We start from the raw sequence: 56,699 nt of genomic DNA, 5'->3' as shown, positions 1-56,699 counted from the left end.
TACGGTATATGTTCCAGCTGTAGTTACAGAAAAAGATGTTCCGGTAACACCGTCACCAGAGAATTCACCGGTTAATAATGCATCGTCACTTAGATAATCGGTAAGTTCTATAGTTTCAGTAGTACATGAAGTGATGTCCATATCGTCACCAGCTTCAGGTGTTACTGCAGGGGTAATAGTTACTTCAAAAGGAGTAGCATCTGAAATACAAGAACCATTAGTTGCCGCAGCGTAATATGTTCCGTTGGCTAAAGCAGTTGTAGGATCAAGAGCTGTAGTTAACGAAGCATCATCAAAAACTTCTACGTCATCGGCAGTTCCTAAGTCAGCAACGGTAGCGTTATCAATTTCACAGAATTCCTGATCTGCGATTACTGGAGCATCAGGTTGTTCAGAAATTATTACTTCGAATGAAGTAGCATCTGAAACACAAGAAGCATTAGTTGCTGTAGCATAGTATGTTCCATTGGTTAAGGCAGTTGTAGGATCAAGAGCTGTAGTTAAAGACGCATCATCGTAGATGTCAACATTCGTATCCGCACCTAAATCTGCTACAGTAGCATTGTCAGTTTCACAAAATTCCTGATCTGCGATAGCTGGAGCATCAGGTTGTTCTGTAAGTGTAATTGTGAAAGAAGCTTCATCTGCAGTACAATCATCTTCTACCGCGTAAGTCACGGTATATGTTCCAGCAGCGTAATTTGCAGGATCGAATTGACCGTTAAGGTTTGTCCCTTCTAAAGTAAATGTACCATCAGTATCAGCATCTGTAGAAAGAAGTGTGGATAAATCAAGAACGGCATCATTAGAACATAATGCAACGCTGTTATCATCCCCAGCATTAACAGGGGCTATAACGGTTACAGTAACTTCTAATCGATCTTCACTTTCTGTAGGAGGAAGTGGAGAGTCCACGTTGTTAATAATCTGAGTAGCATAATAGGTTTCTCCATCAACTAATTCTACCGTATCATCTAAGTTTGGATTAGAAGTAGCTGTGCTGTACCAACGGATCGCCTGAGTGTTCTCACTGGTTCCTTGAGCCACTAAATCACCTACAGTCGCTCCGGCACAAAAAGTTTGTGCTGCATCTCCTGTTGGAGCAACGGCTACGATAGGATCATATCGCATTGCCAATCTTGCAGATGGACAGCCTCCATTGTCGATTCCAACAAAATAAGAGTTTTCAGCGATTAGTTCGGTAGTCCCGCTTAAAGGAGTTTCTGCATACTGTTGAGCAAAAACAACAAGGTTATCACCTGGGTTGTCTTCCTGAAGGGTAGCAATTAAATCATCTACGTTATAAGAATCTGCAGGAGATCCTAAAGCAGGTGAAAATGTAGTTCCGTATCCACTTACGGGAGCCGGAGAAGAATCTACATTAACTGTTACTTCAATTCTGGTAGTACAATTCCCATCAGCATTCCCAACATAATACACGGTATTCTCCAATAATTCATTGGTAGGAATAGGCGTAGTAGATGTTTCGGTTCTGTAAATGGTAGTTCCATCAGTGTTTATATCACCTACGGTTTGTAGGTAACAGAAACTCTGATTAGAGGGAGTGTTTGCAGTAGTAGGACATCCAGTTTGTCCATACATTGATAAACCTCCCATAAATAGTACAAAGGACAAAAGGAACAATTTAGTCCCCCTAATCCTCAAAGTAAAATTTTGCATAGGCTAGGTGTTAAATTCGAATAATAAATAATAAAGTTAAAATATTTGTAGCACAAATATTAAAATAATTTTTAATATGTACGTTGTAAAAGTGTTGCTATTTACTAATTATTAGTATTTTTCCCCTAATAATTGGATTTGTGTTAAAATCCTTTTGAAGAAAATCTTAAAATTTGTATTCAATTTCTTAAAAAAATTAACGATTGCAGGTAAAAAGACTATTTTTTGTTCTCTTAATAGGGGCAAGTTTTTCCGCTTTTTCGCAGAAAAAATTAGAAATTGTAGAAACTTTGTTAGCCGAAAATAAAATTCTTCACGCGAAGGATTTTTTAAAAGAGAATTATGCTGATTCGGAATACGGAAAACTCTATTTGGGGGATATTAATAGCCATCTGAAACAATGGGATAGTGCTATAAGTTATTATCAGGAATTGTTGGAGTTAAAACCAGATTGCGCACTTTATAATTTTAAACTAGGCGGTGCTCTTGGGATGAAAGCTATGGAAATAAGTAAATTCCAGGCTGCATTTTTAATTCCAGATATTAAAAAGTATCTGGAAAAAGCGGTAAGTTTAGATCCTAATCATGTAGAAAGTCATCGAGCTTTATCACAATTATATCTTGAATTGCCTTCGATGCTAGGAGGTGATTTTGAAAAAGCCTTATCTCAAGCCAAAAAAATAAAGCAGCTAAGCAGGTTGGACTACTGCATTGCTATGGCTTTTATTTATGCTTATAAAGATAATACTGTGACTGCTGGAGATTTTATAAATAAAGCTATACAGGAGGCAAAGAAAGATCCCTCTTTATTAATTAGGAACTACCTGTATTTTGAATTAGCTCAGGAGGCTGTGCGCTTTCAGGTGGCTTCTTCAGAAGTTGATGAGTTAATGGCAAAGTTTGTAAAAGGTTTTAATTATCTGGATCTTAAAACACCTGCCGAAGCTTATCTTAAATTAGCACAACTTTCAAAAAAACAAGGAAATAAGATAGGAGCTAAAAAATATATTACAAAATCTTTGGAATATGATGCTGAAGCCGAGGTTGCTTTAGAACTTCAGGAAGATATTAAGGATATGTAATGTATAGCTTCTCTTTTAATACAGCAATAATTACATTTGCTGAAAATCGATATAATGAACATTCATTTTATAGCTATTGGCGGGAGTGCGATGCATGCTTTAGCCATAGCACTACATAAAAAAGGTTTTAACGTTGCTGGAAGTGATGATGCTATTTTTGAACCGTCTAAATCTGCCCTTGAAAAATCCGGGATTTTGCCATCAAATCCTGGTTGGTTTCCAGAAAAAATTACTCGCGATCTCGATGCCGTGATCCTTGGTATGCATGCCAAGAAAGATAATCCTGAACTTCTCAAGGCCCAGGAATTAGGTATAAAAATATATTCTTATCCAGAGTTTATCTTCGAGCAATCCAAGACAAAAACCCGAGTGGTAGTTGGTGGTTCTCATGGTAAAACGACAATTACCAGTATGATTTTGCATGTAATGCATTATCACGATCGGCAGGTAGATTATATGGTTGGGGCACAATTAGAAGGATTAGAGAATACTATTCAGCTTAATGATGATAATGATTTTATTGTCATTGAAGGGGATGAATATTTATCCTCAGCTATAGATCTCCGACCAAAATTTCATCTTTATGAACCTAATATAGCATTGTTAAGCGGTATTGCCTGGGATCATATTAACGTATTTCCTACCTATGAAGATTATATAGAGCAGTTTAGGATTTTTGTAAGCAAGATAGTTAATGGTGGTATACTGGTATATAATGAAGAGGAACCCGAATTAAAGAAGATGGTTGAAAATAGCACTAATCCTATTCGAAAACATCCTTACCATACTCCCGAATATTACATAGAGGATGGTGAGACAATTTTGGTAACACCAGAAGGAGATATGCCTTTAGAGATTTTTGGAAAGCATAATCTTAGTAATCTTGCAGGAGCTAAATGGGTTTGCCAGCATATGGGGATAGATGAGGAAGATTTCTATGAGGCTATAGCAAGCTTCAAAGGAGCTTCAAAAAGACTTCAGAAAATTAAGGAATCTAGTGATTTTATCGCTTTTAAGGATTTTGCCCATAGCCCTTCTAAAGTAAACGCCAGTTTGAAAGCAGTAAAGGAACAGTTCCAGGGTAAAAAAATAATTGCTTGCTTAGAGCTTCATACCTTTAGTAGCTTAAACGAAGATTTTATTACTGAATATAAAAATTCACTTAATGCAGCAGATGAAGCTATTGTTTTTTACTCTTTGGAAGCCGTGACTCATAAAAATTTGAAGCCTATTTCTTCTGCGATTATAACATCTGCTTTTGGAAGAGACGATCTAAGAATTATTACTGAAACGGCAGATTTAGAAAATTACCTTAAAACATCGAATTTCGATAATTCAGTCTTACTTTTTATGAGTAGCGGAAATTACGGAGGAATAGATTTAGAGCAACTGGTAAACGAATTATAAAATTAATTGGTAAAAAATCTTTATTGCTCTCGTAATCTATTGTATTTTAATGGTATGGAAGAGCAATCAAAAGGCTTGAGTATTAAAAAGTGGGCTATAGACGATAGGCCTCGGGAAAAATTACTTAAAAAGGGGAAGCTTGCTTTAAGTGACTCTGAATTAATAGCTATTTTAATAGGTTCTGGTAATCGTAAAGAAACCGCAGTAGAGCTTAGTAAACGAATTTTAGCAGCTACCCAAAATAATCTTAGCGAATTAGGGAAACTTTCTGTTGGCCAGCTTTGTAAGTTTAAAGGAATTGGAGAAGCGAAAGCAATTACTATAATCGCTGCTTTAGAGCTTGGCCGAAGAAGACGTTTAGAAAGTGCCTTAGAAAGAATCAAAATCACATCAAGCAGATCTGTTTTTGAATTAATGCAGCCCTTAATTGGTGAATTACCACACGAGGAATTTTGGATTATTTATTTAAATAATTCCAATAAGGTGATTGATAAGCTTCAACTCAGTAAAGGTGGAATTACAGGAACATTAGTAGATGTAAGGCTTACGATGAAAAAGGCTTTAGAGCTTGGAGCCGTTGCTATAATCCTTGCGCACAATCATCCTTCCGGAACTTTAAAACCTAGTATAGCTGATAAGAATTTAACCCAAAAACTAAAGATTGCTTCAGAAAGTCTGGATATAAAAGTGCTGGATCATATAATTGTAACTGAAATGTCCTATTTTAGCTTTGCAGACGAAGCGATCTTATAAAACTACCCTCAATGCTACTGGTCTACACTCAAAAAGTTACTCCGAGAATTATCTATATCTTTAAGCATATCTGTACTAATATGCTTGGGATTCAGATAAAATTTACTTCTAAAATCGAAGAGTTTGTAGCGCATGATGGCTTTAAAATGTCCTACGGAAAACAAGCTTTGGGAAACGAGTTTTTTATTCAGAATACCGATATTTTATTAGAGCATGGTTTTGGGGAATTAGAGATAAAAGTACAGCCATGGGGTAATACCGTTTGTTTCTTTCCCGTTAGCGAAAATAGTGATTTGCCTTTCGATATTTTTGCGGCATCCTTTTATTTACTTACCCGTTACGAAGAATATCTGCCACATGTAAAAGATGAAGCGGGCAGATTTCCGGTTTCAGAAAGTCTTGCCTATAAAGAGAGTTTTTTAAAAACTCCGGTTGTAGATCTCTGGGTACAGAATTTTAAAAAGGTTTTAAAGGATAAATTCCCAGAGATGGAATTTAAAAATGCCCAGTTTCAGGTAGAAAGTATTTTTGCGGTAGCACAAGGATTTGTGTTTAATAATAAAGGGATTATTAGAAGTGTGGTTGGTTGGGGCAATGATCTTATGAAGTTACATTTTCATCGTTTTTTTGATCGTGTAAAATCCTGGATGAAGATAAAGAAAGATCCATTTGATGTTTTTGATGATTTAGTCTCCCTTATAAAAAAGCATTCAATTTCAGCAATATTCATGTTTAAAGTATCCGACTTTACTTTGTATGATAGGAATATAAATTATAACAGGATCCCATATCGATCTAATATAAAATATGTTTCAGATTATGCTAAAATCGGTTTGCTGTTAGGGCACTATTCTTCACAAACTTTAAAAGTACTTAAGACAGAAAAATTCCGTTTAGAAAATATTATCCATTATCCATTAGAAAATGTTTTAAATGCCCGTTATGATTTAGGAATTCCAGAACATTTTAATACCCTGGCAGAATTGGAATTTGACAACGATTACTCTATGGGCTATCCAGACGATCTGGGTTTTAGGGCGGGAACTAGTTTTTCTTATTTGTTTTATGATATTAATTTAGAAATTACCAGTCCGCTTAAAATACACCCTTATATTTTTAATTCTAATGTGGGAAAAAAATATGGTTCTGAAGAATTGAAAAAGGAAATCGCTAAAATTCATGAAAGGGTCAAAGAAGTAGACGGAACTTTTAGGGCGATTTTTAAGAATGAGGATTTTTCTGAATATTACAATAATAAAAGATATTATTCACTATTAAAGCAGATTCATGAAATTGAATAATATAGCACATGTTTTTTTTGATTTGGACCATACCTTATGGGATTTCGATAAAAACTCGGCGCTTACTTTCGAATATATTTTTAAACTGAATCAAATTGATCTGGACCTTCCACGGTTTTTGGAAATTTATATTCCTATCAATTATGAATATTGGGAGAATTATCGAAAAAATCTGGTGTCTAAAGAAAAATTGCGTTACGGTAGATTAAAAGATTCTTTTGTGGCGCTTTCCTATCAGGTTGAAGACGTAATGGTAAATAAATTAGCTAACGATTATATTCTTTATCTTTCTGAATATAATCATCTATTGGAAGGCGGAATAGAAGCATTAGATTATCTTTCTAAAAAATATAAGCTTCATATTATTACTAACGGATTTGAAGAAGTTCAGCATAGAAAACTGAAGAACTCTAATATCCTAAGCTATTTTGATACCATCACTACTTCTGAGGAAGCAGGAGTAAAAAAGCCACACCCTGATATTTTTGATATCTCCTTAAGAAAAGCAAATGCAATACCGCAAACATCAGTAATGATAGGTGATAATTATGAAGCTGATATTATTGGTGCTGCCGATTTTGGTTTGCAGACGATTTATTTTGACTATTACAATAAGTCGACCTATAATGATGTTATAGGTTTGAATAATTTAAAAAATATTAATCTGTATCTCTAATTTAGGTAATACAAGCCATATTTGTTATTTTACACCGATTTTTAAATACTTATAATTATGAAAAAACTTTTAGTTTTATTCGCGATATTCTTTACGGTAATTACTTATGGGCAAAAAAGTGTTAACGATTATAAATATGTAATCGTACCTGAAAAGTTTGAATTTGCCAAAGAGAAAAATCAGTATCAGCTTAATGCATTGACCAAATTTTTATTAGAAAAATATGGCTTTTCAACCGTAATGAAAAGCGCAGAAAAGCCGGCAGAACTGCAATCTAATAATTGTCTGGCACTGGAAGCTGATGTTCAGAATAATTCAGGACTGTTTGTTACTAAGATGGTTTTTCAGCTAAAAGATTGTTATGGGAATGTGGTGTATGCTTCGGAAGAGGGTAGGAGTAGAGAGAAGGACTATAAAAAAGCTTATCATGAAGCTTTAAGAGATGCTTTTACCTCTTTAGAGGATCTAAATTATACATATAGCGAAGACCCAATAGTTGCCGAAACTCCAAAAAAAGAATCAGTAGCAGTTTCTAGTACCACTGAAGCGACCAATGCAGCAGAGAAAGAAGTTGAAGACGTTGAGCAAAATGAAATGGACGTAGAAGATGCTACTATAGGAGCAACTAAAGGTAAGTTTTATACCAATGACAAGGCTCTTTATTTTTTAGAAGAAAACGAATCGGGTTACGGTTTTTATCAAAAAGGAATGGCAGAACCTTTTGCCATGCTCATAGATTCAGATGGATCGGATAATTTTATTTATAACTCCCTAACAAAACAGGGGATGGCTTATTTCGCCGATAACGGGGATCTTGTTGTGGAAATTTTTGATCGTCAGGCCGGTAAGTCTGTTAAAACGACATATAAACTTCAGCATTAGTAATTGTATTTACCAGACCAACGTTTCTTAAGAAATTCGCGCTGTGAGTTTTCTCTGGAATTATTTCCCGGTTCGTAGAGAATGGTATTTCGAATCTCGTCCGGTAAAAATTCAGCTTTAACAAAATTGCCTTCATAGCTATGGGCATATTTGTAATTTTCACCATAGCCTAAATCTTTCATTAGTTTTGTTGGAGCGTTTCTAATTTCCAGGGGTACTGGTAAATTGCCGGTTTTTTTAACCAGGCTCAAAGCTTTACCAATCGCTTCGTACGCCGCATTGCTCTTTGGCGAGGTGGCCAGGTAAGTAGCACATTGGCTTAATATAATCCGGGCTTCAGGGTAACCAATGGTGTTTACAGCCTGGAAGGTATTATTGGCAATAACCAAAGCAGTAGGGTTAGCATTACCAATGTCTTCGCTGGCTAAAATAAGCATTCTTCTTGCGATAAATTTTACATCTTCACCACCTTCAATCATTCGGGCTAACCAATATACCGCTCCATTAGGATCACTACCCCGAATGGATTTTATGAATGCTGAAATGATATCATAATGCTGTTCCCCGGTTTTATCGTAAAGCACAGTGTTTTGTTGTACTTTTTCAAAAACCATATCATTCGTAATTTCAGTGCCTTCATCGCTGGAGTTTACCAGTAACTCAAAGATGTTTAACAATTTTCTGGCATCACCACCACTGAGTCTTAAAATAGCCTCGGTTTCCTTTAATTTGATATTTTTAGAAGCAATTATTTTATCTTCTTTCATTGCCCTGTTTAGCAATGCGATTAGATCTTCTTTAGAAAAGGGTTTTAAAACATATACCTGGCATCTGGAAAGCAAAGCCGAGATGACCTCGAAACTTGGATTTTCAGTAGTAGCACCAATTAAGGTAACCCAGCCTTTTTCTACCGCTCCTAATAGGGAGTCTTGTTGTGATTTACTAAAGCGGTGAATCTCATCGATAAATAGAATCGGACTTTTTGTCGTGAATAATCCATCGCTTCGCTTCGCCTTCTCAATAACTTCACGTACATCTTTTACTCCACTACTAATTGCACTTAAAGTGAAAAAAGGTCGATCTGATTCGTTGGCAATAATATTAGCTAGAGTTGTCTTGCCAACACCTGGAGGTCCCCAAAAAATCATGGAAGGGATAATACCTCGCTTAATTTGTTGGCGTAAAGCACCTTTTTCGCCAATAAGGTGCGTCTGACTCAAATACTGGTCTAATGTTTTTGGTCGAAGTCTCTCTGCTAATGGCTCATTCATTTTGCAAATGTAAAAATTAGAATGACAAAATCTCTGTTAAGTGATATTGGTTATTTTTTTGTAGTATTATTTTAAATCTTTTAAGTGTGAATCGAAAAACTGATTTTAATTTTACCCCGGGTGTAGTGGGCTATCCTGTGCTGTTTATCCTTGCTATCTGGATTGTTTTTTGGATAGAAGTTCGATTTGGGGTAAATTTTAATTATTTGGGGATTTTTCCCAGAAAGCTTAGTGGCTTGTTGGGTATTATTTTTTCACCTTTTATTCATAGTGGAATAAAACATTTATTCAATAATACTATACCGCTTTTTGTGCTTTCAATGGCACTCTTTTATTTCTATAAAAGTATTAGCTGGAAGGTTTTAGGATATGGTTTTTTATTCACTGGCTTTATTACCTGGTTAATAGCAAGACCTGCTTATCATATAGGGGCCAGTGGAATTATTTATTTACTGGCTTCATTTTTATTTTTTAAGGGAATTTTCTCCAAATATTATCGATTAGTTGCGCTTTCGCTAATGGTCGTTTTTCTCTATGGGGGATTGTTATGGTATGTTACGCCGATCGATCCTGAAATTTCATGGGAGGGACATCTTTCTGGGTTAATTGTGGGCTTATTTTTTGCATTTATTTTTAAAAAAAATATAGCAGAACCTCCTAAATATATATGGGAGCATCCTGATTATGATGAAGAAGAGGATGACTTTATGCGGCATTTCGATGAACATGGGAATTTTATAGAAAAACTACCCGATGAAATTACTGAAGATGAGCAGGAGGATAAGATCGAAATCAATTATATCTATAAAGAGCAAAAAAATAAGAAAGATTAAATGCGTTTTGGACTACTTCATAGAAAAAAGGGTTGCAGGCTACAGAAACATTTAAGGATGCATTTTCAGTGTGATGAAGGGTATGTTTAGCTTTTTGATCGCTGATTTATTAGGATAGGATATGGAGGGACTATTTTGGCTTAAGCTCAATAATGATTAGTATAGGCTTTTTAAAGTCGATATTGTTGATTATTCATTAGTTTTTTCTGTAGCGGCAACGTTTTGAATTCCTGTCTACTGAATATAAAAAACGGTATCTTTAATATGATCGCTTTTACAGATAAGGGAGGATAAGTGCGGTTCCCGCTGAAGTTTTTGCGGTCTCTATATTACCCAACATTTTCTGGAATAATAGTCGTATCTGCGCTATATCACTTTGTCGTTCTGAATTTTCAATATTTTCTCTGTTTCTCAATATAGCTATCTATTGTATTTCGAATATTCCAAATCGAAAGTATATTATTTAATAACTTTTATGAAATCAAAAAGAAGAGTAGTTAAACTCTTCTTTTTAATACAGTTGTTTCTGAAAAAGTATTTATAGTGATAGATAATATTCTACAAGGGGAACCATATCTTCAGGTGAATCTATATCGATGTTATTAGTTTTAATGTACTTTGATAATTGATCTTTCTTGTCTTTATATACTTTCAGTAAAGATTTTTCTTTAAGTTTTACTTCTTCATATTTCTTGTTTTTATTTAATATGTAATATTTCGTATCCATGTCATACTCACCAGTTTTTGTATTGTTCTGGCTACTTGTCCATCCATTTGCGTTAGGATCATCGAATTCTTTTTCATACTCAATAATAACTGCTTTGGACGGGGGAGAAACCAATTGATAATACCTTTCTTCATTCTTCTCTTTGTCAAAAGCATTCCCTTCAATTTTAGCAAAGATTACATCACCTTCTTCAGATTTAATTATAAATCCTACAAATTTTGCATCTAACATTTTAAGGGTCTGTCCCGATCCCGCATCCTTATAAACTAGGGAATTGCCATAAGCATCATAGTTTATCTTTTGTGGTGTTGTGGTCTCGCCATTCTCATAAACGCCATAGCCTACTTTGAATTCGTTCATTAAAAATGGAGTAGAATTCCTATTGCTTCTCATAACTTTTACACCGTCGGCAAGATTAGAAGATCCCAGGCTTGTTTGAGCAGTCATTAGAGAAGAAAGTGAAGAAATAAATATAGCGTATACTGCAAAAGTTTTTATTTTTTTCATTATTCGTAGATTAGTGATGAATGTGTTCTAAAATAAAAAAAAACCAGCTAAGTGGCTGGTTTTTAATTGTTAAATAAAATTTATTTAAAAATCCAAAGTTTTGTATTTAACAGATCTGGTCCTTGGGCTTCTATCGCATCATTATAATTTTGTTCGTTTACAGATTGTGCTGTAGCCGGATATCCATCTCTGTCTGGAATGTCTGTTGCATTACTCAATAGATCTTCAGGAGCGGTTAGCTCTTTTTCGTAACCGGCAGCTAACATTCTTCTCCATTCTGCCCAAGAGTCATATCCCTGTAAGTAAAGAGCAACCCATTTTTCATAGCCTATAGATTCCAAACCTGTATATGGATTGGACGCGATATAAGCATTTGCAGCAGAGTCAGAAACTCTCCATTGAGCCATAGAAGCTGCTATTGCATCTTCGTATAAACTTGATGCATCTTCAGAAGTCCATCCTAATGCAGCGGCTTCAGCTCTAGCAAATAAGACCTCTGCATATGTAAACATATATAGTGGAGCTTGCATATTATTAATTATATCTTGAGTAATGAATGAGTAACTATCTGTGTCAGAGTTAGATTTTCCGTAAGGAGCTCCAACAAAAGTACCGCTGTTTAATGCAGGTTCTGCCATTTTAGCTAGTCTGGGATCTTCAGGAGTGGTGGAGTTTCCAGATCCTATCAGAGCATTTACAAAAACATCACTAACTAAATAATCTCTACGGAAACTTGGAGCATAAAACCTATCTTCCCAGGGGTTATCATTATTTTCATCACCTAAGTAAGGGTAAAAAAAGTTTTCTGTATTCGAAGTGATTACGTTACCGAGAGCTTCGTTGAATTTAGTTTTTCCTAATGTAGGATCTGCTTCAGAAAGTCTTAAGCCCATAACCATTTTGAGAGTTTGCCCAAATTGTTCCCATCTTGTCATATCTCCTCCAAATAAGTAATCTCCATTGGGACCACTACCAGCTTCAATCATTCCTAAAGCGGAATCAAGTTCTGCAAAAAGCCCTTTGTAGATTTCTTCCTGAGAATCATAAACAGGAAATTGATTACCCAATCCTCCTAAAGCTTCTGTATAAGGGAGTCTGCCCCAACGGTTCGTCATTCCCTGAAATATATAAACTCTTAATATAGTAGCTACAGCTATTTGGTTTGCATTTGATGCATCACTGGCAGATACTTCTTCTTTAGTTTCCTCATTTGTATTGAGTGCAATTATTCTATTTAAATCGGTTAAAACGCCATACCAGTATTCATATGACCAATTTAGTGTTTGATATCTGGATTCTTCGTCATACTGCCCATTTGATAAGTATTGAACATATAGATTTGGAGTCGTGGCAGCTACGTAATTTGAAACTGCACCTTCGACATTTGATAGTAAAATACTTGGTGAAGCGCTTGTTGGTTCATTTGGGTTTTCGTTTAATGATCCAAATTCGGCTGTTTCGCAGGCAGTAAGAGACATTACTGCTGCTGAAAGCATAACTATCGATTTTTTTATTCTTGTTTTCATGCTTTAAATTTTTAAAATGTTAGACTAATGTTTAGTCCGATAGTTCTTGTGTTAGGAGATTGTCCTCCTTCTGTCCATCCGTACTCTCCTGCTCCTTGGTTATCCTCTAATTCGGATACGTCAATTCCATCAACAGATGTATAAATTAACCAAAGGTTGGTCGCAAATACACCTATGTTTGCCTGTTTGATAAAGGTATTTTCAAGCACATTTTTAGGAATAGTATAGTCTAACCTTGCTTGTCTTAATTTGAAATAAGATGCATCATATAACCATCTTTCATGTAATGCAAATAATCTACCCCAGTATGTTTGGGCTTCTACTAGGTATGAAACAGGCTCCCCTGTGTTGCTGTCTACACCTTCGATCAAGATACCACCTGAGTCTGTATCTGCATCTGCAAGAGCTACCGATGCACCCCCACCTGTTACTGGATCTCTTTGAGGATTTCCTAAGGCATTGTTTCCTATTGTCTCTGCACCTAATCCAGAGTATGCATTAAACATTCTGGTTACAGAGAAAAGTTTTCCTCCTTTTTGGAAGTCGAAATCTAAACCTAAACTAAAGTTTTTAAACGTCATGTAACTTGAAGCACCACCAGTAAAATCTGGAAGAAGGTTACCTAAGTACTGATTTGTGTCGTATTGTGGTGATCCAGTTGAAGATAAAAGAATATTTCCATTATCATCTCGCTGATATGCTCTACCATAAATAGCGCCCCATTCTTCACCCGTTCTTTCTTGTAGCTGAATTCCACGCCAAGTTTCAGCTAACACATTTGTAGTTGTACCATCGGCAATTTTATCTACAGTTCTTTCAAGTGTTGCTAAGTTTGCAGTAAGATCCCAAGTGAAATTATCTGTTTTAATAGGTATTACATTCAAAGCAAATTCCCAACCTTTATACGTCTGCTCACCAGAGTTGGTTAAGAATGAGTTATATCCGGTTGCAGGATCTAGGGTAACTGCAACTGGTAGTTCAGAATCTTTCTTAGTGAAGTAAGTTACATCTAAACCAAACCTACTATTTAGGAATCTAAGTTCAGTACCAAATTCATATTCTTGTCTAACACCTCCAATTAAATTTGGATTGAATAACTGTGATTTTACAGAAAGTTTACCATAACTAGCATAAGGTGTACCAACACTAAAGGTTTCTGAAAGCTGATAAGGATTTGGGAAAAGAGGAGCTTCAGCTATACTAGCTCTTAATTTACCAAAACTAAGGAAATCATTGTTTTCTAATAACTTACTGAATATGAAACTTAAAGATCCACCATAAGTTTCAACTCGATTCGCTTCTGAGTCTGCGGTAGATTGCCAGTCAAAACGAGCAGTTCCATCTATATATAACATATTTCTAAAACCTATAGAAGCTTTTGCAAAAGTGGATTTTCTAGCAAAATCTTCTACATAACTGGAAACATCTGGTCTGCCTGTTGAGGTGTTCAGGCTATAAAAACCTTCAGCGTTTAATCCTCCTGTAGTACTTGCATAAATGCTTTTGTAGTTTTGGTCGTAAATTTCAAATCCTAAACTAGCGCTAATGTCGAAATCTTCAGATAAGTCGGTTTCATAATTTAAAATACCAAATACTTCATCAGTACCTTTAGTATTTTCGCTTTCGGAATAAAAAGGAGTCCCTAAACCTCCAAAAGCAAATCTGTCTGAGCTCTCGTAAGTATTTAGCGTTTTTCTGATCTCTACACTGGCATTTAAGTCATCAGTTATATCGTATGTTAAGCCAAATCTTCCGTAGAATGAATTTTTATCCTGGGGATTTAAATTCTCTTCGGTATCGAAAAAAGGCATGTCCCAATATAGCGGAGAAGTGTTTGTTGGACCGTTAATGTTCCAAGAAACAATTTCTCCATTTCGCCTATAATCTCTTAGACGATCGATATCTAATTGTCTTTGCCACCATTGGTTAAAGTTAGAGGCAATATTTCCGTATCCGTTGTTTGGGAAATTATTAGTTCTTCTATCTTGATAGTTTACGTTTGCAAAAGCAACAAGCTTTTCTGTAATGTCTAAAGTAGCTGAAATAGATCCTTGAACGGTATTTCGTTCTGAGTTTGGAATAATTCCAGTTCTGTCGATTTTAGCTAAGGATGCTCTTACAGAGTAACCTTCTCCCCCTTTAGAAAAGGTAAGATTAGTGTTTGTTGTGATTCCTGTATCAAAGAAATCTCTAACATTATCAGGCTGAGGTGTAAAAGCTCTTAATTTACCGAATTCTGGTGTATTTGGAATCCAAGAATCCCAATGTCTTACCATTTGACCTTCCATCTTAGGCCCCCAACTCTCATCAGCATAATACTCCACCATTTGTTGACCGTCAAAAGAAGCCCAATCTGATGGGTGAATGGAAGGATCGTAATTAAAAGTGTTAAAGTCCTGAGAGTATCCGCCACCGTATTCATTTTGGTAATCAGGTAAGATATATAAACTTTCTATAGCAGTACTGTGATTGATAGTAATATTACTTTGCCCATTTTTCGCACTTTTTGTTGTAATAATGATTACCCCATTTTGCCCTTGAGGCCCATATAAAGCAGTAGCGGCGGCACCTTTAAGTACAGACATGTCTGCAATATCATCTGTAATAATATCTGAAGGATTCTGTACCTTTATGTTGTCTACTATGTAAAGGACACCCGTGTTACCACGTAACCGGATATTGGAGTTACCAAAACCAGAACTGGGTGCTCCTTTAAACTGAACACCTGCTACTTTACCCGCTAAAGCATTGTTAACATTGGTCTCTCTGGATTTCACCAGACTACCTCCATCAACGGTTTGTTGAGCGTAACCTAAACTTTGCTTATCTCTTTTAATACCAAGAGCGGTAACTACAACTTCACTTAGTTGTGATGCATCTTCTTCAAGTGTTACATCTATTGTAGAAACATTTGAAACGGGATACTCAGCCGTTTTTAAACCAATAAAAGAGAACACCAAAATGTCGCCCTCTGTTGCGTCGATAGAATAAACTCCATCAAAATCTGTTTGAACTCCGTTGTCAGTACCTTTTACGATAACATTAACACCTGGGATGGGCAAGCCATCAGAATCGGTAACCGTACCGGTTATGGTGTTTTGTTGGTAGGCAAGAGCTACCTGTGATACCAGTGTTAAAAGAAACACCAGTAGAATCATAGTTTTTTTCTTCATTTTTAAAAATTGTTTGAATTAGCCGTTTCAAAAATGATAATAAAAAGTTAAGAAAGCAATAATAAAGTCTCTACATATGTTAAAATTTATGTTAATTCTGTTTTATTTTAGATATAACTGTTTTTTTATTAAATATTATGTTGATCATATGTGAAAAAACGGAGATAAATACAACCTAAAAATAATGTGTTTTTAAATTTTAATAATTTTATCTAAAAATATCATAAAAGTTTAATGATAATTCGTTTTAGCTTTTTTGATAGGGAGTTTTTTTCTAAAGTTTTTCAATTTTAATATTAACCGTAGTCTTTTGAAGTTCACCCTTTCGTGGTTTTTCGAACGATTTTTTTAGCTATCTATTTTTATAGATTAAGAAATCCGAATCAGTTATTATCTAACAAGAGTGCTCCATGACCATTCAACTTATTTCGTCTTTATAAATGGGATAGATGTGTATAAAAAAATTGTGAATCAATTCTTTTTATAAATTGTTATGACGTTTTCTATTTAGAAATGGGATGATGAAAAATACCAAAACGTATATAGACATATCTAATTCTAATAGATTTGTATGTCATTTTGATGAGCATAGAAGTTTATAGAAAGAATTACCCGATGAAGCTTATGAAAACGGGCTGGAAGATAAGGTCGAAATCAATTTTATGATTATAGGGAGAAGATTTAGATTCGTTGTCGAACTACTTCATATAAAAAAGCACCACAGGCAACAGAAACATTTAAGGAGGCAATTTCGCCATGCATAGGTAATTTAGCTTTATGGTCTATCGTTTTTAGGATAGATGGGGAGATTCCTTTGGCTTCATTTCCCATAATGATTGCCGTAGGCTTTTTGAAGTCTATATTGTAAATTAAATTATCGGTTTTTTCGGTAGCCGCTACGGTTTGAATCCCACTGGACTGCAGGTAAAAAACGGCATCTTTTATATGATTGACTTTACAGATAGGGATATTAAATACTGCACCGGCTGAAGTTTTTACAGTATCAGCGTTTATAGGAGCCGCGCCTTTCTCTGGAATAATGATGGCATCTACTCCGCAGCATTCTGCCGTTCTGATAATCGCTCCAAAATTACGTACATCATTTATTTGATCTAAGAGTAAAAAAAAGGGAACTTCTTTTTTAGCTAATATAGGTTCTACAGTTTCTTCAAGTCCTTTAAAAGCGATTGGACTTATTTTAGCGACAACGCCCTGATGATTGCCTTTGCTAAGTTTGTAGAGTTTTTCTTGCGGAACATAAGAAATGTTGTAATTTCCTTTAGATAAAGTTCTTTTTAATTCTGAAAAAAGCTCACCAGAAAGCCCTTTTTGAATAAATATTTTATCAATACTCTCTCCGCTTTCAATAGCTTCAATAACTGCTCTTATTCCAAAAATTGTTGTAGCTTCTTTCATAATGCAAAAATACTTTAATTTCTGTAGGCATAGAAATTATCTAATAAAAAAACCACCCTGGAGTGGGTGGTTTTTGTTACTGATAGTTTTATAATATATCAATTAGTCTACGTCCCAGAAAATTCTAGTTTGTTGCTCATCACCTCCAATTGCTTCTGAAGCCTCATTGTAATTGCCTTCATTAAGGTTTTGTTCATCGATTGGATATGTGTATCTTAAAGGTACTTCATTTCCAGTATCATCAGGTAAATTAAATTCTGGTGCATCATAAGTTCTCCATGCATTCCATCCTTGGAATGGATTATCATACATTGCGATCCAAAATTGGGTACCTAACTGTTGTTCGGAACCATTGTATGATACATCATCTTGAGAGAGATACGAATCCGCTTCAGATTGTGTTCCTCCCCAATAAAGTATAGATGCTGTAATCCCTTGTTCATAATGTTCTTGTGCAGAACTTCCAACAGAATATCCGTTTAGTGCAGCATCAGAAAGTAAGAATGCAACTTCCGCATAATCCATTAGAATCCCTGGATGGGTTGGTTCTCTAAAAGCTTCGCCTACGTGAGTGAAATTTTGGAAAGAATTACTTGCTCCATAAGTACCCCCTATATAATCACCACTATTCAGGTTGTCATCAAAATAAGCTGTTCTTCTAGGATCTTCCAGGTTATTCATTATGTCAACTATCGTATTTGCTGTCACATAATCTGATCGTCCACTCTGAACTAAATCTTCCCAAAGAGGATTTGTGTTAGGTGGGTTGGCTTCGTATGCTAATATAGCATTATCTGAGTTGCTGCTGAAAACTCCATTACTATAGGCTTCTTCAGTAACTTCTTGAGAAAGGGAAGGGTTAAAATCAGCAATTCTCATACCTAAACGTAATTGAATAGAATTTGCAAATAATTCCCATTTGCTCATATCTCCACCATAAATAACATCAGCTGATGAGTATCCTTGAGAATCTCCGAAATCAATTGCTCTAACTCTAGAAATTAGATCGTTATAGATTTCCTGAGCGTCATCATATTTAGGTAAAGTATTCTCTCTTGCTTGAAGCGCATCTGAATAAGGGATATTTCCAAAAGTATCAACCAATATTTGCCAGGTATATATTTCAATTAATTCTAATTGAGCCGTTCTTGCATTTATTTCTCCTTCGCTGATATATTCATTATTCTGAACTCTTTCTTTAGCATCTTGAATGTTGAATATTACAGTACGATATAATTGAGACCAGTGATTGTCTGGAATACCTCGGTTATTTAAATTATAGTTTGGTTCATCCAGATAAGTGGTGGCCGTCCAATATTGCGAAATGAATCTAAAAATGTTAAAATTTACGTTAGGACTAGCCAATTGATCCTGTAGGTTTTTTACGGATGAAGTGAAAAGAAAATCATCCCCTACATCTGTAGGATTTTTAGGATCTTGATTGTGATTTTGATATTGTTCATCTGTTTGGCAAGACCATAACGTTGCTAAAGCAATGAATGTTAATATATATTTTTTCATCATGGTTCTAATTAAAAGTTAAGTTTAAGGCTAGCACCTATTTCTCTTATCGCGGGATAGGCTCCAGATTGATACCCTTGAATATTACCTGCACTAAGTCCTGCTTCTGGATCAGAATAAGGGATGTTTTTATGTATAATCCATAAATTTCTTCCTATTAATGAGATTGAAGCGTTGGTAAGAGGTAATTTTTCGATTATTTTTTCCCCGAAGTCATAAGTGATATTTGCCTCTCTAAGTTTTACAAATGATGCGTCATATACATGTCCTTTGTTGGCATCCCTAGCATATCCGTATGGGTTCGCGTAGGTTGTAAAGCTTGCGCGAGTTTGGTTAGGCTCACCACTTTCTGTGACTCCTTCTAAAATAGCCCCGCCGCTATCTGCTCCATCTGTAACAGGATCTCTTAATGGGTTACCAAGATCATTAAGGCCAGCTGTTCTGTCATATAATCCTGTTGCGAAACCATACCAGGTATCTAAAGAGAATATGTCTCCACCTTTTTGAACGTCGATAAGAAAACTCAACGTTATATTTTTATATTGAAATGTGTTTTGAACACCTCCAGTCCAATCTGGTTGTATGTTTCCGATGATTTCGTTAGAGCTTGAAGTAGTTAGATAATAACCATTGCTACCAACTATTCTTTGTCCTGTGTTTTCATCATAAACATAATCAGTACCTCTAATAGCACCATAGGCTTGTCCTGGAGTAGCATTAATAGAGACACCTCCTTGAAGAGAAGCTAGTTCTAAGTTTCTAATTCCTTGCGCTAAACTTACAACTTCACTTCGGTTTCTAGCCCAGTTAACATTCATGTTCCAGTTGAAATCTTCGGATCTAATTGGATTTAGACGAAGCGAGGCTTCAAAACCTTTGTTTTCAATGGTTCCTGCATTAAATAATATTCTGCTAAAACCAGTAGCTCTAGATACTGGTACTGGAGTGATCTGATCTTCTGTTTTCATATTATAATATGAAACATCGAAACCAATTCTACGATTAAAGAAATTCGCTTCTAAGCCAATTTCATAAGATTTTGTACGTTCAGGTTTAAGATCAGGATTGTTAAGTGTTCCATTATTGTTTGCAACTCCTGTACCTTGAAAAGGCATTTCAATCTGATAAGTTTGAATAACTCTGTAAGGATCTGTGTCATTACCAACTTCGGCATAATTTGCGCGTAACTTTGCAAAACTTAGCCAGTCTGCTTCAATTAGGTTGGACAAAATTATATTTCCAGATATTGAAGGATAGTAAAATACGTTATTATCAATTGGAAGTGTAGATGAGCGATCTCGACGTAAAGTACCTTCTATGAAATAGGTATCAAGATAGCTTAAGCTAGCTCTTGCATATACACCATCCAGCATTCTAGTTGCATCATATTCATCGGGGGCCTGAAGTGGAGCCGCAGTATTTGATAAAGCGTATATCCCGCGCTGACTAAGACCGCCATTGGTAGATGCTCTTATAAAACTATTGTCATTTCTTCTTAGATTCCATCCTAGGTTTCCATCAAGATTTAAGTCTTCAGCAATATCTGTATTGAAGTTTAAGATAAGATCATAGTTATACTCTGCAAATCTTCCATTGTAACGCGTATATCCAGAAACTCCTGAACTCCCTACATTTCTTCTTTCTTCTTGTAACTCGTCATAAGTGTCAAATGTGAAACGCCCTAAAACGCTGAATATATCATTAATTTCATAATTAAGATTTAGATTTCCAAAATATCTATTACGTGTATCGGTTTGAAAGTTTTCGTAACGTGTCCAGTAAGGGTTGTCAGAATATATTGGATTTCTGTTTAATGGGCTATTTGGATTCCATGTAATGTTGTCTCCTGTCTTGAAGTAAGCATTTTTTTGCTCTTTTACATCTACATTCATTTGCCACCACTGGCGAAATTGTTGCATTGGATTTTCAGAGTCGTAGCCCGTTCCATATCTACCTTTTCCATCTGTTTTAGTATAAGTGATATTTGCTCCGACACTAAAGTTATCAGTTAAGTCCTGTTGCCCACTAAATTTAATGTTATTTCTTTTAATGCTGCTATTAGGTAGATTTCCCTCTTGATCTAAATTGGTAACACTTAATCTAAATTTTCCAGTTTCGCTACCTCCTGATAAAGCTACAGAATTGATCGCAGTATGACCGCTTTCCCAAATCGCATTTGGTGTATTTCTAGCCGCTCTCCATGGAGTTGCTTGTTGATAAGTGTCCTCTAGCTGAGGATAAATAGAATTCCACTGGTACACTGGCTGACCTTCAAAGCGAGCTCCAAAAGAAGCATCTTCTGTAAATGGTGTAAATGGTATAGAGGGGTCAAAACCACCAGGAAGATCTAGATTGTCATAATTGTTGAAATAAGGTGTGTCGTAGTAAGGTCCGTAACCTGCACCGTATTCGGTTTGATAAACTGGTAAAGTATTATCATTTACATGACTAATGGTTAGGGATGAATTTATAGAGATCCCAATACCTTTTCTTTTTGATCCTTTCTTTGTTTCAATAATAATAACACCATTAGCAGCTCGAGCTCCATAAAGTGCTGTTGCGGCGGCACCTTTTAAAACATTGATCGATTCAATATCATTTGGGTTAATATCTGATGCTGCATTTCCGTAATCGTACCCTCCTTGTCCAGATCTTTGTCCAGAAGTATTGGGAGTATCATTACTAATAGGTGTTCCATCAATAACAAATAATGCTTGGTTATTACCTGTTAAAGAAGAGTTACCTCTTATCACAACATTAGAAGATCCTCCTACAGTACCAGAATTGTTAATGCGCAATCCAGCTACTTTACCAGAAAGAGAATTCATGAAGTTTTGTGTAGGGACATCGGATACTTCTGCACCATCTACTGATTGCGTGGCATATCCTAATGATTTTTTTTCTCGAGAAATTCCCAGTGCTGTAACTACTACTTCATCAAGTTGGGCAGAATCAGTCGTCATTGTGACGTCTATGGTGTCAATGTTCTTAACTGTATATTCTGCAGTTTCCATTCCTATGAACGAAAATACCAGAATATCTCCTTGGTCTGCTGATACAGAATAATTTCCGTCAAAATCTGTTTGAGTACCTGTATTGGTTCCCTTAATCAGCACAGTTACACCTGGAAGAGGTAAGCCTTCTTCGTCTGTTACCGTACCACTGATGGTCTTTTCCTGCGCAAAGCTAACATGCGCAATCAATGCCAGCAGTAGTGTTAAAATACTACTTAGTTTTGTTTTCATTTTGAATTTGTTTGAATTAGCCATGTCAAATGTGCTAATAAATGGTTAAGAAATCAAACATAGCAAACCTATTAAAAGGCACGTTATTTCCCTTTTTTGTTAAAATTAAGGTCTATCTGTTTGATTTATAGGGGTAAGCGTTGTAGTGTTAAAGTTTGTGTTTTTTTTATAATTAACAAATTGAATAGGAATTTTAGGATTTTCATAACACTTATTTTAACCTTTCCTGGAAATTACTGAGAAAAATACAAGCATTGAACTTGTGTTTTTTATTTTTCTTCCTAACTGTTTGAATACTTGAAATTTATTTCTACCTTTGCGCACCTTTTTTATAGAAGGTGGTTTAAATTAATAATTAGTGTAAAAGAAATTATGCCAACAATTTCACAATTAGTACGAAAAGGAAGAGCCAAGATAACTAAGAAGAGTAAATCGGCTGCTTTAGATTCGTGCCCTCAAAGAAGGGGTGTTTGTACACGTGTGTATACTACTACTCCTAAAAAACCAAACTCTGCTATGAGAAAAGTAGCTAGGGTAAGGTTGACTAATGGTAAAGAGGTGAATGCCTATATACCTGGTGAAGGACACAATCTGCAAGAGCACTCGATAGTATTAGTTAGAGGCGGAAGGGTAAAAGATTTACCAGGTGTAAGGTATCACATTGTTCGTGGTGCTTTAGATACCGCAGGTGTTGAGGGTAGAACTCAACGTCGATCTAAGTATGGAGCAAAACGCCCTAAGAAGTAATTTATTAAACTTTTAATGTAAAGAAATGAGAAAAAGACAGGCTAAGAAAAGACCACTTTTGCCAGATCCTAAGTTTAATGATCAACTTGTTACGCGTTTTGTAAACATGATGATGTGGGATGGTAAAAAATCTGTTGCCTTTAAGATTTTCTATGATGCTATTGCTATCGTAGAAGAAAAAAAGCAAGATGAAGAGAAATCAGCTCTAGAAATCTGGAAAGATGCGCTTTCTAATGTGATGCCTCATGTAGAGGTTAGGAGTAGAAGGGTTGGAGGTGCTACTTTTCAAATTCCAATGCAAATTAGACCAGATAGAAAGGTTTCTACTGCGATGAAATGGCTTATTAGTTTTGCTCGTAAGAGAAACGAGAAAACAATGGCTGCGAAACTTGCTGCAGAAGTTTTAGCTGCGGCTAAGGAAGAAGGGGCTGCTGTTAAGAAAAGAGTAGATACTCATAAAATGGCAGAAGCGAATAAAGCATTCTCTCACTTTAGATTCTAAGATAAAATGGCACAAAGAGATTTAAAATTTACAAGAAATATAGGTATTGCTGCTCATATTGATGCTGGTAAAACAACAACAACAGAGCGTATACTTTATTATACAGGTATTAGTCACAAGATTGGAGAGGTTCATGATGGTGCTGCTACTATGGACTGGATGGAGCAAGAGCAGGAAAGAGGTATTACTATTACTTCTGCTGCTACACATTGTACATGGCCATATAACGGTCACGAGTATACTGTGAATATTATCGATACTCCGGGTCACGTTGATTTTACCGTAGAGGTAGAGCGTTCATTACGTGTACTTGATGGTGTTGTTGCATTGTTCTCAGCAGTTGACGGTGTAGAGCCACAGTCTGAAACTGTATGGAGACAGGCGGATAAATATCGTGTACCTAGATTAGGTTTTGTTAATAAGATGGATCGTCAAGGTTCAGACTTTTTTAATGTATGCCGTCAGGTAAGAGAAATGTTAGGAGGAAACCCTGTTCCATTACAAGTGCCAATTGGTGAGGAAATGGACTTTAAAGGCGTTGTGGATCTAATTTCTAAAAAAGCGATTATCTGGAACGAAGAGGATATGGGTATGACTTATGAGACTATCGATATTCCTGAAGAATTACAGGCTGATGTAAATAAATACAGAGCTGAGCTTGTTGAAGCTGTTGCAGAATATGATGAGGCATTGATGGAAAAATTCTTCGAAGATGAAGACTCTATCACTGAAGATGAAATTATTGCTGCGTTGAAAGCTGCAACTTGCGATATGTCTATTATACCAATGATGTGTGGTTCTGCTTTTAAAAATAAAGGAGTTCAGGCGATGCTTGATGCGGTAATGCGTTACCTGCCATCGCCAGTGGATGTAGATGCTATTGTAGGGGAAAATCCTGATACAGGTGAAGAAGAAAGCCGTAAGCCTAACGTGGATTCTCCATTTTCAGCTTTAGCGTTTAAAATTGCTACAGATCCATTTGTTGGTCGTTTAGCGTTCTTTAGAGTGTACTCAGGTACTTTGGATGCTGGTTCATATGTTCTTAATGTTCGTTCTGGTAAGAAAGAGCGTATTTCTAGAATCTATCAAATGCACTCTAATAAGCAAGAGCCTATAGATAAAATTGAAGCGGGTGATATTGGAGCGGCAGTTGGTTTTAAGGATATTAAGACCGGTGATACGTTAACTGATGTGAATAAGCCAATTATTTTGGAGTCTATGACGTTTCCGGAGCCCGTAATTGGTATCGCTGTTGAGCCTAAGACAAAGGCAGATGTTGATAAGATGGGTATGGCTTTAGCTAAATTGGCTGAAGAAGATCCTACCTTCCAGGTGAAAACTGATGAAATTTCAGGTCAAACTGTAATTTCAGGTATGGGAGAGCTTCATATCGAAATCTTGGTAGATCGTTTAAAACGAGAATTTAAGGTAGAGGTAAATGAAGGCCAGCCGCAGGTAGAGTATAAGGAAACTGTTACCAGAGCTGCAGATCATAGAGAGGTTTATAAAAAGCAGTCTGGTGGTCGTGGTAAGTTTGCGGATATTGTATTCACAATGGGACCTGTTGATGATGATTTTGAAGGAAAAGGACTTCAGTTTGTTGATGAAATAAAAGGTGGACGTATTCCTAAAGAGTTTATCCCTTCAGTGGAGAAAGGATTTAGAGAAGCTATGAAGAATGGTCCTTTAGCAGGATTTCAGGTAGATACTTTAAAAGTAGTTCTTAAAGATGGATCTTTTCACCCGGTTGATTCCGATCAGCTATCTTTCGAGTTGGCTGCAAAAATGGGATTCAAAGCTGCTGCTAAAAAAGCCGGAGCAGTGATCCTGGAGCCGATCATGAAAATGGAAGTAGTGACTCCGGAAGAAAACATGGGGGATATTGTAGGGGATCTTAACCGTAGAAGAGGTCAGGTAAACAATATGTCAGACAGATCAGGAGCAAAAATCGTAAAAGCAGATGTGCCATTATCAGAGATGTTTGGTTATGTAACCACATTAAGAACACTTTCTTCTGGTAGAGCAACTTCTACTATGGAATTCTCACACTATGCTGAAACTCCTTCTAACATTTCAGAAGAAGTAATTAAAGCAGCTAAAGGATCTAACGAATAATTTTAGGGTAATGAGTCAAAAAATCAGAATAAAATTAAAATCCTACGATCATAATTTAGTAGATAAATCTGCTGAGAAGATTGTAAAGACAGTTAAAACTACAGGTGCTGTTGTAACTGGACCAATTCCGCTTCCAACGCATAAAAAGATATTTACTGTATTAAGGTCTCCTCACGTTAACAAGAAATCTAGAGAACAGTTTGAGCTTAGTTCTTATAAAAGATTGCTTGATATCTACAGTTCTTCTTCCAAAACCATTGATGCTTTAATGAAACTGGAGCTTCCTAGTGGTGTTGAAGTAGAGATCAAAGTGTGATCTTAAAGAAACCTGTTTAAAATTTTAGCGGGTAAAATGTCCTGAGCGTTTCGCAAGGGAAAAACGGGAAAGATACATTCAGGACAGAAGTATTTTTCTGTCCTGTTTTTTTATAAATAAGTAATAATAATCAATAATTATGTCTGGGTTAATAGGAAAAAAAATAGGCATGACTAGTATTTTCGACGAAAATGGGAAGAATATTCCTTGTACCGTTATTGAAGCTGGTCCATGCGTAATTACCCAAGTCAGAACCAATGAGGTTGACGGGTACGAAGCACTTCAACTTGGTTTCGATGACAAAAAGACTGCAAACAAGGCTGCTACAGGGCATGCTAAGAAGGCGGGAGTTGCTGCGCAACGAAAAGTCGTTGAATTCCAAGGATTTGAAGGAGATTACAAATTAGGAGATACCATTAATGTTGAACACTTTAAAGAAGGTGAATTCGTTGATATTTCTGGTACTTCTAAAGGAAAAGGTTTCCAGGGGGTTGTTAAAAGACATGGTTTTGGCGGAGTAGGGCAATCTACTCACGGTCAGCATAACCGTCTAAGAGCTCCTGGTTCTATTGGTGCTGCCTCTTATCCTGCACGCGTGTTTAAAGGTATGCGTATGGCCGGAAGAATGGGTGGTGAAAAAGTAAAAGTTGAAAACCTTAGAGTTTTAAAAGTAGTGGCTGAGAAAAATCTTTTAGTTGTTAAAGGATGTGTTCCAGGGCATAAAAACTCTTACGTAATCATTAGAAAGTAATGGAAGTAGCAGTTTTAGATATTAAAGGAAAAGAAACAGGTAGGAAGGTGAGCCTTGCTGATGCTGTTTTCGGAATAGAGCCAAATGAGCATGCTGTATATCTTGATGTTAAGCAATATCTTGCTAATCAAAGACAGGGTACTCATAAGGCTAAGGAACGTGCTGAAATAACAGGTTCTACTCGTAAACTTAAGAAGCAAAAAGGTACTGGTACAGCTCGTGCGGGTAGTATTAAGTCGCCTGTTTTTAGAGGTGGAGGTAGAATATTTGGTCCTCGTCCAAGAAACTATGGTTTTAAATTAAATAAAGCCTTAAAACGTTTGGCAAGAAAATCTGCTTTATCTATTAAAGCAAATGATAATGCTATTACCGTTGTAGAAGATTTTTCTTTCGATACTCCAAAGACTAAAAACTTCATTGAAGTTTTGAAAGCCATTGGTATTCAGGAGAAAAAATCTCTTATAGTGTTGGGTGAGTCAAATAAAAACGTATATTTGTCGTCACGTAATTTAAAAGGCTCTGAAGTTGTAAGTGTTTCAGAATTAAGTACTTACAAGATATTAAACGCGAAAAGTGTTGTGTTTATGGAAGGGTCTCTAGAAGGATTAGAGTCGAATTTAAGTTAAATAAGCGTTATGAGTATCTTAATAAAACCAATTATTACGGAAAAAGCTACCGCAGAGAGCGAACTTAAAAATTGTTTCTCTTTTGAGGTGAGTAATAAGGCGAATAAGATTGAAATCAAAGATGCAGTAGAATCTGCTTATGGCGTTTCAGTAACTTCTGTTCGTACAATTAACGTCCGTCCAGATCGTAAAACCAGATATACTAAGTCTGGTATGATCACTGGTAAAACTAAAGCTTATAAAAAAGCTATGGTACAGGTGGCGGAAGGTGAAACTATTGATTTATACAGTAATCTTTAAGATTAAAAAATGTCAGTAAGAAAATTAAAACCAATTACTCCTGGTCAGCGTTTTAGAGTAGTTAATGGGTTTGACGCCATTACTACTGATAAGCCGGAGAAGAGTTTACTTGCTCCGTTAAAAAAGTCAGGTGGTAGAAACAGTCAAGGGAAAATGACCATGCGCTATAAAGGCGGTGGTCATAAAAGACGTTACAGAATTGTAGATTTTAAGCGTGATAAACACGGTGTTCCTGCAACTGTAGCTTCTATTGAATATGATCCAAACAGAACGGCCTTTATTGCTTTATTGAACTATCAGGATGGTGAGAAAAGGTATGTTATTGCTCAAAATGGACTTCAGGTAGGTCAAAATATTGTTGCTTCTAACGAAGCGGTTGCTCCTGAAATTGGTAACGCTATGCCGTTGGCAAATATTCCATTGGGTACTGTAGTTTCTTGTATAGAATTAAGAGCTGGTCAGGGAGCTGTTATGGCGAGAAGTGCCGGTGCTTTTGCACAATTGTTAGCAAGAGAAGGGAAATACGCAACTGTAAAGTTGCCTTCTGGTGAGATTAGAAGGATCCTTTCTGTATGTTTGGCAACCATAGGCGCTGTGTCTAATAGTGATCATCAGTTACAAATTTCTGGTAAGGCTGGTAGAAAACGCTGGTTAGGTATCAGACCAAGAACTAGACCAGTAGCGATGAACCCAATCGATCACCCAATGGGTGGTGGTGAAGGTAGAGCTTCAGGAGGTCATCCACGTTCTAGAAAAGGTTTACCTGCAAAAGGCTTTAAAACCCGTACAAGAACAAAGGCGAGTAATAAATATATTGTAGAACGTAGAAAGAAATAATAGAGTATGGCACGTTCATTAAAAAAAGGACCTTTCGTTCACTATAAACTAGAGAAGAAAGTAGCAGATAACGTAGATTCTGGTAAAAAAGCGGTGATCAAAACTTGGTCTAGAGCTTCAATGATTACTCCAGATTTTGTAGGGCAAACTATTGCTGTTCATAACGGTAAACAATTTGTTCCTGTTTATGTTACTGAGAATATGGTAGGTCATAAGTTAGGAGAATTTTCACCAACACGTTCTTTTAGAGGACATGCAGGTGCTAAAAATAAAGGAAGAAAATAATTGAAGCTATGGGAGTTCGTAAAAAAGAAAGAGCAGAGCAAATAAAAGAAGCTAAGAAGCAGACAGCTTTTGCTAAGTTAAATAACTGCCCTACTTCACCAAGAAAAATGCGTTTAGTAGCGGATTTGGTAAGAGGTGAAAAAGTAGAAAAAGCGCTTCAAATTTTAAAATTCAGTCAAAAAGAGGCTTCCTCTCGCTTAGAGAAGTTATTGTTATCTGCTATCGCAAACTGGCAGGCTAAGAATGAGGATGCAAGTATTGAAGATGCTGAATTATTTGTGAAGGAGATTCGTGTAGATGGAGGAAGTATGCTAAAAAGACTTCGTCCTGCTCCGCAGGGTCGCGCACATAGAATTAGAAAGAGATCCAATCACGTTACATTAGTGCTTGGCGAAAACAATAATACACAAAGCTAAGAAGAGTATGGGACAGAAGACAAATCCAATCGGTAATCGCCTTGGTATCATTAGAGGATGGGAGTCCAACTGGTACGGAGGAAATGACTACGGTGATAAATTAGCCGAAGACGATAAGATTAGAAAGTACATCCATGCTCGCCTCTCTAAAGCGAGTGTATCCAGGGTAATAATAGAGCGTACCCTTAAGCTTGTGACCGTTACTATCACTACTGCCAGACCTGGTATTATTATCGGTAAAGGTGGTCAAGAGGTAGACAAGCTTAAAGAAGAGCTTAAGAAGATCACAGACAAAGAGGTTCAAATTAACATCTTTGAAATCAAAAGGCCAGAGTTGGATGCCCATTTAGTTGGGGCCAGTGTTGCAAGACAAATTGAGAACAGGATTTCTTATCGTCGTGCAATTAAAATGGCTATTGCGGCTGCAATGAGAATGAATGCTGAAGGAATTAAAATTGAAATTTCAGGTCGTTTAAACGGTGCTGAGATGGCACGTTCCGAAGCATATAAAGATGGTAGGATTCCTTTGTCTACTTTTAGGGCCGATATTGATTATGCTTTAGTTGAAGCACACACTACTTATGGTAGATTGGGTGTTAAAGTATGGATCATGAAAGGTGAAGTTTACGGAAAAAGAGATTTATCTCCGCTAGTAGGTCTAGCTAAGAAACAAGGAGGTAAAAGTTCCGGACGAGGTGGTAATAATAAATCACGTCGTAGAAAGTAATTTTAAAGTAAAGAAAAATGTTACAACCTAAAAGAACGAAATATCGTAAGCAACAGAAGGGGCGTATGAAAGGTGTGGCTCAAAGAGGTCACCGTCTTTCGAATGGAACATTTGGGATCAAGTCTCTTGATTCTAGTTTCATTACAGCTCGTCAAATCGAAGCTGCGCGTATTGCTGCTACCCGTTATATGAAGAGAGAAGGTTCTATCTGGATTAAAATATTTCCAGATAAGCCTATCACTAAAAAACCTCTTGAGGTTCGTATGGGTAAAGGTAAAGGTGCCGTGGAGTATTGGGCTGCTGTTGTAAAACCTGGAAGAATTATGTTTGAAATTGGTGGTGTGCCATTGGCAACTGCTAAAGAGGCGCTACGTCTTGCAGCACAAAAACTTCCGGTAAGAACTAAATTTATCGTAGCTAGAGATTATCAAGAATAATTTTTTTGAATTATGAAACAATCAGAAGTAAAAGAATTGTCTGTTGCAGAATTGCAGGAAGAGCTTGGTAAATCTCGTAAGGCATATGCAGATTTAAAAATGGCTCATGCTGTTTCGCCATTAGAGAACCCAATACAGTTAAGAGCTGTAAGGAGAAGTATAGCGAGATTAGCTACCGAGTTAACTAAAAGAGAACAACAATAAGTGTTATTCTGCTGAAAGATGGAAAAAAGAAATTTAAGAAAAGAGCGAATAGGTGTAGTTACCAGTAATAAAATGCAGAAATCTATAGTGGTTTCTGAAGTTAAGAAAGTAAAACACCCTATGTACGGAAAGTTCGTATTGAAAACTAAGAAGTACGTAGCTCACGACGAAAAAAACGACTGCAACGAAGGAGATACTGTAAGGATCATGGAAACTAGACCTATGAGTAAATCTAAATGTTGGAGATTAGTAGAAATAATTGAAAGAGCGAAGTAATTATGGTACAACAAGAGTCTAGACTAAAAGTAGCAGATAATACTGGGGCTAAAGAAGTTTTAGCTATTAGAGTATTAGGAGGTACAAAGAAAAGATACGCTTCTGTTGGAGACAAAATTGTTGTCAGCGTTAAAGAGGCTACACCTAATGGAAACATTAAAAAAGGTGCGGTTTCTACAGCAGTTGTTGTTCGTACCAAGAAAGAAGTGCGTAGACCTGATGGATCTTATATAAGGTTCGATGATAATGCGTGTGTGCTTCTAAACCCGGCTGGAGAGATGCGTGGAACACGTGTTTTTGGTCCTGTAGCAAGAGAACTTCGTGATAAGCAATTCATGAAAATTGTATCATTGGCACCTGAAGTGCTTTAATACATTAAAAAAATGGCAAAGCTTAAAATAAAATCAGGAGATACAGTTCTAGTTATTGCTGGTGATCATAAAGGTCAGCAGGGTAAGGTTCAAAAAGTATTTCCAGACAAGAATAAAGCGATTGTGGAAGGGGTTAATACGATCTCTAAACATGAGAAGCCCAGTGCTTCTAATCCACAGGGCGGAATTACTAAGAAGGAAGCTCCAATAAATATTTCTAATCTTTCTTTAATGACCAAAGATGGTAAAGCAACCAGAGTAGGTTATAGAGAAGAAGATGGAAAAAAGGTGAGATTTTCTAAAAAATCAAATGAAGTATTATAGTTATGGCATACGTACCAAGACTTAGAAAAGAGTATGATGATAAAATTAAATCATCTCTTGTAGAAGAATATAGTTACAGCAATGTAATGGAAGTGCCTAAGCTTAAGAAAATCGTTATAAGCCGAGGAGTTGGAGGTGCTGTTGCTGATAAAAAGTTAATTGATCATGCAGTAGATGAGTTAACAGCTATTACTGGTCAAAAAGCAGTTGCAACTATTTCCAAGAAAGACGTTGCTACATTTAAACTTCGTAAGGGAATGCCAATTGGTGCAAAAGTTACTTTACGTGGTTATAGAATGTACGAATTTTTAGATAGATTAATTACCTCTGCACTTCCACGTGTACGTGATTTTGATGGGATTAAAGCTAACGGTTTTGATGGTAGAGGAAATTATAACTTAGGTATTACTGAGCAAATTATTTTTCCTGAAATTGATATCGATGCGGTGAATAGAATCGCAGGTATGGATATTACTTTCGTTACTACTGCTGATACTGATAAAGAAGCGAAATCTTTATTAACTGAACTAGGTTTACCTTTTAAAAAGAATTAAGACATGGCTAAAGAATCAATGAAAGCCCGTGAGGTGAAGAGACAAAAATTGGTAGATAAATATGCTGAAAAAAGGAAAGCTTTAAAAGAAGCTGGCGATTATGAGGCATTACAAAAATTACCAAAAAACTCTTCTCCAGTACGTTTGCATAATCGTTGTAAGCTGACTGGTAGACCAAAGGGATATATGAGACAATTTGGTGTTTCTCGTGTAATGTTTAGAGAAATGGCCAATAATGGTCTTATCCCAGGAGTTAAAAAGGCTAGTTGGTAAATTATAAATTGATTATAGGTTCCATAGTGTAGGAAAACCATAATCGCAAATTAATATAAATGAATACAGATCCAATTGCAGATTTTTTAACGCGTATTAGAAATGCGGTAGCAGCAAACCACAGGGTTGTTGAAATTCCTGCTTCTAACGTTAAAAAAGAAATTACTAAGATTTTATTCGATCAAGGATATATCTTAAGTTACAAGTTTGAAGATAATACCGCGCAAGGTACTATCAAAATAGCTCTTAAATACGATAGAGATACCAAAGACTCTGTAATAAAAGATATCCAGAGGATAAGTAAACCTGGTTTACGTAAATATGCCGGTGCTGGAGAATTACCACGTATTTTAAATGGTTTAGGTATTGCAATCATTAGTACTTCTCACGGAGTAATGACAGATAAGCAGGCCAGAACAGAGAATGTTGGTGGTGAAGTATTGTGTTACGTTTACTAATTCTTAAAATAACAAGAAATGTCAAGAATAGGTAAAAGCCCAATTACAATTCCAGAAGGTGTTAATGTAGACTTTAAAGATGGTTTTGTAACGGTAAAAGGAAAATTAGGAGAGCTTAAGCAAGAAATTAACGATATTGAGGTTAATGTAGAAGATAATGTAATATCTTTTGAGCGTTCTTCTGAGAAAAGTGATCAAAAAGCTAAGCATGGTTTATATCGTGCGTTAGTAAATAATATGATTGAAGGAGTAACTAATGGATTTACTAAAGAGTTAGAATTAGTAGGTGTTGGTTATAGAGCTTCCAATCAGGGACAAAAATTAGATTTAGCTGTTGGGTACTCCCATAATATTGTTATAGATTTAGCTCCAGAGGTTAAAGTTGAAACAATATCAGAAAAAGGGAAAAATCCGGTTGTTAAACTTACTTCTCATGACAAACAGCTTTTAGGACAAGTTGCTGCAAAGATTCGTTCTTTCAGAGTACCAGAACCTTATAAAGGAAAAGGTATTAAATTTAAAGGAGAAATAATTAGAAGAAAAGCAGGTAAATCAGCTTAATAAAGTTTAGTTATGGCATTTTCAAAAGAAAAAAGAAGATTAAAGATAAGAAAGCGTATTCGAAAGAATATTAGCGGAACTGAAAGCCGTCCAAGATTGTCTGTATATAGAAGTAATAAAGAAATTTATGCTCAGATTATAGACGATGTAGCTGGTAAAACTTTAGCTGCAGCTTCTTCTAGAGATAAGGAAGTAAAAGATGCTTCAGGTACTAAAAGTGATATTGCTGAGTTAGTAGGTAAAAATTTAGCAGATAGAGCGAAAAAAGCCGGAGTTGAAACTATTTCTTTCGATAGAGGGGGGTACTTGTATCACGGTAGAGTTAAATCATTAGCAGAAGGTGCTCGTGAAGGAGGACTAAAATTCTAAGAAGATATGTATCAAGATTATAAAAACGTAGAACATGTAAAACCAGGAGGTCTTGAACTTAAAGATCGTTTGGTAGGAGTGCAACGTGTTACTAAGGTTACTAAAGGTGGTAGAGCATTTGGTTTCTCTGCAATTGTAGTAGTTGGTGACGAAAATGGTGTTGTTGGACAAGGTTTAGGTAAATCAAAAGAGGTTGCCGATGCTATTTCAAAAGCCGTTGAAGATGCAAAAAAGAATTTGGTACGTATTCCTTTACATAAAGGAACTTTACCACACGAGCAAAAAGGTAAATATGGTGGAGCAAGAGTTTTACTATTACCTGCTGCAACTGGTACAGGGATTATTGCCGGTGGTGCGATTCGTGCCGTACTGGAGTCTGTAGGAGTACATGATGTACTTTCTAAGAATCAAGGTTCTTCTAACCCTCATAATGTTGTGAAGGCTACTTTTGATGCACTATTACAATTAAGAAGTGCAGATACCGTAGCTAAGCAAAGAGGTATCACGTTGGAAAAACTTTTCAAAGGATAAAATCAGGGATAAGATGGCAAAAATAAAGGTAACTAAAGTAAAAAGTGCAATTAATAGAACTCAGAATCAAAAAAGAGTTTTAGAAGCACTAGGTCTTAGAAAAATAGGACATACTGTAGAGCACCAGGATACACCAAACATCCTTGGTATGATAAATAAAGTTAAACACTTAGTTTCTGTAGAAGAAACAAAATAATAGGTTTACATGGATTTAAGTAACTTAAAACCTGCAAAAGGTTCAGTTAAAAGTAACAATAAACGTGTTGGCCGTGGAGAAGGATCCGGTAAAGGTGGTACCGCTACTCGTGGTCACAAAGGGGCTAAATCACGTTCTGGTTACTCTATGAAGATAGGTTTTGAAGGAGGGCAAATGCCACTTCAACGCCGTGTGCCAAAATTTGGTTTTAACAACAGAAACCGTAAAGAATACCAGGGTATTAACTTAGATACTTTACAAGCATTAGTAGATAATGGTAAAGTTAAAGATACGGTAGACTTAAGTGTACTTGTGGAGAACGGTTTAGCTGGAAAGAATGAGCTAGTTAAAATCTTAGGTAGAGGTGAATTAAAGGCTAAATTAAAAGTATCTGTTCATAAATTTACGACCTCAGCCAAGGAAGCTATTGAAGCTGCAGGAGGTGAAGTTGTTACTTTATAATAGATAGCCAAATGAAATTCATCAATACTATAAAAAATATATGGAAAATCGAGGAACTAAAAAACCGTATTTTAGTTTCCCTCGGTTTACTTTTAGTTTATCGTTTTGGAACTCAGGTTGTACTTCCTGGGATAGATGCCAGTCAGTTAGCGAACTTAGCTAATCAGACAGATAGCGGTTTATTAGGTTTACTTAACGCTTTCACAGGAGGTGCTTTTTCTAATGCCTCTATTTTTGCGCTAGGTATTATGCCATACATCTCAGCTTCTATTGTTGTTCAGCTTATGGGGATTGCAATTCCTTATTTGCAAAAGCTTCAAAAAGAAGGGGAGAGTGGTCGTAAAAAAATAAACCAAATTACCAGATGGTTAACCATAGCAATTACCTTAGTTCAGGGACCAGGTTATATTTATAATCTGTTTAATACCTTGCCACAAAATGCTTTTTTATTAGGAGATAGTTTATCCTTTATTGTTTCTTCTGTGATTATCCTTACTACAGGAACGATTTTCGCTATGTGGCTTGGAGAGAAGATTACGGATAAAGGAATTGGTAATGGTATTTCTCTATTAATTATGGTAGGTATTATTGCCAATCTACCTAAAGCATTCCTTCAGGAATTTGTCTCTAGGTTTGATGGTAGTGGCGGACTTATTATGGTATTGATCGAGTTGGCTATTTGGTTTGCGATTATTCTAGCTGCTGTAATGTTGGTAATGGCTGTTCGCCAAATACCTGTACAGTATGCCAGAAGGTCAGCTACTGGTGGCTATGAGAAAAATGTATTTGGTTCAAGACAATATATACCTCTTAAGCTTAATGCTTCAGGTGTAATGCCAATTATATTTGCTCAGGCTATTATGTTTATCCCAGTAGCTTTGGCCGGTCTTTCAGATTCTGATGCAGCGCAAGGTGTGACTGCTGCATTTAGTGATATATTTGGTTTTTGGTATAATTTAGTTTTCGCACTATTGATTATTGTATTTACTTATTTCTATACTGCGATTACAGTACCAACAAATAAAATGGCAGATGATCTTAAACGTAGTGGAGGATTTATACCGGGTATTCGCCCAGGTTCTGAGACTGCAGAGTACTTAGATCGAATCATGTCACAAATTACACTTCCTGGATCTGTATTTTTAGCAATTATTGCCATTTTTCCTGCGATAATTGTGAAGTTGTTAGGTGTTCAACAAGGATGGGCACTGTTTTTTGGAGGTACCTCTCTATTAATTTTAGTTGGAGTTGCAATCGATACTATGCAGCAGGTAAATTCTTATTTGTTGAATAAACACTATGACGGATTAATGAAAACAGGTAAAAATAGAAAAGCAGTAGCTTAATTATGGCAAAGCAACCAGCAATTGAACAAGATGGAACGATTATCGAAGCATTGTCTAATGCAATGTTTCGTGTAGAGTTAGAAAACGGTCACGTTGTGACTGCTCATATCTCGGGTAAAATGCGTATGCATTATATTAAATTACTACCCGGCGATAAGGTGAAATTGGAAATGAGCCCTTATGATTTAAGTAAGGCGCGCATAACTTACAGATACTAAGAAGTAAATTAAGCTATTAATAATTTTTTCCTTACTTTTGCACACTGAAAAAATTATTAGGCAAATAAGCCTTATGTAAATTTTATTTTTGCATCCGGCGTTATAAAAATTTAGAAAGATGAAAGTTAGAGCATCAATAAAGAAAAGAAGTGCCGACTGCAAGATAGTTCGCAGAAAAGGGCGCCTTTACGTGATTAACAAAAAGAATCCTAGATTTAAACAAAGACAAGGCTAATTATGGCAAGAATTGCAGGGGTAGATATACCTAAACAAAAGCGAGGAGTTATAGCATTGACCTATATCTTCGGAATTGGCAAAAGCAGGGCTCAGGAAATACTTGCTGAAGCTAAAGTTGATGAAAGTAAGAAAGTTTCAGATTGGAACGATGATGAAATTGGTCGTATCCGTGAAGCGGTAGGTAACTACACAATCGAAGGAGAATTACGTACTGAAGTTCAAATGAGTATTAAACGTCTAATGGATATTGGATGTTACAGAGGTATTCGTCATAGATCTGGATTACCTTTAAGAGGTCAGAGAACTAAAAACAACTCTAGAACTAGAAAAGGAAGAAGAAAAACTGTTGCTAATAAGAAAAAAGCAACTAAATAATAAGTAATATGGCAAAGTCAACAAAAACTGCTCAAAAGAAACGTAAAGTAAACGTTGAGTCTATTGGAGAAGCTCATGTTACTGCTTCTTTTAATAATATTATCATTTCTTTGACAAATAAAAAAGGAGATGTTATTTCTTGGTCATCAGCCGGTAAAATGGGATTTAGAGGATCTAAGAAAAATACTCCTTATGCTGCTCAATTGGCGTCTGAAGATGCTTCTAAAGTAGCTCATGAAGCTGGTCTTCGTAAAGTTAAAGTTTATGTTAAGGGGCCTGGTAATGGTAGAGAATCAGCTATCAGATCTATCCATAATAGTGGTATCGAAGTAACTGAAATCGTTGATGTTACTCCACTTCCACATAATGGATGTCGTCCTCCTAAAAGACGTAGAGTATAATTAATTATATAATTAAGAGAGGAAATTACGATTATCGAAGGACGTATGCCTTAATTCATAATCCCTCTCTATAAATCATTTTTAAATGGCAAGATATACTGGTCCTAAGACTAAAATAGCTCGTAAATTTGGCGAGGCTATATTCGGAGATGACAAATCTTTCGAAAAAAGAAATTATCCTCCAGGACAACATGGTAATAACCGTCGTAGAGGTAAGAAATCTGAGTATGCTATCCAGTTAATGGAAAAGCAAAAAGCAAAATATACGTATGGTATATTAGAGCGTCAGTTTAGAAACATGTTTGAAAAAGCTACAAGATCTCAAGGGATTACCGGTGAGGTTTTACTTCAGCTTTGTGAATCAAGGTTAGATAACGTTGTTTTTAGATTAGGTGTTGCTCCATCAAGAAGAGCGGCTAGACAGCTTGTTTCTCACAGACATATAACCGTAAATGGAGAGTTAGTAAATATTCCTTCTTACCAATTGAAAGCTGGTGATGTGGTTGGAGTAAGAGAGAAATCTAAATCTCTACAGGTAGTTCAGGATTCGTTAGCTAATAATAGCAATGTTTATGAATGGATTACTTGGAATAATGAAACAAAACAAGGAACTTTTGTTTCTGTACCTGGAAGAGTTCAGATTCCAGAAAACATAAATGAACAATTCATCGTCGAATTATATTCGAAATAATAATTCACAGAAGTCGTAATATGGCAATACTAAATTTTCAGAAGCCCGATAAAGTTATAATGATTGACTCTACAGATTTCGAAGGGAAATTTGAATTTCGTCCTTTGGAGCCTGGATATGGGTTAACCGTTGGTAACGCTTTAAGAAGAGTGCTGTTATCATCTTTAGAGGGATTCGCGATCACTTCGGTTCGTATCGAAGGCGTTGATCACGAATTCTCAACAATTCCTGGAGTTGTGGAAGATGTTACAGAAATAATATTGAATCTAAAGCAAGTTAGATTCAAAAGGCAAATTGATGAAATAGATAACGAAGCCGTTACAATTTCTGTTTCTGGTGAAGAAGAATTAACCGCTGGTCATTTCCAGAAATTTATTTCTGGTTTTCAGGTACTTAATCCTGAATTAGTAATATGCCATCTTGATAGCAAAGTTAATATCAATATGGAGATTACTATTGAAAAGGGTAGAGGTTATGTTCCGGCAGAAGAAAATAAAAAGGCCAATGCTCCTTTAGGCACTATTTTTACCGATTCTATTTACACTCCAATTAAGAATGTGAAATATAGTATCGAAAATTATCGTGTAGAACAAAAAACTGATTACGAAAAACTTGTTTTCGAAATTATTAGTGATGGTTCTATTCATCCTAAAGATGCGTTAACTGAAGCTGCCAAGACGTTAATTCACCATTTCATGTTGTTCTCTGATGAGCGTATTACGTTAGAGGCTGATGAAATAGCTCAAACCGAAACTTATGATGAAGAATCTCTTCACATGAGACAGCTGCTAAAAACTAAATTAGTGGATATGGATCTTTCGGTAAGAGCATTAAATTGTTTAAAAGCGGCTGAAGTTGATACCTTAGGTGATCTTGTTTCTTACAATAAAAATGATCTTATGAAGTTCCGTAACTTCGGTAAGAAATCATTAACAGAGCTTGAAGAGCTGGTAAGTAACAAAGGATTAAACTTTGGTATGGATCTTTCAAAATATAAATTGGATAAGGACTAATTCACTTTTGTGAATTACTCTAAAAAGAATAGTAATGAGACACGGAAAGAAAATAAATCATTTAGGTAGAAAGACCGCTCATCGTAAGTCGATGTTGGCAAATATGGGGTCTTCACTAATTGAGCATAAACGCATTAACACTACTGTGGCTAAAGCAAAAGCTTTAAAAGTTTTTATCGAGCCATTGGTAACTAAGTCTAAAGAAGATACTACACATAATAGAAGAATCGTTTTCAGTAAACTTCGTGATAAGTATGCTGTAAGTGAATTATTTCGTGAAGTAGCTCCTAAAGTAGGAGATCGTCCAGGGGGTTATACCCGTATTATCAAATTGGGTAATCGTTTAGGGGATAACGCTGATATGGCGATGATCGAGCTAGTAGACTTTAACGAAACATATAACGTTAATAAGCCTGCTAAAAAGAAATCAACTCGTAGAGCTGGTAAAAAGACTAATGCTGAAACTGCTGAGGCTCCTAAAGCTGAAGAAAAGAAGCAGGAAGAAAAAGACGATAAAAAAGAAGAGTAAATGATTCTTTACTATCAATAATTTTTAAAAGGATAAACTCACCGGGTTTGTCCTTTTTTTATATCTAATAAGTATACATTTTTAATATTCCTTAAATTTAGGTCGTATTATTTTTTTAGTATGAAATATCAAACAAGAAAAAAAGCTATCATTTTATTAGCAGACGGAACCATTTTTCATGGCAAATTGGTGGGAACCAAAGAAGGTAGTGCTGTTGGTGAAGTGTGTTTTAATACTGGAATGACTGGTTATCAGGAGATTTTTACAGATCCATCGTATTTTGGCCAGTTAATGGTAACAACTAACGCGCACATTGGTAATTATGGAACAAGTGAAGAAGAAAATGAATCTGATGGAGCCAAAATTGCCGGTTTAATTTGCAAAAATTTTAGTTATGACCAATCAAGACCAGCAGCAGATCAAACCTTGGAAGCATTCCTAGAGGACAATAATTTGTTTGCTATTTCTGATGTGGATACACGCGCTTTAGTGACATATATTCGTGAAAATGGAGCAATGAACGCAATTATTTCTACAGATGTGGATAATATTGCAGGATTAAAAGCTCAATTAGCTGAAGTACCTGATATGAATGGCCTTGAGCTGGCATCTAAAGTTTCTACTAAAGAAGCCTATTATTTTGGTAATGAAAATGCTACCTATAAAGTCGCTGCTTTAGATGTAGGTATTAAAAGAAATATTCTAAGAAATCTGGCCCAACGCGATGTTTACGTAAAAGTATTTCCTTATGATGCCAGTTATGAAGAAATGAGTGAATGGAATCCAGATGGCTTTTTCTTATCAAACGGACCGGGAGATCCGCAACCGCTAAAAGGAGCTATTCAATTGGCTAAAGATATTATAGAGAAAGATCATCCATTATTTGGAATTTGTCTTGGCCATCAAATTATTGCTTTGGCAAATGGAATCCCTACCTATAAAATGCATCATGGGCATAGAGGGATTAATCATCCTGTTAAGAATTTAAAAACAGGTAAAGGGGAGATTACTTCACAAAATCACGGTTTTGCTGTAGATAAGGCTGCTACAGAAGCTCATCCGGATGTAGAGATCACCCATATTTGTTTAAATGATGATACTGTAGGCGGACTGCAAATGACGAATAAAAACTGTTTTTCTGTGCAGTACCATCCAGAAGCCAGTCCTGGCCCACACGATGCCAGTTATTTGTTCGATGAATTTATCGATCGTATTAAGCAGGTAAAAGTTTAATTTGGCTAATAATTTAGATTTAATGCTGCTTTCCGATAGCTTTAGAGATGCTTCTAAATAAAAAGAATCGAACAAATGTAAATGTCTTATGGATATGCCACGAGCTATTTTACTTACAAGCCGGAATAATTCCGGCTTTTTTCTTTCAGTACATATTTATATCTTATAACGTTGATATAATAATTATTCTTTAGTATATATCTTAAAGGCATGCTTCGAAGGGGTGAATGATTTTCCATTTTATTAAATCTCGCAACCTCTTTTTGATTTTTTAAATATTTGTTTCTAATAACTCTTAGGAGTATCCGAGAAATAAGTAAGCAGAATCTACTCTTTTTTTCTAAAGTTAAGAGATTGCTACTAGAAGATAAAGAATCTTGTTTTATCGAAAACGTTTTAGGTAAAATACTTGTTATATTATAAATTATTCCTCGTTTTTTTATCGCTGTATTTGTATCTTGCAGACTAATCAATTAATTAAATTATAATACAGACTATGAGTGCTATAGTAAATATTCATGCACGTCAAATTTTTGACTCCAGAGGTAACCCAACAGTTGAAGTAGATGTAATCACAGAAAACGGAATATTAGGAAGGGCAGCTGTTCCTTCTGGAGCTTCTACAGGCGAGCATGAGGCTGTAGAACTTCGCGATGGTGGAAAAGACTTTATGGGTAAAGGTGTTCTTACCGCTGTTGAAAATGTAAATTCTAAAATTGCAGAACAACTTTTAGGATATTCAGTTTTTGAACAAAATTTAATCGACCAGGCAATGATCGATTTAGATGGTACTTCGAATAAATCCAAACTGGGAGCTAATGCAATTTTAGGTGTTTCTCTTGCGGTTGCAAAGGCGGCTGCTAACGAACTTGGTCTTCCATTGTATCGTTATGTTGGCGGTGTGAGTGCTAATACACTTCCTGTGCCAATGATGAACATTATTAACGGGGGGTCTCACAGTGATGCTCCTATCGCTTTTCAGGAATTTATGATTATGCCGGTTAAAGCGGCAAGTTTTTCTGAAGCAATAAAAATGGGAACCGAAATTTTCCATAATCTTAAGAAAGTATTACATGACAGAGGCTTAAGTACTGCTGTAGGTGACGAAGGAGGATTTGCTCCAACTTTAGACGGAACTGAAGATGCCTTGGAGACAATTTTGAAGGCTATTGAAAAAGCTGGTTACAAAGGTGGAGATGAAGTGATGATCGCTTTAGATTGTGCAGCTGCTGAATTCTATGAGGATGGTAAATATAACTACGCTAAATTCGAAGGAGATAAAGGTGTGGTTCGTACTAGTGAAGAACAAGCTCAATATCTTGCTGAATTAGCTTCTAAATATCCAATCATTTCTATAGAAGACGGTATGGATGAAAATGACTGGGATGGATGGAAAGCACTTACTGATAAGATTGGAGATAAAGTGCAGTTAGTAGGGGATGATCTTTATGTAACTAACGTAGAGCGTTTATCAAGAGGTATCAAAGAAGGGATTGCAAATTCAATCCTAATTAAAGTAAATCAGATTGGTACATTAACCGAAACAATTGCTGCTGTAAATATGGCCCACAACGCTGGTTATACCTCAGTAATGTCCCACCGTTCTGGTGAAACAGAAGATAATACTATCGCAGATTTGGCAGTAGCCTTAAATACAGGGCAAATAAAAACCGGTTCTGCTTCAAGAAGTGATCGTATGGCAAAATACAATCAGTTAATTAGAATTGAAGAAGAATTAGGAAGTGTTGCTTATTTTCCAAAAGATAAAGCTTTTAAAGTGAAATAAGAATTTATTTACATAATTATATATTATAGAGCCTTTCATTAATTTGAAAGGCTTTTTTATTTTAATTTAATATTCCTTTAATTAAATGTTTGAAGATTAATAATTAACTTTTGCCTATTAAATGTTCTAACCTAATCCTAACCAGATTTTCATGCATAATTTCCTATTTGTAGCTTCAGAGAATGATGCTATTCCCCATTGCAAAGCAGGAGGCATGGGTGACGTAATACGTGATGTACCCAGGCAGATTTCTCAAAAAGGAGATACTGTTCATGTAGTAGTTCCTTCTTATTCCAGACTACATCAAAATGCAAAATTTATTTCTGATTTATCTTTTAGCCTTCGAGGCCTAGAGTATGTTGCAGAAATTTATGAAGTTAAGCCCAAAAAAGATTTTTCTGGGATTACTCATTACGTAATACACCATCCCGAGATCCAGGCTGGTGATATAGCCCATATTTATCATAATGACCTAAATGAGCCTTTTTATACAGATGCGATAAAATATTTTATTTTTTGTACTGCTGTAGCTCAGGCGGTTAAAACTAATATTTTTGGTGATCTGGATGTTATTCATCTGCATGATTGGCATGCCAGTATGGTTTTATTTTTAAGACGATATCATAAAGAATATGCCTGCCTTAAAAATATTCGTGTGATCTATAGCATACATAATCTGGCCATTCAGGGAATTCGCCCATTTGAAAATAATTATTCTTCTGTGCGTAATTTTTTCCCCGATGTGGATTTTAATTACGATGAGCTTAAAGATCGTCGTTATCAGGATTGTATAAACATGATGGCATTAGGGATTCGTTTTTCCGATGCAGTTCATACGGTTTCTCCTAGTTATAAGAATGATGTGCTTTATCCCAGTAATCCACCAGAATTTATTGGAGGGGAAGGTTTGGAGGAAGATTTAAATCAGGCAGATCGTGAGGGAAGATTTATTGGGATCCTCAACGGTTGTAATTATAGAAATATTCGAAGAGCTCGAAAAAATAATCTTTATTTCAATATAGCTTCAGCAATATTTGAATGGTTACAACAGGAATCTAAAAAATATAAGTCTGATTTTTTAGCACATACAGGAGAGAAAGTAATGCCCTATTTGAAAAGAAAACCGGATTTTGTGTGCTCTAGTGTAGCCAGACTTACCGAACAAAAGTTTTATTTCTTTAAACGTTCACCAGAAGCTTTTTTAGAAATTCTGGATTTATTGGCAGAGGTGAATGGGATTTTTATTCTGCTAGGTACAGGAGCACCAGAGTACGAAGAGCTATTAAGAAAAATAAGCCACGAAAAGAAAAACTTTTTATTCATAAATGGACAGAGCGAGGATGTAATCGATAGTATTTATCTGGAAACAAACCTTTATTTTATGCCCAGTTTGTTTGAGCCTTGCGGTATTAGCCAAATGCTTGCTATGCGTAATGGTCATCCCTGTTTAGTGCACCATACAGGAGGTTTAATAGATACCGTAAGGCACTTGGAAACCGGTTTTGTGTTTGATGGTAATAGTTACGATAAAAAAGTAAGGAATATGGTAGATTCATTTAAGCATGTTTTAAATATGTTTTTTGAAGATAAAACCAAATGGCGACTAATCGAAAAAAATGCAAAAAAGGAACGCTTTACATGGGAGAAATCAGTTGATGATTATTACAAATCATTATACAAATTACCAGCATAAAAGATTCTTATATATAAATAGCCAAAATCTCTTGAAACCCCTGTTAATAATAGTATAATTGCTTGGTTTTAATTGAATAGAAGCTTAGATTTTATTAAATTCGCAAACGATTAATTTAAATTTTGTAATTCAACACAATGTCAGATAAAGCTATATTAGAATATCAGGGAAAAAAATATGAGTTTCCAGTAACAGAGGGAACCGAAGGTGAACTGGGTATTAATATTAAAACCCTTCGATCTGAAGCTGGAATGATAACTTTAGACCGTGGTTACAAAAACACAGGTAGTTGTGAAAGTGCCATCACTTTTTTAGACGGTGAAAAAGGAATATTAAGATATAGAGGTTACGCAATCGAAGAACTTGCTGAAAAAGCAGATTTTCTTGAAGTAGCTTATCTTTTAATTTTCGGTGAATTACCTAATAAAGCACAGTTAGATAAATTCTATGGGGATATTAAGGATCAGTCTGAGGTAGATGAAGAAATGAAGAAGATTTTGGACGGTTTTCCAAAATCAGCTCATCCAATGGGCGTACTTTCCTCTTTAACCAGTGCCTTAATTGCTTTTAATCCCTCTTCAGTAAACGTAGATTCTGAAGAAGATATGTATAAAGCTATAGTGAAGATTCTTGGTAAATTTCCAGTGCTTGTGTCCTGGACATTACGAAAGAAAAATAGTCTTCCACTTAACTATGGAGATGATTCATTAGGTTATGTAGAAAACCTACATAAAATGATGTTTGAAAAACCTGGTAAAAAATATAGCGTAGACAAGTCTGTTATAGAGGCTTTAGATAAACTACTAATTCTTCATGCAGATCATGAACAAAACTGTTCAGCGTCTACAGTAAGAATGGTAGGTTCTTCTCATGCAGGTCTGTTTGCTTCAATTTCAGCTGGGATTTCTGCACTATGGGGGCCTCTTCATGGTGGCGCTAATCAGGCGGTGATTGAAATGCTTGAAGGAATTAAAGAAGATGGTGGCGATACGCATAAGTTTATGCAGAAAGCAAAGGATAAAGAGGATCCTTTCCGCTTAATGGGCTTTGGTCACCGTGTATACAAAAACTTCGATCCACGTGCTAAGATTATTAAAAAGTCTGCTGATGAAGTTCTTGGTGGATTAGGAATTGAAGATCCGGTTTTAGATATCGCCAAAGGTCTTGAGAAAGAAGCTTTAGAGGATGATTATTTTGTGAAAAGAAAGTTATACCCTAATGTAGACTTTTATTCAGGAATTATTTATAGAGCTTTAGGTATACCAGTAGAAATGTTTACGGTAATGTTTGCTTTAGGTCGTCTTCCCGGATGGATTGCACAGTGGAGAGAAATGAGACTTAAAAAGGAACCTATTGGAAGACCACGCCAGATTTATGTGGGTGAAAACCTTAGGGAGTTTAAACCAGTAAGTGAAAGATAAACTTTTCTTAATTATAAATCATTTAAAAAGCTCCATTATTAAATGGGGCTTTTTTTATATTTGAAAAAATTTTTAGTGATGCACTTAAAGATTAATAACGAAACTTCCAGGCTAAGAGCAGTTGTTTTAGGTACCGCTAAAAGTAATGGTGGGCCGCCAAAACTGAATGAAGCTTACGATCCAAAATCTATAGAACATATTAAAGCAGGTACATACCCGCAAGAAGAAGATATGGTGAGAGAAATGGAAGCCGTAGCTGCTGTTTTAAAGAAGTATGAAGTAGAAGTTTTTAGACCTCAGGTTATAGAAAATTATAACCAGATTTTTACTAGGGATATTGCATTTGTTATCGAGGATAAATTTGTTAAAGCCAATATATTGCCAGATCGGGAAAAAGAAATAAAGGCCATACAGCATGTTGTTGATCAGATTGATCCTGATAAAATCATAAAACTTCCTGAAGACGCTCATATAGAAGGAGGGGATGTTATGCCATTTGGAGATTATATTCTGGTGGGAACGTATACGGGTGAAGATTATTCAAATTATATTACAGCAAGAACGAATGTTCATGCAGTAAATGCGCTTCAACAGTTATTTCCTAATAAAAAAGTAGTGCCTTTCAACCTTAAGAAAAGTAATCAAGATCCTAAAGAAAATGCACTGCACCTGGATTGTTGTTTTCAACCGGTAGGAAAAGACAAGGCAATTATATATAAAGGTGGATTTTTAGATTCCAAGGAATATCAGTGGTTAGTACATCTTTTTGGAGAAAAAAATGTTTTTGAAATCACCAAAGACGAAATGTACAATATGAACTCAAACATATTTTCTATTTCTGAAGATGTAGTGATTTCCGAAGAAAAATTTACTCGTTTAAATAATTGGCTGCGCTCTCACGGGATTACCGTCGAGGAAGTTCCGTATTCACAAATAGCAAAACAAGAAGGTTTATTGCGTTGTTCAACCTTACCATTAATTAGAGATTAATATGAATCAGATAACAGATACCGTTTTAATGGTACGCCCGGTAGCATTTAGAATGAATGAAGAAACGGCGGTAAACAATTATTTTCAGAAAAATCTAAAAGGCAAAGACGTAAACAAAGAAGCTCAGGCCGAATTTGATGCGTTTGTAAAAAAACTTAAAAGCGTAGGTGTAAAGGTGGTGGTTGTAGATGATGTAGCTGATGATAATACGCCAGATTCAATTTTCCCTAATAATTGGGTGTCCTTTCATGAAAATGGAGAAATTGCATTGTATCCAATGTTTGCTGAAAACCGAAGAAAAGAGCGTCGTTTAGATTATTTTGCGAATCTTGAGGAAGAAGGCTTTAAAATCACCAATATTGTAGATTATACCTCTGCAGAAGATGATGATATTTTTCTGGAAGGAACCGGAAGCTTAATCTTAGATCGTGAAAACGAAAAAGCATATTGCGCCTTATCTCCAAGAGCCGATGAAGATCTTTTAATAGAATTTTGTGAGGACTTTGAGTTTACTCCGGTAATTTTTAATGCTTACCAAACTGTAGAAGGGAAACGAAAGCAAATTTACCATACCAATGTCATGATGTGTGTGGCTGAGGAGTTTGCGGTAATCTGTTTGGATAGCATTGACGATGCGAAAGAGCGTAAAAATCTATTAAAGCATTTAAAGCAGGATAAAAAAGAACTAATTGTGATTTCTGAAGAGCAAATGCACGAGTTTGCAGGTAATATGTTACAAGTTCGGGGTGCTTTTGATAAGAAATATTTGGTGATGAGCGAGCGAGCGCACCAAAGTTTAACACCAGATCAGGTAGCGAAGATCGAGAAGCATTCAGAAATTTTGAGCAGTGATCTTAATGTGATCGAGACCTGTGGTGGCGGTAGCGCCCGATGTATGCTTGCAGAGGTTTTTTTGCCTAAAGCTTAATGTTTCTTTCTAATTTCGATAACAAATAGGAGCATCATTAGTGCTGTAAAAATAGCGAAGGGAAGAGAACCGATGATTAGGAATTTTTGCATGGCGTCTAGCACATCGCTTTCTGGTTTTACGTTTCCTAAAAGAATAATCGCTTCAGAAAAAATAAGAATTAATGCCGCCCAAACAAGGCGGTATTTCTTTTTAGGGTTTTCATTGCCCTTATCGCTAAACATGCTTAACACATAAATCGCAGAATCTACTGAAGTGACCAAAAAGCTGATCAGTAATAAAACGGTCACAATATTTGTAAAGTTAGAAAGCGGAAAAGACTCGAAGAATTTAAAAACCGAAGTGAATACATCGCTAAATTCCCCATTGTAAGCAGCCATGTTTTCTATAATCTCAAATGACGATGTGCCAAAAACACTAAACCATAGAAAGCTCCCTAAAGAAGGCAAGATTAAAACACCCAATATCATTTCACGTATACTTCGGCCTTGAGAAATTCTGGCAATAAAAATACCAGTAAATGGTGCCCAGGCTAGCCAAAATGCCCAATAATAATAGGTCCAGTCGGTTAAAAATTGTTTTCCCGGATTAAAATCACCTATGGCTAAACTCAGCTGAAAAAAGTCTTTGAGGTAATACCAGGTGGCGGTTAAAAATTGTGTAAATATTTCTATGATATCATTTTGAACAAAAACGAAAATCAATAGTGCTACGGTGATATAAATATTCCAGTTAGAGATTCGTTTAATCCCCTTTTCTACTCCAGAGTATGCCGAAATAAAGGCCAGTAAACAAATAAGAAAAACGAGACTGATCACTATCCAAAGTGTGCCCGGCTCTCGATCTGAAAGATGACTAATACCGCCTTCAATTTGCGTGGTTCCCAGTCCAATTGCGGCAACCAGACCAAAAACTGTGGTCAAAATCGTTAAAAGATCGATACTTTGCGGGATTCCCTTTATTTTTTTTAGTTGAGGTAAACTGGTACCAAGTAGAATATTATTTTTTCTGATAAATAAAGAATAGCCAATAAAAAGTGCGAATATTCCGTAGAATGCCCAGGCCGTAAATCCCCATTGATAAAAAGTAAACTCTAAGGCGATAATATCGTTGGGGTAACCGGTTTTTAAAGGCGGATTTTGAAACATAAAAACGGGTTCTTGTACTGCCCTAAGTAAGATTCCCGCGCCCATGCCGGCACTATAAAGCATCGCAATCCAGGAAAGCCTATCAAACTGCGGGGGTGAACTTCCTAAGTGTATGCTCCCGTATTTTGAAAAAGCAATAAAGAGCAGAAAAACCACACAGGCCAATCCAAGCCATAAATAAAATTCGCCAAAAATTTCTCTTACCCATATGGATGCCGTGTCGATGAAAGCATAAAATTCAGTAGTAAAAGAAAATATAATAATAGAAAAAATAAATAAAACCAGTGCCGCGCTATAGAAAAGCGCATTGTTTTTAATATCGGTATTGAACTTTTTTAAGTTAATTAGTGCGCTGTTTTTTAGGTTTGGAATTGGCAATTTTTGTAATCATACCCTCAAATATAAAATAATGAAATGGATACATAGAATACCAGTACATTCTCCCTAGTAAGCCTTTAGGTCTAAAAGTTGCGGTTTGATGTACGATGTTATCTTTATCGATACAAAACTCTAGCCAGGCTTCACCCGGTACTTTCATTTCAGCAAAAAGGAGTAAACGCTTTTCTTCTTTATCTGCTAAAAGAACACGCCAAAAATCCAGGGAATCACCAGGAGCAAGTTCTGTGGGATGGGTGCGTCCTCGGCGTAAACCAACACCACCGGCAATTTTATCCAGAAGGCCTCTTATTTTCCAGAGCCAGTTTCCATAATACCAGCCGTTAAGTCCGCCAATAGACCAGATTCGTTTTAAGGCTTCTTCAGGGTTACTGGTTTTCTTTTGTTGTTTGTCCATCAGGCAACCATAGGTAGGGACTTTGATATACTTATTGAGTTCTTTTTTAAATCGTCCACTACTTAATGAATCTTTCCAACTCGATATGACCTGGTTTTGTTCAATTTTATAAAACGCCATTTCTATGGCTTCCTTATAAGAAATGGTCTCGATATTTAAAATTCTAGCTAATTTATCATCTCTGGCGATGACTTCAACCTCCATGCTATCCACAAGATTTTGTGCTAGCTTGTAAGAAGTTGAGGTGACAAAATACAACCAGTAGGAAGAAAGCTTAGGAGACATCACCGGAACATTAAAGATCCAGATCTTTAGGCCGCGAATTTCAGCGTATTTCTCCATCATTTCTTTATAACTCAGAATATCCGGACCTCCAATATCAAAAGATTGGTCATAGCATTCTTCGTGACCAATAACACCGGTCAAAAACTTAATTACATCTCTAATTGCAGTAGGTTGGCATTTAGTGCTAACCCATTGCGGTGTGATCATAACGGGTAATTTTTCACACAGGTCTCTTATAATTTCAAAAGAAGAACTACCAGAACCTACAATAATTGCAGCGCGTAAAACGGTTAGGTGGAAATCACCTTTATATAAAGCGTCCTCAACTGCTTTACGTGATTTTAAATGTTTAGAAAGTTTATCCTGATTCACCATTCCGCTTAGGTAAATAACCTGTTTTACGCTGGTATGACTCATCAATTTATTAAAGTTATTAGCCGCTTCAGCTTCCTGGCTATCAAAATCTTTGGTGTTTCCACTCATCGAATGAATCAGGTAGTAGGCAATATCAATATTCTTGATTTTTTCGGGAGTTTCGGACAGCTCTAAAAAATCGATTTCAACAATCTCTACCTGATCGATTAATTCTTTACTCGAAAACCGGTTTTTATTGCGAACGGCGCAAACTACTTCGTGACCCTGCTCTAAAAGTTCTGGGAGTAATCGCATGCCTATATAGCCATTGGCGCCGGTAAGTAAGATTCGCATAAAGCAGTTTTCTTTTAAAATTTATATTCTCAAATTAGTATATTAATTGCTACCTTACCTTATGATTAATAAAATTTTATAAAATGAATAACGTGCTGAAAATCTCACTTTTAGTAATAGGCATAGCACTTGTAGGATATGGTTTGTATACCTTAATTTCCCCAGAAGTTTCTTTAGAAGCCGGTCCCATTACTGTTGAAGCACAAGGCGATAATACCCAATCCTATGCCATGATGGGTTTTGGATTGTTGGCGCTTATTGCCGGTCTGGCTTTTGGTAAACGTTAAACAATATTACTGGTGACTGAAGGTAATCCCTAAAACCGTCATTACAGAGGAGCTGATATATTCTATCCCGATCGCGATCACAATAAATCCAATAATTCTTGAAATGGCGTTTATCCCTGAAGCGCCTAAGAATTTAGCGATATAATGAGCGCTTTTAAGCATTAAAAAAGTAGACAGGCATACAGCAAAAATGGCTAATATCGTGATCAATTTTTCTGAAGTTAAGCTATAATCTTCGTACAGGCCTATTAAAAGTGAAATCGATCCCGGTCCTGCCAGCATTGGGATCGCAAGCGGAGTTAAAGATATTCCTTCTCGTTGTTGCGCATCATCCTTTACTCGTTCGTTCATTCCTTTATGTTTTGAGAAAGAACCGGTAAGCAAAGCAAAACCGGAAGTTACAATAATTAATCCCCCGGCAATGCGTAATGATTCGATACTGATCCCAAAGAATTGTAGAATATACCGACCACTAAAAAAGCAGATGGTAAGAATGACAAAAATATTAATAGCAGTTAAAAGCGAAGTTTTAGAGCGTTCTTTTGCAGTATCCTCTTTTGTTAAACCAACAAAAATTGGGATTGTGCCAAGCGGGTTGATCACCGAAAATAAAGCTGCAAAAACATAGATAAACAAATCCATAATTTTTTCGGCAAATATGCGCTAAGTGCAGTCACTGGAAATTAAATAAAAATTAGGCTTAGATTACCAAAAAGCAATGTCAAGCTATACAATGTTAAGCCAGTTTCAATAATCAATAAGTAAAAAATTAATTAACGATTAGTTTAAAATCGCAAAATGAGAACCATCTAGTTTTCAAAGATCATCAATACGGGTGGGGGCATTATCTTCTTTATAAGCGATAAGCTTTTTAAAAAATTTGTGCACATTGTCGTCTTTAGCTTCTACTTTAATAAAATAATGGTCCCGGTAAATCGAGTATTCTTCAGCTTTACCTTTATAGATTTTTAATTTCCAAAATGGAATTATCAATGCAAAAGTTTCTAAAATAGATCGAAACCTGACGATGATTCCGCCAGGTCGAATTTCGATGTTGCAGGTATTTCGGTTATTATCTAAAATAAGCAGGTTATGAATATCGATGCTTACAGAGGTGATAATGAGCCTTGGCGAGCCACTGCCTTTAAGTTTAAAACGATCTGCCAGCGTAAGTGTTTTGCCAACTTCACGATCTATTTTTTCTTTGATATCGGGATTGTTATAAGAAACATTCAGGAGCATTTTTTTCTTTTAAGATAAGAAACTTCTTTGAGTTAATGAATAAACATTGGGCTTTGATTGAAATATAAGGATTTACTATGCAAGCTTTAGCTTAAAGTTCAATTTCTGTTATCTTTGCAGCGTTTTTAATAAACTACTTTGGTAGTCCTGTGAATGCTTACTGATTATTGATAAATTTCAATTTTATCGATGTAAACAAGTATTAAACTTTTCAGGATTTAAAAATTTTAATCTCACGAAGTGAGTGAAAAACTAGAAATGATGAATATTCAGGAAATGCTGACTGGCTACGTAAAAGAAGCAGTGCAAAATATTTACGATGTAACTTTAGAAACGGTAGAATTTCAGCCAACAAGAAAAGACTTTGAAGGTGATGTTACCATAGTTTGCTTCCCTATGTTAAGGCAGGTAAAAACAAATCCCGTGAAACTAGGGGAAGATATTGGAAAATATCTTCAGGAAAATGTAACCATCGTTAGCCGTTTTAATGTTGTAAAGGGATTTTTGAATATCCTGCTAAACGATGCCTATTACCTGGATTTCTTCAACGAGATTAAAAACGATCCCGATTATGGTTTTGTAAAAGAGCTTGAAGATCCCAGAAAAATCATGGTAGAATATTCTTCGCCAAACACCAATAAACCACTCCATCTTGGTCATATTCGAAATAATTTATTAGGCTTTTCTGTAGCCGAAATTTTAGAAGCTGCCGGTAATGAAGTCTACAAAACCCAGATTATAAATGATCGTGGCATCCATATCTGTAAATCGATGCTCGCATGGCAACGCTTCGGAAATGGAGAAACACCAGAATCTACGGGTTTAAAAGGGGATAAGCTGGTTGGTAATTATTATGTGAAGTTCGATCAGGAGTATAAAGCTGAAATCGAAAAGTTAATAGCCGAAGGTAAATCTGAAAAAGAAGCAAAAGCTGAAGCTCCAATTTTAGTAGAAGCTAAAGAAATGCTTCGTAAATGGGAAGCTGGTGATGCAGAAGTAGTAAAACTTTGGAAAACCATGAATCAGTGGGTTTACGATGGTTTTGAAGAAACTTATAGCTCCCTTGGCGTAGATTTCGATAAAAATTATTACGAAAGTGATACCTATCTTTTAGGTAAAGATGTGGTGAACCAAGGTTTGGAAGACGGTGTTTTTTACCGAAAAGAAGACGGTAGCGTTTGGATCGATCTTACCGATGAAGGTTTGGATGAAAAGATCGTATTACGTAGTGATGGTACCGCAGTTTATATGACCCAGGATATAGGTACCGCTATACAACGAGTAGAAGATTTTGCCATAAACGGAATGGTGTACACCGTTGGGAATGAGCAGGACTACCACTTTAAAGTGTTATTCTTAATTCTTAAAAAACTAGGTTTTGCCTGGGCAGATTATTTATATCATTTAAGCTACGGGATGGTAGATCTACCTAGCGGAAAAATGAAAAGTAGGGAAGGAACCGTGGTGGATGCTGATGATCTTATTCAGGAAATGACGGAAACCGCCAGAACAATCTCAGAAGAATTAGGGAAATTAGATGGTTTAAGCGAAGAAGAAAAAGAAGAGCTCTATAAAATGATTGGTTTAGGAGCGCTTAAATACTATATTTTAAAAGTAGATCCTAAAAAACGAATCTTATTTAACCCAGAGGAATCGGTAGATTTTCAGGGGAATACTGGTCCGTTTATTCAGTATACCCACGCCAGGATTCAGTCGATATTAAGAAAAGCTGATTTTGAATACGAATCTCAACTGGTAAGCGAGTACGAACTTCAGGATAAAGAAAAAGAACTTATAAAACAAATTCAGCTGTATCCGGAAACAATCCTGTTAGCAGCCGAAAATCATAGTCCGGCATTAATAGCAAATTATACCTACGATTTAGTAAAAGAATTTAATTCCTTTTACCAAAATGTATCTATTCTTGGAGCCGAAAAGGATATGGAAAGACAATTAAGAACACAGCTTTCTAAAATGGTAGCCAATATCATTAAAAGTTCGTTTGGATTACTAGGCATCCAGGTACCCGATAGAATGTAGGCTGAAATTTTAAAATAGAACTAAAAAACAAGGGCTGAAATTGTACAATTTCAGCCCTTGTTTTTGATAGTTATTTGAAACTTTGGCATAAAATTAATTGAAAAGTAATTAGTCAGGATAAAAAACTTTTCACTTCACTACCAAATCATTAAATTTGCAAACCCGTTATCACAATGACGGAAATCTTAAACTACAGGAAAGCATATGTTTGATAATTTAAGTGATAAGTTAGATAGTGCCTTACATGTCTTAAAAGGGCATGGACAAATAACCGAAGTTAACGTTGCAGAAACCCTTAAAGAGGTGCGTCGCGCCCTTGTTGATGCCGATGTTAACTATAAAATCGCCAAGGAATTTACCAATACTGTAAAGGAAAAAGCTTTAGGACGGGACGTTTTAACAGCTTTAAAGCCAGGACAGTTAATGGTGAAACTGGTAAAAGATGAACTTACCGATCTTATGGGGGGTGAGGCAGCCGGTGTGAATCTTAGCGGTGATCCTTCGGTAATTTTAATGTCGGGTTTACAGGGTAGTGGTAAAACAACTTTTTCTGGTAAACTAGCTAACTATCTTAAAAATAAAAAAACGAAAAAACCGCTTTTAGTAGCCTGTGATGTGTACCGTCCTGCAGCGATCAATCAGTTGCATGTGGTAGGAGAGCAGATTGGCGTAGAAGTTTTTAGTGATGAAGGTAATCAGGATCCTGTGGCGATCTCTAAAGCTGCAATAGCGCATGCTAAAGAAAACGGACACAATGTGGTGATTATCGATACCGCGGGTCGTCTTGCTGTAGATGAAGCGATGATGACCGAAATTTCAAACATTCACACTGCTATCGAACCTCACGAAACTTTATTCGTGGTCGATTCGATGACTGGTCAGGATGCGGTAAATACGGCAAAAGCTTTCAACGATCGTTTGGATTTTGATGGAGTAATACTTACCAAATTAGATGGTGATACTCGTGGTGGTGCTGCGATTTCAATTAAATCTGTAGTAAATAAGCCTATAAAATTTATTGGTACCGGTGAGAAGATGGACGCAATCGATGTGTTCTATCCTTCTCGTATGGCCGATAGAATTTTAGGGATGGGAGATGTGGTGTCTCTTGTGGAGCGTGCGCAAGAACAATATGATGAAGAAGAAGCGAGAAAACTTCAAAAGAAAATCGCTAAAAATGCTTTTGGTTTTGATGATTTCTTAAAACAACTTCAGCAGATCAAGAAAATGGGATCTATGAAAGATCTTCTTGGAATGATTCCTGGCGCAGGTAAGATGCTTAAGGATGTTGATATCGATGATGATGCCTTTAAGGGAATTGAAGCGATTATTCACTCCATGACGCCAGATGAAAGAAGTACGCCAAAAATCATCAACTCCAGTAGAAAGAAAAGAATTGCAAAAGGTTCAGGGACTTCAGTTCAGGAAGTGAATCAGTTATTGAAGCAATTCAACCAGATGGGTAAAATGATGAAGATGATGCAGGGTGGCGGTGGTCGCCAGATGATGAACATGATGAAAGGAATGCGTTAGTTGTTCCCCCAACCCCAAAGGGGAGTTTTAATATGTAACTTAAACCTCCTACCCCTCGGGGAGGTCGGGAGGGGCTTATAATATAATAATGACAATTTTAGACGGTAAAAAAGTAAGTAACGATATCAAAAATGAGATTGCTACTGAAGTCGAAAAAATGAAGCAACGTGGTGAAAAAGTGCCACATCTTGCGGCTATCATCGTTGGTAATGATGGAGCAAGTAAAACTTACGTAAACAGTAAAGTGAAAGCCTGTGAAAGAGTAGGTTTTGAATCTTCTCTTTTTAGAATGTCTTCGACGATTAGTGAAATCGAACTTTTAGATAAGATTGAGGAGCTTAACCAAAATGATGATATTGATGGCTTTATCGTTCAATTGCCATTACCCCCTCAAATCGATACGCAAAAAGTTTTAAATGCAGTAGATCCAGATAAAGATGTGGATGGGTTTCATCCAACCAACTTTGGTAAAATGGCGTTGGATATGACGACTTTTATTCCGGCAACACCTTTTGGGATCTTAGAACTATTGGAACGTTACGATATTCCAACTAAAGGAAAACATACCGTGGTGATTGGTAGAAGTTATATCGTAGGCCGCCCAATGAGTATCTTGATGGGAAGAAGTGGTTTCCCTGGGAATTCGACAGTAACCCTAACCCATGAGTTTACCAAGAATATTACTCAAATTACTTCTCAGGCTGATATTATTATCATCGCTGTAGGTATTCCGGATTTCTTAAAAGGAGAAATGATTAAAGACGATGCTGTGATTATCGATGTAGGGATTACACGGGTGCCAGATGATAGTACTGAAAAAGGATACATTATTAAGGGGGATGTAGATTTTGAAAATGTAAGTAAACGAGCGTCCTATATCACTCCTGTTCCTGGCGGAGTAGGGCCAATGACGGTTTCTATGTTGCTAAAAAATACCTTACTGGCAAGGGAACGTCACCGTTTAAGAAAAAAAGAGAAATAAGATTACTTCTAAATTATATAAAAAAAGCCTCGCAAATTGCGCACTAGTGGTCGGAAGAAATTCCGGCCACTTTAAGTTTTAAATAATTTGTTGGGATCTCCTCCGGAAAAGGTCACTATCATTGCAATAATTAAATTCCTTACTTCCACTTTAAATCTTCTCTTGGCTGTTTTATAACCGAT

62 protein-coding genes (1 of these 62 running past the window's edge) are annotated in these 56,699 nt (G+C 36.1%); 49 read left to right on the top strand and 13 right to left on the bottom strand.

Annotated elements, in window-relative coordinates; genetic code table 11:
* Positions 1 to 1,635, bottom strand: the 5' portion of a protein-coding gene (locus AC13DP_RS06515; RefSeq protein ID WP_483067451.1) for a hypothetical protein. Its footprint begins 1,449 nt before the window's first position; only the first 1,635 of its 3,084 coding nucleotides appear in the window; the start codon lies at positions 1,633 to 1,635; its stop codon lies beyond the left edge, outside the window.
* Positions 1,636 to 1,883: 248 nt separating this feature from the next.
* Here AC13DP_RS06515 and AC13DP_RS06510 point away from each other — a divergent pair, with 248 nt between their 5' ends.
* Genes AC13DP_RS06510 through AC13DP_RS06485 form a run of 6 tightly spaced genes read left to right on the top strand, consistent with a single transcriptional unit; the run spans position 1,884 to position 7,781 of the window.
* A complete protein-coding gene (locus tag AC13DP_RS06510) occupies positions 1,884 to 2,762 on the top strand; it encodes a tetratricopeptide repeat protein (RefSeq protein WP_339810575.1) in 879 nt (292 codons plus the stop codon).
* A gap of 54 nt (positions 2,763 to 2,816) precedes the next feature.
* The gene (locus tag AC13DP_RS06505; RefSeq protein ID WP_339810573.1) at positions 2,817 to 4,169 is read left to right on the top strand and encodes a UDP-N-acetylmuramate--L-alanine ligase; all 1,353 of its coding nucleotides are present in this window, start codon (positions 2,817 to 2,819) and stop codon (positions 4,167 to 4,169) included.
* 54 nt (positions 4,170 to 4,223) lie between these two features.
* Positions 4,224 to 4,922 carry a RadC family protein gene (radC, locus tag AC13DP_RS06500; RefSeq protein WP_013073282.1) on the top strand — a complete coding sequence of 233 codons (699 nt, stop codon included), beginning with the start codon at positions 4,224 to 4,226 and terminating at the stop codon, positions 4,920 to 4,922.
* Between the two features lie 11 nt (positions 4,923 to 4,933).
* Positions 4,934 to 6,223, top strand: coding sequence for a polysaccharide deacetylase family protein (locus AC13DP_RS06495; RefSeq protein ID WP_339810571.1), 1,290 nt, complete (start codon positions 4,934 to 4,936; stop codon positions 6,221 to 6,223).
* Positions 6,210 to 6,899 (top strand): YjjG family noncanonical pyrimidine nucleotidase, encoded by a 690-nt coding sequence (locus AC13DP_RS06490; RefSeq protein WP_013073280.1) that lies wholly within the window; start codon positions 6,210 to 6,212, stop codon positions 6,897 to 6,899. The genes AC13DP_RS06495 and AC13DP_RS06490 overlap by 14 nt, the downstream gene beginning before the upstream one ends.
* A 57-nt stretch (positions 6,900 to 6,956) precedes the next feature.
* Positions 6,957 to 7,781: a hypothetical protein gene (locus AC13DP_RS06485; RefSeq protein WP_013073279.1), complete on the top strand. Its 825-nt coding sequence runs from the start codon at positions 6,957 to 6,959 to the stop codon at positions 7,779 to 7,781.
* On the opposite strand, the gene AC13DP_RS06480 is transcribed toward AC13DP_RS06485, so the two are convergent.
* Positions 7,778 to 9,052 carry a replication-associated recombination protein A gene (locus AC13DP_RS06480; protein WP_013073278.1) on the bottom strand — a complete coding sequence of 425 codons (1,275 nt, stop codon included), beginning with the start codon at positions 9,050 to 9,052 and terminating at the stop codon, positions 7,778 to 7,780. The two genes, AC13DP_RS06485 and AC13DP_RS06480, sit on opposite strands and share 4 nt — an antisense overlap.
* 86 nt (positions 9,053 to 9,138) lie before the next feature.
* Here AC13DP_RS06480 and AC13DP_RS06475 point away from each other — a divergent pair, with 86 nt between their 5' ends.
* The gene (locus AC13DP_RS06475) at positions 9,139 to 9,885 is read left to right on the top strand and encodes a rhomboid family intramembrane serine protease (protein ID WP_013073277.1); all 747 of its coding nucleotides are present in this window, start codon (positions 9,139 to 9,141) and stop codon (positions 9,883 to 9,885) included.
* 274 nt (positions 9,886 to 10,159) lie between these two features.
* On the opposite strand, the gene AC13DP_RS06470 is transcribed toward AC13DP_RS06475, so the two are convergent.
* From AC13DP_RS06470 to AC13DP_RS06440, 7 genes are all read right to left on the bottom strand, one after another.
* Positions 10,160 to 10,300 (bottom strand): hypothetical protein, encoded by a 141-nt coding sequence (locus tag AC13DP_RS06470; protein ID WP_013073276.1) that lies wholly within the window; start codon positions 10,298 to 10,300, stop codon positions 10,160 to 10,162.
* 123 nt (positions 10,301 to 10,423) lie between these two features.
* Positions 10,424 to 11,119: a hypothetical protein gene (locus tag AC13DP_RS06465; protein ID WP_013073275.1), complete on the bottom strand. Its 696-nt coding sequence runs from the start codon at positions 11,117 to 11,119 to the stop codon at positions 10,424 to 10,426.
* Positions 11,120 to 11,199: 80 nt separating this feature from the next.
* Positions 11,200 to 12,645, bottom strand: coding sequence for a SusD/RagB family nutrient-binding outer membrane lipoprotein (locus AC13DP_RS06460; RefSeq protein WP_013073274.1), 1,446 nt, complete (start codon positions 12,643 to 12,645; stop codon positions 11,200 to 11,202).
* Between the two features lie 11 nt (positions 12,646 to 12,656).
* Complete coding sequence (locus AC13DP_RS06455) at positions 12,657 to 15,818, bottom strand: SusC/RagA family TonB-linked outer membrane protein (protein WP_013073273.1); 3,162 nt, start codon at positions 15,816 to 15,818, stop codon at positions 12,657 to 12,659.
* Positions 15,819 to 16,499: 681 nt separating this feature from the next.
* Positions 16,500 to 17,234, bottom strand: coding sequence for a 23S rRNA (guanosine(2251)-2'-O)-methyltransferase RlmB (gene rlmB, locus AC13DP_RS06450; RefSeq protein ID WP_013073272.1), 735 nt, complete (start codon positions 17,232 to 17,234; stop codon positions 16,500 to 16,502).
* A gap of 102 nt (positions 17,235 to 17,336) precedes the next feature.
* On the bottom strand, positions 17,337 to 18,755 hold the full coding sequence (locus tag AC13DP_RS06445; RefSeq protein ID WP_041579082.1) for a SusD/RagB family nutrient-binding outer membrane lipoprotein: 1,419 nt from the start codon (positions 18,753 to 18,755) through the stop codon (positions 17,337 to 17,339).
* 11 nt (positions 18,756 to 18,766) lie between these two features.
* A complete protein-coding gene (locus AC13DP_RS06440) occupies positions 18,767 to 22,000 on the bottom strand; it encodes a SusC/RagA family TonB-linked outer membrane protein (protein ID WP_041580108.1) in 3,234 nt (1,077 codons plus the stop codon).
* A gap of 372 nt (positions 22,001 to 22,372) precedes the next feature.
* On the opposite strand from AC13DP_RS06440, the gene rpsL reads away from it, so the two are divergent.
* The 38 genes from rpsL (at position 22,373) to ctlX (ending at position 47,499) form a co-directional block, all read left to right on the top strand.
* The gene (gene rpsL / locus AC13DP_RS06435) at positions 22,373 to 22,747 is read left to right on the top strand and encodes a 30S ribosomal protein S12 (protein ID WP_010230128.1); all 375 of its coding nucleotides are present in this window, start codon (positions 22,373 to 22,375) and stop codon (positions 22,745 to 22,747) included.
* Between the two features lie 25 nt (positions 22,748 to 22,772).
* Positions 22,773 to 23,249 (top strand): 30S ribosomal protein S7, encoded by a 477-nt coding sequence (rpsG, locus tag AC13DP_RS06430; RefSeq protein ID WP_013073268.1) that lies wholly within the window; start codon positions 22,773 to 22,775, stop codon positions 23,247 to 23,249.
* Between the two features lie 6 nt (positions 23,250 to 23,255).
* Positions 23,256 to 25,364 (top strand): elongation factor G, encoded by a 2,109-nt coding sequence (fusA, locus tag AC13DP_RS06425; RefSeq protein WP_228250306.1) that lies wholly within the window; start codon positions 23,256 to 23,258, stop codon positions 25,362 to 25,364.
* A 10-nt stretch (positions 25,365 to 25,374) separates the two neighbouring features.
* A complete protein-coding gene (gene rpsJ / locus AC13DP_RS06420; RefSeq protein ID WP_013073266.1) occupies positions 25,375 to 25,680 on the top strand; it encodes a 30S ribosomal protein S10 in 306 nt (101 codons plus the stop codon).
* A 139-nt stretch (positions 25,681 to 25,819) separates the two neighbouring features.
* Entirely contained in the window at positions 25,820 to 26,431 is a 612-nt protein-coding gene (rplC, locus tag AC13DP_RS06415; protein WP_013073265.1) for a 50S ribosomal protein L3, read from the top strand.
* Positions 26,431 to 27,057, top strand: coding sequence for a 50S ribosomal protein L4 (rplD, locus tag AC13DP_RS06410; protein ID WP_483067450.1), 627 nt, complete (start codon positions 26,431 to 26,433; stop codon positions 27,055 to 27,057). The genes rplC and rplD overlap by 1 nt, the downstream gene beginning before the upstream one ends.
* A 9-nt stretch (positions 27,058 to 27,066) precedes the next feature.
* Positions 27,067 to 27,357, top strand: coding sequence for a 50S ribosomal protein L23 (rplW, locus tag AC13DP_RS06405; RefSeq protein WP_013073263.1), 291 nt, complete (start codon positions 27,067 to 27,069; stop codon positions 27,355 to 27,357).
* Positions 27,358 to 27,366: 9 nt separating this feature from the next.
* The gene (gene rplB / locus AC13DP_RS06400) at positions 27,367 to 28,194 is read left to right on the top strand and encodes a 50S ribosomal protein L2 (protein WP_013073262.1); all 828 of its coding nucleotides are present in this window, start codon (positions 27,367 to 27,369) and stop codon (positions 28,192 to 28,194) included.
* Positions 28,195 to 28,200: 6 nt separating this feature from the next.
* Entirely contained in the window at positions 28,201 to 28,479 is a 279-nt protein-coding gene (gene rpsS / locus AC13DP_RS06395) for a 30S ribosomal protein S19 (protein ID WP_013073261.1), read from the top strand.
* Positions 28,480 to 28,487: 8 nt separating this feature from the next.
* Positions 28,488 to 28,895, top strand: coding sequence for a 50S ribosomal protein L22 (gene rplV, locus AC13DP_RS06390; RefSeq protein WP_013073260.1), 408 nt, complete (start codon positions 28,488 to 28,490; stop codon positions 28,893 to 28,895).
* A 7-nt stretch (positions 28,896 to 28,902) separates the two neighbouring features.
* Positions 28,903 to 29,622: a 30S ribosomal protein S3 gene (rpsC, locus tag AC13DP_RS06385; protein WP_013073259.1), complete on the top strand. Its 720-nt coding sequence runs from the start codon at positions 28,903 to 28,905 to the stop codon at positions 29,620 to 29,622.
* A 17-nt stretch (positions 29,623 to 29,639) separates the two neighbouring features.
* On the top strand, positions 29,640 to 30,059 hold the full coding sequence (gene rplP, locus AC13DP_RS06380) for a 50S ribosomal protein L16 (protein ID WP_041579079.1): 420 nt from the start codon (positions 29,640 to 29,642) through the stop codon (positions 30,057 to 30,059).
* Positions 30,060 to 30,071: 12 nt separating this feature from the next.
* Entirely contained in the window at positions 30,072 to 30,263 is a 192-nt protein-coding gene (rpmC, locus tag AC13DP_RS06375) for a 50S ribosomal protein L29 (protein ID WP_013073257.1), read from the top strand.
* An 18-nt stretch (positions 30,264 to 30,281) separates the two neighbouring features.
* Positions 30,282 to 30,539 (top strand): 30S ribosomal protein S17, encoded by a 258-nt coding sequence (gene rpsQ / locus AC13DP_RS06370; protein ID WP_013073256.1) that lies wholly within the window; start codon positions 30,282 to 30,284, stop codon positions 30,537 to 30,539.
* 2 nt (positions 30,540 to 30,541) lie between these two features.
* A complete protein-coding gene (gene rplN / locus AC13DP_RS06365) occupies positions 30,542 to 30,910 on the top strand; it encodes a 50S ribosomal protein L14 (protein ID WP_013073255.1) in 369 nt (122 codons plus the stop codon).
* A gap of 12 nt (positions 30,911 to 30,922) precedes the next feature.
* On the top strand, positions 30,923 to 31,234 hold the full coding sequence (gene rplX, locus AC13DP_RS06360; RefSeq protein WP_013073254.1) for a 50S ribosomal protein L24: 312 nt from the start codon (positions 30,923 to 30,925) through the stop codon (positions 31,232 to 31,234).
* Positions 31,235 to 31,236: 2 nt separating this feature from the next.
* Positions 31,237 to 31,788, top strand: coding sequence for a 50S ribosomal protein L5 (gene rplE, locus AC13DP_RS06355; RefSeq protein WP_013073253.1), 552 nt, complete (start codon positions 31,237 to 31,239; stop codon positions 31,786 to 31,788).
* A gap of 3 nt (positions 31,789 to 31,791) precedes the next feature.
* Entirely contained in the window at positions 31,792 to 32,061 is a 270-nt protein-coding gene (gene rpsN, locus AC13DP_RS06350) for a 30S ribosomal protein S14 (protein WP_013073252.1), read from the top strand.
* 59 nt (positions 32,062 to 32,120) lie between these two features.
* Complete coding sequence (gene rpsH / locus AC13DP_RS06345) at positions 32,121 to 32,519, top strand: 30S ribosomal protein S8 (protein WP_013073251.1); 399 nt, start codon at positions 32,121 to 32,123, stop codon at positions 32,517 to 32,519.
* Between the two features lie 18 nt (positions 32,520 to 32,537).
* Positions 32,538 to 33,080: a 50S ribosomal protein L6 gene (rplF, locus tag AC13DP_RS06340; RefSeq protein ID WP_013073250.1), complete on the top strand. Its 543-nt coding sequence runs from the start codon at positions 32,538 to 32,540 to the stop codon at positions 33,078 to 33,080.
* 12 nt (positions 33,081 to 33,092) lie between these two features.
* A complete protein-coding gene (gene rplR / locus AC13DP_RS06335; protein ID WP_013073249.1) occupies positions 33,093 to 33,449 on the top strand; it encodes a 50S ribosomal protein L18 in 357 nt (118 codons plus the stop codon).
* Between the two features lie 6 nt (positions 33,450 to 33,455).
* Positions 33,456 to 33,980, top strand: a complete 525-nt coding sequence (rpsE, locus tag AC13DP_RS06330; protein WP_013073248.1) for a 30S ribosomal protein S5 — start codon at positions 33,456 to 33,458, stop codon at positions 33,978 to 33,980.
* Between the two features lie 13 nt (positions 33,981 to 33,993).
* A complete protein-coding gene (gene rpmD, locus AC13DP_RS06325; protein ID WP_013073247.1) occupies positions 33,994 to 34,176 on the top strand; it encodes a 50S ribosomal protein L30 in 183 nt (60 codons plus the stop codon).
* A 9-nt stretch (positions 34,177 to 34,185) separates the two neighbouring features.
* Positions 34,186 to 34,638 (top strand): 50S ribosomal protein L15, encoded by a 453-nt coding sequence (gene rplO, locus AC13DP_RS06320; protein ID WP_483067449.1) that lies wholly within the window; start codon positions 34,186 to 34,188, stop codon positions 34,636 to 34,638.
* Between the two features lie 11 nt (positions 34,639 to 34,649).
* Positions 34,650 to 35,984 carry a preprotein translocase subunit SecY gene (gene secY / locus AC13DP_RS06315; RefSeq protein ID WP_347406988.1) on the top strand — a complete coding sequence of 445 codons (1,335 nt, stop codon included), beginning with the start codon at positions 34,650 to 34,652 and terminating at the stop codon, positions 35,982 to 35,984.
* Between the two features lie 2 nt (positions 35,985 to 35,986).
* The gene (gene infA, locus AC13DP_RS06310) at positions 35,987 to 36,202 is read left to right on the top strand and encodes a translation initiation factor IF-1 (protein ID WP_013073244.1); all 216 of its coding nucleotides are present in this window, start codon (positions 35,987 to 35,989) and stop codon (positions 36,200 to 36,202) included.
* Between the two features lie 118 nt (positions 36,203 to 36,320).
* The gene (gene ykgO, locus AC13DP_RS06305) at positions 36,321 to 36,437 is read left to right on the top strand and encodes a type B 50S ribosomal protein L36 (protein WP_010519235.1); all 117 of its coding nucleotides are present in this window, start codon (positions 36,321 to 36,323) and stop codon (positions 36,435 to 36,437) included.
* A gap of 2 nt (positions 36,438 to 36,439) precedes the next feature.
* On the top strand, positions 36,440 to 36,814 hold the full coding sequence (gene rpsM, locus AC13DP_RS06300; RefSeq protein WP_013073243.1) for a 30S ribosomal protein S13: 375 nt from the start codon (positions 36,440 to 36,442) through the stop codon (positions 36,812 to 36,814).
* An 8-nt stretch (positions 36,815 to 36,822) separates the two neighbouring features.
* Positions 36,823 to 37,215 carry a 30S ribosomal protein S11 gene (rpsK, locus tag AC13DP_RS06295; protein ID WP_013073242.1) on the top strand — a complete coding sequence of 131 codons (393 nt, stop codon included), beginning with the start codon at positions 36,823 to 36,825 and terminating at the stop codon, positions 37,213 to 37,215.
* A gap of 85 nt (positions 37,216 to 37,300) precedes the next feature.
* Positions 37,301 to 37,906: a 30S ribosomal protein S4 gene (gene rpsD, locus AC13DP_RS06290; RefSeq protein ID WP_013073241.1), complete on the top strand. Its 606-nt coding sequence runs from the start codon at positions 37,301 to 37,303 to the stop codon at positions 37,904 to 37,906.
* Positions 37,907 to 37,926: 20 nt separating this feature from the next.
* The gene (locus tag AC13DP_RS06285; protein WP_013073240.1) at positions 37,927 to 38,919 is read left to right on the top strand and encodes a DNA-directed RNA polymerase subunit alpha; all 993 of its coding nucleotides are present in this window, start codon (positions 37,927 to 37,929) and stop codon (positions 38,917 to 38,919) included.
* A gap of 34 nt (positions 38,920 to 38,953) precedes the next feature.
* Positions 38,954 to 39,448, top strand: a complete 495-nt coding sequence (rplQ, locus tag AC13DP_RS06280; RefSeq protein ID WP_013073239.1) for a 50S ribosomal protein L17 — start codon at positions 38,954 to 38,956, stop codon at positions 39,446 to 39,448.
* A gap of 120 nt (positions 39,449 to 39,568) precedes the next feature.
* Positions 39,569 to 40,681 carry a glutamine-hydrolyzing carbamoyl-phosphate synthase small subunit gene (gene carA / locus AC13DP_RS06275; protein WP_013073238.1) on the top strand — a complete coding sequence of 371 codons (1,113 nt, stop codon included), beginning with the start codon at positions 39,569 to 39,571 and terminating at the stop codon, positions 40,679 to 40,681.
* A gap of 496 nt (positions 40,682 to 41,177) precedes the next feature.
* A complete protein-coding gene (gene eno / locus AC13DP_RS06270; RefSeq protein WP_013073237.1) occupies positions 41,178 to 42,467 on the top strand; it encodes a phosphopyruvate hydratase in 1,290 nt (429 codons plus the stop codon).
* A gap of 151 nt (positions 42,468 to 42,618) precedes the next feature.
* Positions 42,619 to 44,160, top strand: a complete 1,542-nt coding sequence (locus AC13DP_RS06265; protein ID WP_013073236.1) for a glycogen synthase — start codon at positions 42,619 to 42,621, stop codon at positions 44,158 to 44,160.
* 137 nt (positions 44,161 to 44,297) lie between these two features.
* Positions 44,298 to 45,581: a citrate synthase gene (locus AC13DP_RS06260; protein WP_013073235.1), complete on the top strand. Its 1,284-nt coding sequence runs from the start codon at positions 44,298 to 44,300 to the stop codon at positions 45,579 to 45,581.
* A 78-nt stretch (positions 45,582 to 45,659) separates the two neighbouring features.
* On the top strand, positions 45,660 to 46,571 hold the full coding sequence (locus AC13DP_RS06255) for a dimethylarginine dimethylaminohydrolase family protein (RefSeq protein WP_483067448.1): 912 nt from the start codon (positions 45,660 to 45,662) through the stop codon (positions 46,569 to 46,571).
* Position 46,572: 1 nt separating this feature from the next.
* Positions 46,573 to 47,499 (top strand): citrulline utilization hydrolase CtlX, encoded by a 927-nt coding sequence (gene ctlX / locus AC13DP_RS06250; RefSeq protein WP_347406986.1) that lies wholly within the window; start codon positions 46,573 to 46,575, stop codon positions 47,497 to 47,499.
* On the opposite strand, the gene AC13DP_RS06245 is transcribed toward ctlX, so the two are convergent.
* Both AC13DP_RS06245 and AC13DP_RS06240 read right to left on the bottom strand, forming a co-directional pair.
* Positions 47,496 to 49,025 carry a BCCT family transporter gene (locus AC13DP_RS06245; protein WP_347406985.1) on the bottom strand — a complete coding sequence of 510 codons (1,530 nt, stop codon included), beginning with the start codon at positions 49,023 to 49,025 and terminating at the stop codon, positions 47,496 to 47,498. The genes ctlX and AC13DP_RS06245 overlap by 4 nt on opposite strands.
* The gene (locus AC13DP_RS06240; RefSeq protein ID WP_347406984.1) at positions 48,988 to 50,433 is read right to left on the bottom strand and encodes an SDR family oxidoreductase; all 1,446 of its coding nucleotides are present in this window, start codon (positions 50,431 to 50,433) and stop codon (positions 48,988 to 48,990) included. The genes AC13DP_RS06245 and AC13DP_RS06240 overlap by 38 nt, the downstream gene beginning before the upstream one ends.
* 83 nt (positions 50,434 to 50,516) lie before the next feature.
* On the opposite strand from AC13DP_RS06240, the gene AC13DP_RS06235 reads away from it, so the two are divergent.
* On the top strand, positions 50,517 to 50,720 hold the full coding sequence (locus AC13DP_RS06235; RefSeq protein WP_228250318.1) for a hypothetical protein: 204 nt from the start codon (positions 50,517 to 50,519) through the stop codon (positions 50,718 to 50,720).
* 6 nt (positions 50,721 to 50,726) lie between these two features.
* Here the strand turns inward: AC13DP_RS06235 and AC13DP_RS06230 are convergent, their stop codons facing one another.
* Positions 50,727 to 51,362 carry a MarC family protein gene (locus AC13DP_RS06230; protein WP_013073229.1) on the bottom strand — a complete coding sequence of 212 codons (636 nt, stop codon included), beginning with the start codon at positions 51,360 to 51,362 and terminating at the stop codon, positions 50,727 to 50,729.
* Between the two features lie 174 nt (positions 51,363 to 51,536).
* On the bottom strand, positions 51,537 to 51,962 hold the full coding sequence (locus AC13DP_RS06225) for a hypothetical protein (protein ID WP_347406983.1): 426 nt from the start codon (positions 51,960 to 51,962) through the stop codon (positions 51,537 to 51,539).
* Positions 51,963 to 52,223: 261 nt separating this feature from the next.
* Between AC13DP_RS06225 and argS the strand changes: the two genes are divergently transcribed.
* The 3 genes from argS to AC13DP_RS06210 all read left to right on the top strand — a co-directional run bounded on the left by argS (position 52,224) and on the right by AC13DP_RS06210 (position 56,517).
* Positions 52,224 to 54,002: an arginine--tRNA ligase gene (gene argS / locus AC13DP_RS06220; RefSeq protein WP_347407026.1), complete on the top strand. Its 1,779-nt coding sequence runs from the start codon at positions 52,224 to 52,226 to the stop codon at positions 54,000 to 54,002.
* A gap of 204 nt (positions 54,003 to 54,206) precedes the next feature.
* Positions 54,207 to 55,535 (top strand): signal recognition particle protein, encoded by a 1,329-nt coding sequence (gene ffh, locus AC13DP_RS06215; protein ID WP_347406982.1) that lies wholly within the window; start codon positions 54,207 to 54,209, stop codon positions 55,533 to 55,535.
* Between the two features lie 88 nt (positions 55,536 to 55,623).
* Positions 55,624 to 56,517, top strand: coding sequence for a bifunctional 5,10-methylenetetrahydrofolate dehydrogenase/5,10-methenyltetrahydrofolate cyclohydrolase (locus AC13DP_RS06210; RefSeq protein WP_013073225.1), 894 nt, complete (start codon positions 55,624 to 55,626; stop codon positions 56,515 to 56,517).
* The last annotated feature ends 182 nt before the right edge of the window (positions 56,518 to 56,699 follow it).

The sequence above is a fragment of the Zunongwangia sp. L-65 genome (assembly GCF_056859415.1).
This window is presented reverse-complemented; position numbering and strand designations above follow the sequence as displayed.

What these genes read in the sequence shown, in the direction of transcription:
- AC13DP_RS06505 (WP_339810573.1), top strand. Translation starts at nt 2,817, where the DNA reads ATGAACATTCATTTTATAGCTATTGGCGGGAGTGCGATGCATGCTTTA.
- radC (WP_013073282.1), top strand. Translation starts at nt 4,224, where the DNA reads ATGGAAGAGCAATCAAAAGGCTTGAGTATTAAAAAGTGGGCTATAGAC.
- AC13DP_RS06495 (WP_339810571.1), top strand. Translation starts at nt 4,934, where the DNA reads ATGCTACTGGTCTACACTCAAAAAGTTACTCCGAGAATTATCTATATC.
- AC13DP_RS06490 (WP_013073280.1), top strand. Translation starts at nt 6,210, where the DNA reads ATGAAATTGAATAATATAGCACATGTTTTTTTTGATTTGGACCATACC.
- AC13DP_RS06485 (WP_013073279.1), top strand. Translation starts at nt 6,957, where the DNA reads ATGAAAAAACTTTTAGTTTTATTCGCGATATTCTTTACGGTAATTACT.
- AC13DP_RS06480 (WP_013073278.1), bottom strand. Translation starts at nt 9,052, where the DNA reads ATGAATGAGCCATTAGCAGAGAGACTTCGACCAAAAACATTAGACCAG.
- AC13DP_RS06465 (WP_013073275.1), bottom strand. Translation starts at nt 11,119, where the DNA reads ATGAAAAAAATAAAAACTTTTGCAGTATACGCTATATTTATTTCTTCA.
- AC13DP_RS06460 (WP_013073274.1), bottom strand. Translation starts at nt 12,645, where the DNA reads ATGAAAACAAGAATAAAAAAATCGATAGTTATGCTTTCAGCAGCAGTA.
- AC13DP_RS06455 (WP_013073273.1), bottom strand. Translation starts at nt 15,818, where the DNA reads ATGAAGAAAAAAACTATGATTCTACTGGTGTTTCTTTTAACACTGGTA.
- rlmB (WP_013073272.1), bottom strand. Translation starts at nt 17,234, where the DNA reads ATGAAAGAAGCTACAACAATTTTTGGAATAAGAGCAGTTATTGAAGCT.
- AC13DP_RS06445 (WP_041579082.1), bottom strand. Translation starts at nt 18,755, where the DNA reads ATGAAAAAATATATATTAACATTCATTGCTTTAGCAACGTTATGGTCT.
- AC13DP_RS06440 (WP_041580108.1), bottom strand. Translation starts at nt 22,000, where the DNA reads ATGAAAACAAAACTAAGTAGTATTTTAACACTACTGCTGGCATTGATT.
- rpsL (WP_010230128.1), top strand. Translation starts at nt 22,373, where the DNA reads ATGCCAACAATTTCACAATTAGTACGAAAAGGAAGAGCCAAGATAACT.
- rpsG (WP_013073268.1), top strand. Translation starts at nt 22,773, where the DNA reads ATGAGAAAAAGACAGGCTAAGAAAAGACCACTTTTGCCAGATCCTAAG.
- fusA (WP_228250306.1), top strand. Translation starts at nt 23,256, where the DNA reads ATGGCACAAAGAGATTTAAAATTTACAAGAAATATAGGTATTGCTGCT.
- rpsJ (WP_013073266.1), top strand. Translation starts at nt 25,375, where the DNA reads ATGAGTCAAAAAATCAGAATAAAATTAAAATCCTACGATCATAATTTA.
- rplC (WP_013073265.1), top strand. Translation starts at nt 25,820, where the DNA reads ATGTCTGGGTTAATAGGAAAAAAAATAGGCATGACTAGTATTTTCGAC.
- rplD (WP_483067450.1), top strand. Translation starts at nt 26,431, where the DNA reads ATGGAAGTAGCAGTTTTAGATATTAAAGGAAAAGAAACAGGTAGGAAG.
- rplW (WP_013073263.1), top strand. Translation starts at nt 27,067, where the DNA reads ATGAGTATCTTAATAAAACCAATTATTACGGAAAAAGCTACCGCAGAG.
- rplB (WP_013073262.1), top strand. Translation starts at nt 27,367, where the DNA reads ATGTCAGTAAGAAAATTAAAACCAATTACTCCTGGTCAGCGTTTTAGA.
- rpsS (WP_013073261.1), top strand. Translation starts at nt 28,201, where the DNA reads ATGGCACGTTCATTAAAAAAAGGACCTTTCGTTCACTATAAACTAGAG.
- rplV (WP_013073260.1), top strand. Translation starts at nt 28,488, where the DNA reads ATGGGAGTTCGTAAAAAAGAAAGAGCAGAGCAAATAAAAGAAGCTAAG.
- rpsC (WP_013073259.1), top strand. Translation starts at nt 28,903, where the DNA reads ATGGGACAGAAGACAAATCCAATCGGTAATCGCCTTGGTATCATTAGA.
- rplP (WP_041579079.1), top strand. Translation starts at nt 29,640, where the DNA reads ATGTTACAACCTAAAAGAACGAAATATCGTAAGCAACAGAAGGGGCGT.
- rpmC (WP_013073257.1), top strand. Translation starts at nt 30,072, where the DNA reads ATGAAACAATCAGAAGTAAAAGAATTGTCTGTTGCAGAATTGCAGGAA.
- rpsQ (WP_013073256.1), top strand. Translation starts at nt 30,282, where the DNA reads ATGGAAAAAAGAAATTTAAGAAAAGAGCGAATAGGTGTAGTTACCAGT.
- rplN (WP_013073255.1), top strand. Translation starts at nt 30,542, where the DNA reads ATGGTACAACAAGAGTCTAGACTAAAAGTAGCAGATAATACTGGGGCT.
- rplX (WP_013073254.1), top strand. Translation starts at nt 30,923, where the DNA reads ATGGCAAAGCTTAAAATAAAATCAGGAGATACAGTTCTAGTTATTGCT.
- rplE (WP_013073253.1), top strand. Translation starts at nt 31,237, where the DNA reads ATGGCATACGTACCAAGACTTAGAAAAGAGTATGATGATAAAATTAAA.
- rpsN (WP_013073252.1), top strand. Translation starts at nt 31,792, where the DNA reads ATGGCTAAAGAATCAATGAAAGCCCGTGAGGTGAAGAGACAAAAATTG.
- rpsH (WP_013073251.1), top strand. Translation starts at nt 32,121, where the DNA reads ATGAATACAGATCCAATTGCAGATTTTTTAACGCGTATTAGAAATGCG.
- rplF (WP_013073250.1), top strand. Translation starts at nt 32,538, where the DNA reads ATGTCAAGAATAGGTAAAAGCCCAATTACAATTCCAGAAGGTGTTAAT.
- rplR (WP_013073249.1), top strand. Translation starts at nt 33,093, where the DNA reads ATGGCATTTTCAAAAGAAAAAAGAAGATTAAAGATAAGAAAGCGTATT.
- rpsE (WP_013073248.1), top strand. Translation starts at nt 33,456, where the DNA reads ATGTATCAAGATTATAAAAACGTAGAACATGTAAAACCAGGAGGTCTT.
- rpmD (WP_013073247.1), top strand. Translation starts at nt 33,994, where the DNA reads ATGGCAAAAATAAAGGTAACTAAAGTAAAAAGTGCAATTAATAGAACT.
- rplO (WP_483067449.1), top strand. Translation starts at nt 34,186, where the DNA reads ATGGATTTAAGTAACTTAAAACCTGCAAAAGGTTCAGTTAAAAGTAAC.
- secY (WP_347406988.1), top strand. Translation starts at nt 34,650, where the DNA reads ATGAAATTCATCAATACTATAAAAAATATATGGAAAATCGAGGAACTA.
- infA (WP_013073244.1), top strand. Translation starts at nt 35,987, where the DNA reads ATGGCAAAGCAACCAGCAATTGAACAAGATGGAACGATTATCGAAGCA.
- ykgO (WP_010519235.1), top strand. Translation starts at nt 36,321, where the DNA reads ATGAAAGTTAGAGCATCAATAAAGAAAAGAAGTGCCGACTGCAAGATA.
- rpsM (WP_013073243.1), top strand. Translation starts at nt 36,440, where the DNA reads ATGGCAAGAATTGCAGGGGTAGATATACCTAAACAAAAGCGAGGAGTT.
- rpsK (WP_013073242.1), top strand. Translation starts at nt 36,823, where the DNA reads ATGGCAAAGTCAACAAAAACTGCTCAAAAGAAACGTAAAGTAAACGTT.
- rpsD (WP_013073241.1), top strand. Translation starts at nt 37,301, where the DNA reads ATGGCAAGATATACTGGTCCTAAGACTAAAATAGCTCGTAAATTTGGC.
- AC13DP_RS06285 (WP_013073240.1), top strand. Translation starts at nt 37,927, where the DNA reads ATGGCAATACTAAATTTTCAGAAGCCCGATAAAGTTATAATGATTGAC.
- rplQ (WP_013073239.1), top strand. Translation starts at nt 38,954, where the DNA reads ATGAGACACGGAAAGAAAATAAATCATTTAGGTAGAAAGACCGCTCAT.
- carA (WP_013073238.1), top strand. Translation starts at nt 39,569, where the DNA reads ATGAAATATCAAACAAGAAAAAAAGCTATCATTTTATTAGCAGACGGA.
- eno (WP_013073237.1), top strand. Translation starts at nt 41,178, where the DNA reads ATGAGTGCTATAGTAAATATTCATGCACGTCAAATTTTTGACTCCAGA.
- AC13DP_RS06265 (WP_013073236.1), top strand. Translation starts at nt 42,619, where the DNA reads ATGCATAATTTCCTATTTGTAGCTTCAGAGAATGATGCTATTCCCCAT.
- AC13DP_RS06260 (WP_013073235.1), top strand. Translation starts at nt 44,298, where the DNA reads ATGTCAGATAAAGCTATATTAGAATATCAGGGAAAAAAATATGAGTTT.
- AC13DP_RS06255 (WP_483067448.1), top strand. Translation starts at nt 45,660, where the DNA reads ATGCACTTAAAGATTAATAACGAAACTTCCAGGCTAAGAGCAGTTGTT.
- ctlX (WP_347406986.1), top strand. Translation starts at nt 46,573, where the DNA reads ATGAATCAGATAACAGATACCGTTTTAATGGTACGCCCGGTAGCATTT.
- AC13DP_RS06240 (WP_347406984.1), bottom strand. Translation starts at nt 50,433, where the DNA reads ATGCGAATCTTACTTACCGGCGCCAATGGCTATATAGGCATGCGATTA.
- AC13DP_RS06235 (WP_228250318.1), top strand. Translation starts at nt 50,517, where the DNA reads ATGAATAACGTGCTGAAAATCTCACTTTTAGTAATAGGCATAGCACTT.
- AC13DP_RS06230 (WP_013073229.1), bottom strand. Translation starts at nt 51,362, where the DNA reads ATGGATTTGTTTATCTATGTTTTTGCAGCTTTATTTTCGGTGATCAAC.
- AC13DP_RS06225 (WP_347406983.1), bottom strand. Translation starts at nt 51,962, where the DNA reads ATGCTCCTGAATGTTTCTTATAACAATCCCGATATCAAAGAAAAAATA.
- argS (WP_347407026.1), top strand. Translation starts at nt 52,224, where the DNA reads ATGAATATTCAGGAAATGCTGACTGGCTACGTAAAAGAAGCAGTGCAA.
- ffh (WP_347406982.1), top strand. Translation starts at nt 54,207, where the DNA reads ATGTTTGATAATTTAAGTGATAAGTTAGATAGTGCCTTACATGTCTTA.
- AC13DP_RS06210 (WP_013073225.1), top strand. Translation starts at nt 55,624, where the DNA reads ATGACAATTTTAGACGGTAAAAAAGTAAGTAACGATATCAAAAATGAG.